This window comes from Congregibacter sp. (genome assembly GCF_047617445.1).
Classification (GTDB): domain Bacteria; phylum Pseudomonadota; class Gammaproteobacteria; order Pseudomonadales; family Halieaceae; genus Congregibacter.
This window is the reverse complement of the sequence record NZ_JBLGBE010000026.1, coordinates 1-42,924: the sequence shown is the minus strand read 5'-3', so window position 1 is coordinate 42,924 and position 42,924 is coordinate 1. Positions and strand designations below refer to the sequence as shown.

Sequence of the window (42,924 nt, the reverse complement as noted above, 5' to 3'; positions counted from 1 at the left end):
ACACGTTGCCTGCAGAGCCTCGCGTATAAGGGCCTCACTGCGAAGATCCACTTCGGTAACAAGCTGGGATGCCGCGCTACTACCAGCTTCCTTAAATTGCCGCTGCAATATGCTGCGGTCCGTGCTGCGAATACACTCACCCGCCTCTCGCGCGGCTTGTATGGCGATATCAACGAGGGACTGTAAAGGCAGCACAGCCTGACTCACGGCTGCAGTCGCTCGATGACGCGGGAGGTCAGCTTCTCGCTGTAGCTATTGATTTTCCAATGGCCGGGACTCCAGCCCTTAAGAAACCGATGAAAATCCGCCCAGGCGACATCGTAGAGCCCTCGCCATTCACCCTCTAAAGCATCGGCATCTATTCCGGGTTGTTTCTGCTCAAGCTGAGCACGCAGGCGGGTGAAATAATAGTCCAACAAGTCACCTTCCCAAGCCTCACACTCGTCTTCGCGCAAGCAACTGCCCACAAAATAGGCCAGGTCCTTCATGCCACAGCCCCGCCCCAGATACTGAAAGTCCACAGCGGCTACGCCCGGTATCGGAGTGTCACCGGTAAAGCAAAAATTGGCCAACTTGGCATCACCGTGAACCAGGGTCTGAAAGCGACACCGCGCCAACTCCTGATCGATAAGCGAGGCTGCTTCTCGCAGGCGAACATCCTCAAGGGCAGCCAATTCATCGGGGCGGGTAGCAAGATGCCAATAGCTGCCACACTCCCAAAGCCCCTCCGGTGAGCTACCGAGGAACGTTGCGTGAAAACTCGCCAGCCAATCCAGACAGGCGTAAATATCCTCAATGGTCACGACCTCTTTTCGAAGATCGAACCCCATGGCATCCAGGTCGGTTAGCACCAATAAAGTTTCATTCGCGGCAGCACTAACGGCCAGACAGCCCGGCACCGGGCAGGCACCGTCACATTGATGGGCGTAGTTCTTATACCAATGAGCTTCCACCTGGTAAGAACGCACCTTGCGATTGTGCGAACGACTCGTGTTCCAACCCCGGGGATGAGGGCCCGCCTCTGGCAGTTTGATGTGCTTGAGAATCACCGATGGATACCCGCCGCCCTGTAACTCAATTCGCACAATCTCGCCGTAGCCGCTCCATAGCGATTGAATCACGGTGGCGCTGCGAATCCCCTGCGCGCCAGTGGCGGAAAGGACGGTGTCAGTCACAGATGTATGCATAAGCACAATATAACGATGAATCGCCACGTGTACGATTGTTGTAACATTCAAAAACGCGCAAACTTCTATTTTGGTGGTTTTTAACGAACGGGAAGAGCAGCACATATGAAGAATAAGAAGCGGCCGCACGCCAAAGCATTGGGGTTATTACTGATGGCGCTAGTGGCTAGTGGGTCCAGCGCACAGTCCAGCACACAGCCCAGCACACAGCCCAGCACACAACAGCCCGATAAATTGCTCTGGGGCGACACGCATTTGCACAGCTCTTATTCGGTTGATGCTTACATGGCCGGTAACCGTTCTGCGGACCCGGATGTGTCGTATCGCTACGCTAAGGGCGAGCCCGTTATTCATCCTTACACTAAAACGCGGGTTCAGATTCAGCAACCATTGGACTTTTTATCGGTAGCAGACCATGCCGAATACCTGGGTGTTGTACCCCTGGTCATGAGCGGCGAGGCAGACACCAGCACGATGGGTGTCTTTGCGCGCATAAAGTCCTGGTTCCTTGTAAAAGTGATGGCGTATTTTATTGAGGATCCGGTAGAGGGCACCAAGTTTTTTACTGGACTGCTACCAGAGCCCGAGATCATTTCGGGCGATACCGCCGACCCGGTGCAAGCGGCTATCGATGCGGGTACCAACGGTGGTCTGGAGACCATCGGTTTAGTGGACGATGAGACGGCGGCGCGTCTCTCTGCATCCCAGTGGCAACGATCCATGCAAACGGCTGACAGGCATTACGAGCCCGGGGTATTTACGGCCTTGGTAGGTTGGGAATGGTCGCAAACGGCCAGTGGCGCCAACCTACATCGTATTGTCGTGTCGGACACCGACGGAAAAACTGCCAGTACCTTTGATCCCGTGGGCTCAGACGACGCCCCCTACCCCGAGCAGCTGTGGGATAGCTTGGCAGCAATTTCTTTAGAGACGGGTGCAAGCTTTATATCCATTCCCCACAATTCAAATCTATCCAAAGGCTATATGTTTGCCAAGCAGCAGCTTAACGGTGACGCGCTCAATGCCGACTACGCGAGCAAGCGCGCGAAATGGGAAACTCTGGTGGAAGTCACCCAAATCAAGGGCGACAGCGAAACTCACCCCGATCTTGCGCCCAACGATGAGTTTGCGAATTTCGAGCGATTTAACTTTTACCTCCAACGGGTTCCGCAAGCGCAGGACTACAAAATTCAGCCCGGCGATACGGCACGTAGCGCTTTAAAAGCGGGACTGGAAATAGAACAGGAGCTCGGCGTTAATCCCTTTAAATTTGGCATGATAGGTTCAACCGACTCGCACTCGGGTATGGCCTCGGCTGAGGAGCCCAACTTCTGGGGCAAGGTATCCATTGATTCAATACCCGAGAATAAACGCCGCAACGAGCTTGGCAGCGGTGACATCTATTCTAATGGCGTCGATAGCTTTAATGGCTGGAACATGTCGGCGGGTGGCCTGGCGGCCGTATGGGCAAAAGAAAACACACGCGAAGAAATCATAGCGGCCATGAAACGCCGGGAAACCTATGCCACGACCGGGCCGCGGATTGCCGTGCGTTTATTTGCCGGCTGGGATTTCAGTGAGGCCGATTTAGCGAGCACAGACCTCGCTGCCACCGGCTATGCCAAAGGCGTTCCCATGGGCGGCGAGCTAAGCCAAGCGCCAGACGGCGGCGCGCCAAGCTTTCTTGTGAGCGCTCTTAAGGGTGTTTTAGACCACAACCTTGACCGCATTCAAATTGTGAAAAGCTGGTTGGATACAGACAAGCAAGCACAAGAGAAAATCTTCAACATTGCCTGGTCAGAAGGCCGCGAGCTGGACGCCAACGGTAAGTTAAGCCCGGTTGGTAATACCGCTAATATTCGCACGGGTAAAACCGCCAACACCATGGGTGCCGCACAACTTACCACCGTATGGATAGACCCGGAATTTAATCCACGGGCGAAGGCGGTGTACTACGCACGGGTGCTGCAGATACCCACAGTAAGGCATTCCCAGTTAGATGCTGTAGCAATGGGGATAGAGACCCCTTATGAAGGTCCAGCCACAATACAGGAGCGCGCCTACACTTCACCGATTTGGTATAGCCCCGCTCAGTCAAGCGAGTAAATGGGCATGTATCCTGCAGTGAATGCCTCTCATGGCGATCAGTTTAAGGGTGCGCTTGATGACCGATATTGACCGTAGCTATGACCTCATTGTTCTGGGCACGGGGGGTATTGGCAGCGCGGCCCTCTTTAGTGCTGCCAGCCGCGGACTGAAATGTCTGGGCATCGATCGCTTTCCGCCCGCTCACGATCGTGGCAGCTCTCACGGTGAGTCGCGACTCATACGTCTCTCGTATTTTGAGCACGCTGATTATGTGCCGCTACTGCGTCGCAGCTATACGCTCTGGGATGAACTGGATGAATCTCTTTTGCAAAGAACCGGCGGCGTCTATATCGGACCCCAGGACGGTGAAATCATTGCCGGTGTCCTGGCGTCAGCGAATCAGCACAAGCTCCGGATCGATAAACTCCAAGCCAGCGATATTCCTCAATATGTCGTACCCGAACACTCCGTCGCAATCTTTGAGCCCGATGCAGGGTGGCTACCGGTTGAGCGCTGCGTTCAAACCCACATCGATCAAGCAAAGAGCGCTGGCGCCGAGCATCGCCACGGAGCCGGCATTTTAGGCTGGGAGTCACAGGGCGACGCAGTACTGGTGAAAACCGACCAGGGTGACTTTAGTGCGGGCGCACTGGTGATTGCCGCGGGGCCATGGAGCACTACCCTCCTACCTCAACTAAAACTGCCGCTGCGGGTCGACAGAAAACATCTGCACTGGTTTCGCTGTCACGACGATCGCTATAGGAATGGCTTTTTTTATGAACTGCCCCATGGGGCTTTCTATGGCTTCCCGTCCAGTAACGGCCGCCTAAAACTGGCAGAACACTCTGGTGGAGAGCCAGTTACGGACCCATTGACCGCCCACAGAAACCGTTCAACTGAAGACGACAAACGTATTGAAGACTTTGTCGCAGAATACCTTCCTGGGGTACAGTCTGAGCGTCTGGAGCATCGCAGTTGCTTTTACACCCGCACTCCCGATGACGATTTTATTCTGGACCACTACCCGGGCTTGCATAATGTCGCGTACACAGCAGGACTATCGGGTCACGGCTACAAGTTTGCCCCGGTCTTGGGCGAGCTATTAGTAGACTTAGCCACCGGGACCGCGTCTAATCTTGACACCGGATTTATGTCCAGCGCTAGATTTCGCTAAGGCCCGGCGCAGAGCCCTTTTGCTTCATCGCTTGGTCCAGCGCTCTCGGGCAGCGGAAGAACAATTTCACCCGGATAAAACAGAGTACGTTGAATTCAGTGATACACCATGGCAGAACTTAGAACACTGGGGTGGCGCGAGTGGGTCGGCTTCCCGGATATTGGCATCGCGCAAATTAAGGCAAAAGTCGACACCGGCGCACGCACTTCCTGTCTGCACGCCTTTAAGGTCGAGTCCTATGACAACGAGGGGGCAACCTGGGTCCGCTTTGACATCCACCCCAGCCAGACAGACAGCAGCGATGTAGTTCAATGCTCTGCTCCTGTTCTTGAGCAGCGCGTTGTTAGAGACTCCGGCGGTCACGAAGAGCTGCGTTACGTTATAGAAACCACAATGACCATTGGCGACCATGAGCAGACCGTAGAGGTCACGCTGACTGATAGAGACACTATGAAGTTCAGAGTCTTACTCGGACGTACGGCGATTCAGGGGGCGTTTACTGTCGATCCGTCAGGCTCCTACCTGATCGGAAAGCGAAAACGGCAAATGAGTACAACGGCGTAAGGCAAGCTCCAGGCATTTGACGTTCTCAGGATGCGCAGGAGTGATATCGCCATTCCCGGGCAAAACAGCCCCGGAACTCCAATTAATGCTTCCAATACATCGAGACGCGACCAAGCCGGTCTCCATATTTGAGCGGATAGGCGCCGCTGAAAAAAAACTCAATTTCGCCACGCACCCGGGGCCGCGCAGAAGTACCCACCGAGGCACTGCCGGAAGATACCGGGCGCTTGATAAGGTCTTCGGCACTAAGAATTGCCGTACTGCCTTGCTGGCGGCTCCAACGATAGCGGCTCGAATGCACCACCACCTCCTCAATGACCAGCGACTCGTTGCTCGAGGGTTCGCTGGACGCTAGCGGAATATCGTTTGGGATCGTTGCCTCCCAGAGCAAGTAGCTGTTGCTCGCCACCTCCTCGATCAACAAGCCCCACTGCGCTGCAGGCTCACGCAAATACTCCAGAGAAAACGGCATACTGCCCTGAGCGACAGCAAGCGTGGGGGTCAGCAACAAGGCCATTGAAGCTATGCTGAGGTCCAGGTGGCGACAGAATAGGACTCTAGGCAAGTTTCGGCTCTTAGGACGTCTTAAAAGTAAGCAGACCCGGCTGGCGCTTCGGACTACGCAACTACTGGACATTGCACCGCAGTCTCGGCGCTATTATAAACGCCGGGCTGGCATCCGTTCATGGAATATTGATGTGCACATTGATAGGTCTCACACTGCGGCTTAAGATTGCGCACCCTTATTAGAAATAGACAGTTAATTTTTATGAATAAACCCAACGGCACGGGCCTGACGCGCATCTTTAAAGCGGCGGTTTGTACCTACAAGGGTTTTGGGTCAGCCCTGCGCCACGAGGCCGCATTTCGGCAGGAACTACTATTAGCGGTGCTACTGTGCCCACTGGCTTTTTATATCGCCGAATCTCGCAATCAACTGCTACTGTTAATTTTAAGTCTCTTACTGCTACTACTGACCGAATTAATCAATTCAGCCTTAGAGGCGCTGGCGGATGCTATTAGCCTGGAGCACAACGAGCTTTTGGGCCGGGCTAAGGACATGGGTTCGGCTGCGGTGTTTATCGCTATGACATGCGTAACACTCGTTTACGGTGATGCGCTGTACCACAGCCTTTAAATCTGGTTGGGCGGGCACGCTCTAACGCCCGACGGTCACCGGGTCGTCGCGGTCGTCCACCAGGTGATAGCCGCTACTGGCGAGGACAACCCGCAAACCATCTTTCGGGGAAAGACCGTCCAGGCTGCCATGCAGGCGGGGCTATCCGGCAATGGCTTGATCGATGGCACCCCGCTCTTTATTAAACTCTACGGGTAAGACAATCACCCGACCTTTGGGAAGCTCTACAGCACGCTCAAAGTATTCCCGGGAGGACTTGTCCTGCAGCTTATCCGAAGCAACAATCCGAGATCCCTCGCGGCCCGCATCAATGCGCACCATTTCATTGCCTTGGGTATTCAAATCGCGAAACTGATCGAATGTGGGGTGTGTCCTGGGGAAATCCAACAGCGTTTGCGCAACGCCTTCTACAGGCGCTGGCTCGGCGCGTTGATCACCGTAACGAGTCACACCGACCACAATGGCCCCTAGCATGAGCCGTGCTACGGGAAATATCTTGAGAAATACACGTCCACTCCGGCGATCTGGCAGCAGATAGCGGCTGAGGCTATTAGAATCGATCACAGCGTTTCAACACAATTCTCGCGAACACGCTTAATAACCAAACGCGCCGATATTTGGTGCCTGATTATGCGGTTTCTGTCACGAATAGCCTGACTAGGACTTGTCTTACTCCGCGAATACGGTCAACGGAAACGATAACAAGCAAGGAATTGGCGTCGCAGCTTCGTCGTGGTGATACAGTCACGGAAATTCAACGTTCTGCGATTCATGTTTTGAGAAAGGATGCGATAGCCCACATTGTCAGCTTTACTCAGCAGCACTGCCAATAAGCTCGCCCCGCTACTGATCACGTTCGGGCTGTGGACAGTCCTGACAGTCACGCTGAGCGTTAGTGCGCAGAATCCATCCTCGGACGCTCCAGGCACTATCTCGGTCGTTGTCGAGTCCACGCTTGAAACGAGACCCGACGAGTCGCTCGTTTCAAAAGCAAAGCCTGCAGAAAATATCGACCTCAAAGAGGTGGTGGAGGATCCCTCCGAGTTGATACCTGAGCCAGCAGCGGCAGTAATCCCTCTAGCAAAAGCCAAGGAGCAACAGTTAAGGTCAGCAGAGACTGAAGACGCAGTAGTTGTATCTAGCGACACTTTCGCGGACGAGGAGCCCGGGGATGGGGATGATGCTCCAGCCAGCTCGTCGAAACGACAGCTGATTTTGCTAGGCGCCGAGGTGCTGCCAGGCACAACGACGCGTCTTGCCTGGTCTCCCAGCGTTAGCTTTCTCGGGATTTCCGCACCGACCTCTGTGTTAGTCGTGAATGGAACAAAGCCCGGACCACGGCTATGCCTCACCGCCGCTTTACATGGCGATGAAATTAACGGTATCGAAACAGTGCGACGCGTGCTCTACAACATCAATGCTGACACTCTGTCCGGTGCCATCATCGGGGTGCCTATCGTCAACCTCCAGGGTTTTCGGGCAGGCTCACGCTATCTGGCGGATCGCCGCGACCTCAATCGGTTTTTCCCCGGTAATCCTAAGGGCAGTGCCGCATCACGCATCGCACATTCGTTCTTCAAAGAAGTCATCAGTCAATGCGACATGCTTATTGACCTACACACCGGGTCTTTTCGTCGCACCAACCTGCCCCAGCTGCGCGCCGACCTGAGCTATCCGGCGATTCAGGAACTTGCTGAAACTATGGGGCGCATCGTCGTACTTCAAAGTAAGGGAGCAAAGGGCAGCCTGCGTCGCGCCGCTAGCGAAGTAGGCATACCCACGGTGACCTTAGAAGCAGGGGCGCCCAATGAGTTGAACAAGGAGGCAGTAGAAGATAGCGTTCGAAGCGTACGCGCGGCTCTAAATGGCCTGGGTCTTATCGGCAGCCCTAAATCACGGAAGCGGTCTGATGCACCGGTTTACTACCAGTCTACTTGGGTACGAGCCAGCAAAGGGGGGATTCTCATCAGCGAGACCAAGCTGGGCGCAAGGGTAAAACCAGATGAGGTGCTCGGCGCCGTCACCAACCCCATCACTAATCAACGCAGCGAAATCCTCAGCCCCGCACATGGACGCGTGATCGGCATGGCGCTCAACCAGGTGATGCATCCAGGCTTTGCTGCTTATCACTTAGGCATTGACCCCACAGCAGACCCTCCCGGCAACCCAAAGAGCAGCCTCGAGGGACAGGACCGGCTGTTGATCGAGCCTGCAGACGATGAAGATCCGGACAATGACCAAAGCCTTCCGTCACCTACCGAGCAGGCAAGCCTCAAAAGCAATGATGGGCTGTTAACCACTGAACTGCTTGAAGACGATGAAGCCGGGCGCTAACTAACGACTGAGGCGCGCGATGCTGCAGCCAAAGCGCCAAAGCGCTGTTTGGCAAGCGCTATTCGCTCCGCAGGGTCATCGGTGCTGGCGACAATATCCTGTGCAATCACCACTCGATGACGCAGCCCTGCCTGGTTCGCGACCTGAATAGCTAAGCCGGGACGCGCATTCAGTTCAAGCAACATAGGACCGTACTGACGGTCTAGTACCACGTCAGCGCCAATGTAACCCAGGCCTGTCATTGCGTTGCAGCTCGCTGCAATTTCGAGAATCCTGTCCCAAAGCGGAACTTGCAACGTGGTTAGCACAGCCCCGGTATCCGGGTGCTTGGTCACAAGCACCCCATTTTGTACCGCGCAGACACTCTGACCGGTAGCGATATCCAAGCCCACACCCACCGCACCCTGATGGAGGTTGGCCTTACCATCAGATTTGTGCGTCGCACAACGCATCATCGCCATCAACGGCACGCCCTGAAATACTATGACCCGGATATCAGGAACGCCCTCATAGCTATAGGCCTTCAGGGACGGGTCAAAGTCGATAAGAGCTTCGACCATAGCTTTATCGGTTCTACCGCCGAGACTGTAGAGTCCCGCAAGGATATTGGTGATGTGGTGACGGATATCCGAATCATCGATGCGAACGCCACTCGATTTGATATAGCCGTCCCCATCACGACCAGTGACCACAAGTATCCCCTTTCCACCGCTGCCCTGGGCCGGCTTGATCACAAAGCTCTGCCGATGGCGAATCTGCTTGAGGAAACCGGCCATCTCAAAGAGGTAACTCACGACACCGTACAACTCCGGCACGGGTATTCCGCCCTTATCGATGGCGATCTGTTTAGTGAGCAATTTGTCGTCCACCAGACGATAGTTTTTGCGCTGATTATTCTTGCCAATAAAACTGATGTTGCGTTGATTCATTCCCACGATGCCCAGGGAATGAAGCGTTTTTGGCGATACAAGGTGAATCATACGAGCTTCTTCATTTCTCGAAACCGATACAACTCAGAGAGTCGGTAGCCCGTGTATTTCCCCATAAGCAGAATCACACCAAGAAGCGTCAGCAGTAGCTCAGGAAAGTTAAAGGTCAAGTGCTCGATGTAGCGGTTTGACATCACCAGGTACGCCAACACCGCGACCAGCAAACTCCCCCCCCCCTGAATGAAGACCTCATGCCCCCCTTCTTCCTCCCAGAGAATCGACATGCGCTCGATAGTCCAGGCCAGAATAATCGTCGGGAAAAACGTCACCGTAAGCGCCTGATCGATACCCAATTTATAACTAAGGATCGCGATCGCTGCCATAAGTAGTATTACGACAATAACCACAGACGCAACGCGGGATACCAGGAGCAGATTCATATGGCTGAGGTAAGAGCGAATCCAAAGACCCACGCCTACAACCATCAAAAAGATCGTCAGCCCCACAAGCAGTGTCGTCTGGATAAGTGCCAGTGCTATAAGGATTGGCATAAATGTGCCGGAGGTGCTTAACCCCACAACAATGCGCATAAAGACAACCACCAACGCGGCCACGGGGATAAGCAAAAGACCTTTAAAAATGCCCTGCTGCTCGACCGGTAGGGCATAAATAGAAAAGTCCAACAGCGCAAACTCTTCGGAGCGCTGTTCCATACTCACAACCGTTCTGATCGGCACACTGTTTTTAACCAAGGCAAATTCCAAGCTGGATTTTTCGCCGCCTAATACGGTCAGTACCGCGTCTTCGCCGCGTTTCCACAGATAAAAATTTTCAGGCATGCCCGCACTACCATCGGCCGGGTTTAGTATCCGCCATTCGTCATCCACAAAGGCTTCCAAAAGCGTGCTGAGAACCTGTCGCCGGCGCCCATCTTCTAGCTGTATACCTCGAATAGGATGCGATGGGATGCCCGCATAGGTGAGTAAATAACGAATCACATTTACCTTACTGTCATGCAGATCGCTGAGAATGAACTGCACATCCTGGTTACTGCCACCGGCAAATTCCTGAAGCAGCAGCGATACGAAGGTTGACTGGCTCGAGGACTTTTCTTGAAGCTGCGCCACAAACAGATCAAAAGCTTTGCTTTGTGTGTCAGTGAGTCGCGGTAGCTCAGACAAGTTCGTCGACAAGCCCTGAGGCCTGCGCGCGGCGTCCTGATCATAAACCTGTGTTTTGTAGTAAACGGTCGTGAAGTCGCTCACCGTTTGCTTGGTCCACTGGGCATCGCGCTTTTGATCCCCGTTAGCAACGGTAAAGCCAAAGCCCGAGGACGCGAAGTTCTCATTGAGAATGACCCAGCCATTGTTGTCCTCCGGCAGACTTAAGGTCACCTCTACCGGGCCGTCGGTGGGGTAAAAACTGATCTTCGACTCAACGGTCCACACGTCTTGATACTTTTCTGGCAGTAGGGGCAGTCCCAAAGACAGGGATTTGTACAGCGTCAGACCCAGGCCAAAGATCATCAAACCTCCGGCAATGATTCCAATCTGGGTTCTTGAGGCGACCATTACTGCACCTTTTCTTTGGCCGGCTTGGGAGCCGGCTTTGGCAGTGTGTGATGCTGGCTTACATCAACGGCAAACGCGTCCATAAGCATGTTACGTCCAATAAGTAGTGGAAATTCGAAATCATCACGGTCTGACAGGCTTACATCGAGCCACGTCCGGGTGTCACCGAGTGTTATCCACATTCGGACAACATAGCGACGATCGTAGTCTTCGCTGCCTGTTTGCTTCACCAAGATCCGCCGATGCAAACGTCGCTCCAACTGAATCTCGCGATCGCTATCAGGGGCCTTTACGGTAAAGCGCACCCAGCGCTTACTGTCTTTCTCCAGCAGTTGGATGTTCTCTGCGTGAATCGACGATGTTTCCGCCCCGGTATCAATTCGCGCCTCGAGAACTAGATCGCCAGGCTCCACAAGCGCCCACTCCTGCTCACCGATCAACGGGTATCTGGAGGTCACCCCATCGCTTGAACAAGAGCTTTGAGGTATCGACGGGCATTCGACCGCGGGCACATCAAGCGGCGTCTGAGTTGGGCACTCTTGTATCGCGCACACCGGACACTCCAGAGGCTCAACTATGGGACACGCGGGCGCGCTTTGCGTCTCCACAATCGGCGCTGTTGTTTGACACGCGGCAAGAAAAATAACGCAAACGCCTAGTAATAGGCCGCGATAGCAAATCATCATGCAAGCAACTCTTTATATCTGTCATCATTGAGTGAACAAACATCGTACGGGCCCACCCCTGGCAAGTATAGCGATGGGCATCGTCGTACTACTAGGGCCTCGCAATACCACAGCTATACCGAGCACGCTGACCATGCCACTGATGATACTCTATGATTTGTCGTGAAAAATGCGGTGCCTGCTGCATCGCACCATCAATATCTAGCCCACTTCCCGGAATGCCCCAGGGGAAACCCGCGGGCATCCCCTGTGTCAATTTGGACACCACGGACTATCGCTGTCGAATCTGGGGAACTACGCAGTACCCGGATGTCTGCGCGCGGTTTAGGCCTCAAGCAGATACCTGTGGCGCCTCTCGAAGTGAAGCGGAGCAGCTGACCACTTTGATGGAATTACAAACCTCTTGATACCCATCTTTACGCTGCTCGCCGCGCTTGCGCAGCCCACTCAGTCACTGCACTATCAACGCTGCCACCTGACCGCTAAGCGAGAGTCCAATGCCCGATAACAGCCCTCCTACAGGTCTCGTTCACGCCCTACTTCTAGATGGATTTGGCGGGAGTTGCCCCTACGAATGGTCACAAGTGGCATCTTGGACAGCCGATCAAGGCTGCCTTTGGTTACACTTTGATTTCGAGGATGAAGACGCTCAGCGCTGGCTCCGCGAAGAAAGCGGCCTCAACGATATTGCCTATAGCTCTCTCACCAATTCAGAGACCAGGCCTCGGGCCTTAAATCGCGGGAATAATTTACTGCTGACTCTGCGCGGCATCAACCTGAATCCAGGCGAAGACCCGGACGACATGGTGTCTCTGCGTATTTGGACTGACGGCACACACTTGATCAGCACACGGCGTCGCAACCTCACTTCGACCACTGATGTACTGGATGAGTTGGCGTCGGGGAACGGCCCTAAAAATACCGTAGAGCTTCTGGTGATCTGGACGGAGCGAATTACCGCAAGAATGACCGACACCATTGAGGGTTTCGAGAACCGCGTATTGACCATCGAAGAGCGTTTGCTAAACGCAGAGTCCGCCGGGATTCGCATAGAACTGGCAACGCTTCGCAAGCAAATCATCTCGGTGCGGCGCTATCTTTCACCGCAGCGAGAAGCCATGAACCGATTAGTTGCCGAAAGCCTGAGCTGGCTAGACGATCTAAACCGTCTACGACTGAGAGAAATCAATGATCGATTGATTCGACATATCGAAGACATGGATGAAGTGAGGGACCGGGCTGTTTTGGCGCAAGAAGAGCTCAGCAGCCGCATTGCCGAGCAGATGAACGCTCGGAGCTATCTATTCACCGTGGCTGCGGTGATATTTCTACCCTTGGGCTTTCTAACCGGCCTTATGGGCATCAATGTTGGTGGCATGCCCGGCATCAACAATGACTACGCCTTCTGGATCGTCGTTCTGTTATGCGCTTTAGCAGGCATAGGCTTGACTCTGATCTTCAAAATGCGACGCTGGTTCTAGCCAGCGTCACGAACTCCTCTACCGACTCACAGAGAACCGGCACCGATAGTAGTCCTGTGAAGTAAGCGGTCATGACCATCATATCCACCCGTCGCGCGATGGAGCAGGCAGCGATTGTCCCACATGATCAACATGCCCTCTTCCCACTGATGGTTGTAGATATTTTCATCGCGAGTCTGCCAGCCGTAGAGCTCCATCAGCAGCTCCACAGCCTCTTCGTCCGACCTTCCCTCGATGCCCACGATGTACCCCAGGCAGCTGTATAGCGACGCGCGTCCGGTCTCGCTGTGGCGACGAATAAGAGGATGTGATTGCACTGCCTGTGCATCCGGTGACGGACGAATATCCATACTTCGATCACTTGCGGCATCAGCGGCTCCATACAGTCCGTCCGGTGCGTAGCCGACTTTTGCAGAGTGCATGGCCATGAGTCCTTCGATGCGGTGACGCAGCGCCGAGGGCAATGTATCCAAGGCCTTGTGTTGATTGGCAAACAAAGTGTCCCCTCCCGTGGGAGGAATCGTGATGCCATACAGACAGGTGCCGATGGGCGGAGTAGCTTGAAAGCTCCAATCACTGTGCCAAGCTTCGGCGAAGAGCGGAGCTTGTTCCTGTGCTCGACGCTCCACAGCAATCACATGTTCTCGACCAGGCAGCGGCGCGATAAAGGGGTCCTCGCCAAAGGGTCCAAAGTAGCCAGTGAAGTGCTCCAAATGGTCATCAGTAAGCGACTGGTCGGGGAACGCTAGAACATGATGCTCTAGCCAGGCGGCTCGCAAGGCTTGTACGGTCTCATCAGAAAGTGGCTGCGATAAATCTAATCCCAGCACTCTGGCTCCGCAGGCTTGTCCCGACGGTTCGATACTAATATTCATGGCTATATGTCCTTATTGTTCGCCCAAACAACCAGTCTAGCAGTGTCGCAAAAAGACTGCTTGCGCACGCTGCCGATCAAAATGAGCGTGAAAGCGCAAATCGGAAGCTTATGTCCGGCGCACTGCCCACTGCCAAGTCTTCTACAAACTGGGCGTCAATCAACCACCGATCTCGTGGCTGCCAGCGTAGACCCAGGGTGCCCCAGATAGCAGGCCCATTTGCCGCAAGCGGGCTCGCGTCATACACCACGTCATGGGCATCAACTTGTGCGAGCAAGGCCACAGCGCTGCCAAGCTCCCAAGCCAGCGACAAACCAGCAAAAGGCACTAAGATTTCAGACCCCGAATCGAACTCACTGTCACCGACGCCACTCACGCCCAATTGAAGGTGACAGCTGAACAGGGCAGCAAGGCAGGCGTTGTGACTCCACCGGACACCCAGCGAGACTCCCTGTTCGCCACTACCCGTGAAGTCATCTACGTCACCCGAAGCGAACTTGTAGTGTGCGAAAACTCCTAAGGTCCATTGCTCGGCGGAAACCGCTGTAAAACTGGCAGCGATTTCCGCATCCCCAAACCCGGAACGACCTGAGTTTAAATCAAAGCCCGACGACCCCGTATAGGAGAACCGCAGTGCGTCTATGGGTTGAGCGGCACGGGGACCATCGGGCATGCCCCAAAATGCATGCCAATCATCGATAAAGGTATCGAGTTGGCCGCCACTGTGACTGATGTAGGGGAGACTCAAAGACAGCGCCACGCCTTTCCCCAAACCCAGCTGTGCACGAAAGTCCTGGCGACGTGTTTCCCCATCCAACGACAGTATCTGATCGTCAGAGCGTTCGAATACAGAGTGACTGGCCCAGTGCAGGGTCCAGTCCAGTTCGAGCTCGCCTTTTTCCAGTGCGAAAGCGCTACTCATCACGGGTATTCCCAGATTTGCGTAGAGCGGAGAGAGGTTTCGGCTTGCCACCGGCGCAGTAAGCGCCGCGTCATTGGCTATTGCAGGGAGACTCAGAGTGACAACAGAGCTTACTAGCCCTGCGAGGCGCCAAAAACAGAGGCAATGCGGTAAGGTAGACATTATGCTCTCAAAAACCCTTGAATTCGCAGCGGAGTCTAGCAAGCCTCTCCGGCAGTGGCGCGCCCAACTGGATCTTTCCTTTAAGGAAAGTGGTGGTCGCACGCGCCTGAATCACTGCTTGCACGAAGGCCCTCTTCGCGTTCAACGTCTGTTCTATCCCGAACCCACAGGCAAGGCGCACTGTTATCTCCTGCATCCCCCGGGTGGCGTGGTTCTGGGTGACGAGCTACAAATTAATGTTGCTCTTGAAAGTGGCGAAGCCCTTATCACGACGCCTTCGGCTGGCAGGTTCTATACCGTCACTGATCACAAGGAAAGCCAGCGACAGACAGTCCATCTGTCGGTGCACGAGGGCCGGCTCGAATGGCTCCCTCAGGAAACCATACTGTTCAATGGCGTAAACGCTCAGCTAAGGACACGTATTGACCTTAAGGAAACCTCAGAACTGGCCTTTTGGGATGTAGTAGTTCTGGGACGACCGGCCTGCGGCGAGACCTTTTCTCGAGGGCGGCTCCAGCAGAACCTTGAAGTCTACCGTGAGGGTCAGGCGCTGCTGATTGAACGGCTCGCTTTTGAAGCAGGAGACCGGGTGAGTCAGTCACGTATGGGGATGCAGAATCAAAGCACTGTTGGCATCATGCTGCTGACTGAAATGCCGACTGCACCCCTGATAGATCACTGGCTGAGCAGCGTCAACAGTGCGTCTAACAACGGGGCATTCACGGTAACGCAGCGCGGTGGTCTCATGATTGCGCGCTATCTGGGTGACGATGCACAGCGCTGTCGCGAGGGCTTTGCCCGTCTCTGGAGTAAAGCTGTGGATGAGCTGCGCGGAACCGTACCGGCAACACCACGAATCTGGCATACATGATGCTTGCCCACCATAGAGCCTGTGCCTATGCTCATGCACAGGAAACGCCTGTAAGGAACTGAAGTGGAACTCAGCCCAAGAGAAAAAGACAAGTTACTTTTGTTCACCGCCGCACTATTGGCAGAACGAAGAAGGGATCGTGGTGTAAAGCTTAACTATCCCGAAGCCCAAGCCCTGATCAGCGCAGCAATACTTGAAGGCGCCAGAGATGGGAGAACAGTCGCGGAGCTGATGAGCTTCGGGCGCACCATTTTGACGCGCGACGACGTGATGGAGGGCATTGCTGAAATGATTCAGGAAGTTCAGGTAGAAGCAACATTCCCAGACGGCACAAAGCTCGTCACCGTGCATGACCCTATTGGCGGTGGCGCATCATGATTCCGGGCGAAGTGATTACCGTTGAGGGCGAACTGACCCTCAACGACGATCGTGAGTGTGTCGGTGTAACCGTGGTCAACAGTGGAGACCGCCCTGTGCAAGTGGGCTCCCATTACCACTTTGCAGAGACCAATCCCGCATTGCTGTTCGACCGTGCTGCTGCCCGGGGATTTCGGCTTAACATTGCGGCCGGCACAGCCGTACGTTTTGAACCCGGACAGAAACGCGACGTGGAATTAGTGGCTTTGGCGGGAAAACGTCGGGTTTACGGATTTCGCGGTGACGTGATGGGGGACCTCTAATGCGAAAAATCAGTCGCAGTGACTACGCAAGTATGTTCGGCCCAACTACCGGAGACCGAATACGACTCGCGGATTCAGAGCTGTTCATCGAGGTGGAGAAAGACCATACGATTTACGGCGAAGAGGTGAAGTTCGGTGGTGGCAAGGTTATTCGCGATGGCATGGGGCAGTCTCAGGTCAGTTGCGCGGAATCTCCGGATACGGTCATTACCAATGCATTGATTCTCGATTACTGGGGTGTCGTTAAGGCTGATGTAGCCATCAAAGATGGCCGCATCAGCGGCATAGGCAAGGCCGGCAATCCAGACATCCAGTCCGGCGTGGATTTCCCCATCGGCCCGGGCACAGAAATTATCGCGGGAGAAGGTCAAATCCTCACCGCCGGGGGCATCGACGCGCACATCCACTTCATCTGTCCTCAGCAGATCGAAGAAGCTTTGATGAGTGGCGTCACCACAATGATTGGCGGTGGCACCGGTCCAGCGACGGGCACCAAGGCAACAACTTGCACGCCCGGCCCCTGGCACATCGGAAAGATGCTTCAAAGCGCTGAGTCATTCCCTGTGAACCTCGGTTTTCTCGGGAAGGGGAATGCGAGCCTGCCGGTAGCGTTGGAAGAGCAGCTCCGCGCTGGTGCCTTGGGCTTAAAACTACATGAAGACTGGGGGACCACACCCGCCTCTATCGATAACTGCCTCAGTGTCGCGGATCGATTTGATGTCCAGGTCGCGATACACACCGACACGCTCAACGAATCCGGCTTTGTTGAAGACACGATCGCTGCATTCAAGGGAAGAACCATTCACACTTATCACACCGAGGGTGCCGGCGGCGGTCATGCACCGGACATTATCAAAGCCTGCGGCTTGCCAAATGTACTTCCCTCCTCTACCAATCCGACGCGCCCCTATACGATAAACACCGTGGATGAGCATTTGGATATGCTCATGGTATGTCACCACTTGGATCCATCGATACCCGAAGACGTCGCATTCGCAGACTCACGTATTCGCAAAGAGACCATTGCCGCTGAGGACATACTCCATGACCTGGGTGCATTTTCAATTATCTCTTCAGATTCTCAGGCCATGGGCCGCGTCGGCGAGGTGATCTGTCGGACCTGGCAAACTGCCAGCAAGATGAAGTCCCAGCGCGGCTCCCTTGGCTCAGGAGTCTCAGATAATTTTCGCGCCAAGCGCTACATCGCCAAGTACACGATAAACCCAGCCCTGGCCCATGGCATCGCACATGAAGTGGGTTCCGTAGAAGTCGGAAAACTCGCCGATCTATGTCTTTGGAAACCCGCTTTTTTTGGCGTCAAACCGGCACTCATCATTAAAGGAGGTGCTATAGCAGCGGCACCCATGGGTGATCCGAACGCCTCAATCCCTACACCACAGCCCGTGCATTACCGCCCTATGTTCGGCGCCTTTGGCAAAGCGAGTCGAGCCACCAGCGTGAGTTTTGTGAGTGCCGCTTCTCTGGATGCGGGCATCGCTGAGTCGCTAGGACTCGAACGACGATTGGTCGCTGTGCAAGGCTGTCGCAGCGTCACTAAAGCGGATATGCGTCTCAATGACTACCAACCGGTGATGGAAGTCGATCCACAAACCTATGAAGTACGCGCCGATGGCCAGCTGCTTACCTGCGAACCGGCAACCGTGCTACCCATGGCACAGCGTTACTTTCTTTTCTAGGACGAATACATGGATGAACTAATGCTCGAGGCCTACCACCATGCAACGGCCTTTGACGGTACCTGGCAAGATGAAGTGCACCTGGTTTTTTCCGAACGGGAGAAATCTCGTTACCGTACAACGACCGAACGTGGCCAGGAACTGGGCTGGTTTCTCTCCCGGGGCATCGTGTTAGGCGATGGCGATGCGCTGATCTGCGATAACAAGGAGATTATTTTGATACGTGCGGCAAGTGAGTCACTCGCAGAAGCCTACAGCGATGATCCGCATCTATTGCTGAGGGCGGCTTATCACTTGGGCAATCGCCATGTGAGCCTCCAGATTTTACCGGGTGCGCTGCGCTTCCCTCGGGACCATGTTTTAGAAGAAATGTTAGGGGGCCTAGGATTAGGCGTTCGCGCAATTGATGATGCCTTTACTCCGGAGTCTGGAGCCTATGCGGGCGTACCGCATGCACACGCCGGGTCCGACGCACATAGTCATCCACGTAGCCATTCGCACGGCTAAGCGAGGCTATAAATTGAACAACGGGGCCATGACATATTCGCAATTATACCTATTGCATCTATCCAGCCCGGCTTTGCCCATTGGGGCCTACGCCTACTCTCAGGGTCTGGAGTATGCCATCGAGGCAGGTTGGGTTGAGGGCGAGGAACTCAACCGTTGGTTACACGACGGCATGATGCTCGGGGTGGCGCAATTGGACCTGCCTGTTTTGTTGCGGGCCTTAGCAGCCTTAGGGGGAAACGACACGGAGACGCTTAATCACTGGAACAACCAGTTGCTGGCCAGCCGGGAAACCTCAGAACTGCTTTTAGAAGACCAGCAAATCGGGACTGCACTTTTGCGGCTACTCACAGGTCTTGAGACGCCAGACATACCTATTTTCGGACAAAAACCCGCCTATGCCATTGCGTTTGCCGTCGCCTGTCATCGCTGGGGCATACAAACCGATGCCGCGCTCCAAGGCTACGCCTATAGCTGGCTCGAAAACCAAGTGACCGCAGCGACTAAACTAGTACCTCTGGGACAAACTGCAGCACAGAGAATGTTACTTAAGCTTTTAAAACAGATTCCCGAGGCCTGCACGCACGCGATGACCGTCGATGACTGTGAGATCGGGCTGAGCCTGCCGGGCTTGGCAATGGCATCAAGCCGTCATGAGCGCCAGCATACGAGACTATTTCGATCATGATTCATGCATGATCCAACGCATAGATTTACAGAAGGAAAATGAGAAATGAGTAAACCCGCACTGCGCGTAGGAATAGGCGGCCCTGTTGGTTCCGGCAAAACTGCCTTGGTACGTTTGCTGTGCCAGCATCTCAGGGACCGCTACAGCATCGGAGTCATTACTAATGATATTTACACGCGCGAAGACGCTGAGTTTTTACTCCGCCATGAAGCTCTCGAGGGTGACCGAATACTTGGCGTAGAAACCGGCGGCTGCCCCCATACAGCCATACGTGAAGATGCGTCCATGAATCTTGCGGCGGTCGATGAGTTACAGGATCGCTTCACCGATCTTGAGCTACTGTTTATAGAAAGCGGTGGCGACAACCTCGCGGCCACTTTCAGCCCGGAACTATCTGACCTGACGCTCTACGTTATTGATGTTTCTGCGGGCGACAAAATTCCGCGCAAAGGCGGACCGGGGATCACTAAATCAGATTTATTGATCATCAACAAAATCGACTTGGCCCCCTTGGTCGGCGCTGATCTTGGCGTCATGGATCGCGATGCGAAGAAGATGCGTGGAGACCGGCCTTTTGAGTTCACCAACCTGAAAAGCGAGCAGGGCCTGCAGGCGGTTATCGACTTCATCGAAAGTCGTGGAATGCTCGGCAAGAGTGCCCGAGGATGATTCGATTTTTGCATCAAGAGCGTGAGGTCGCTATCGAAGACCTCCCCGCCGACACAACCGTCTTGGATTATCTCCGAGAGCACCGTGGACTCATGGGCACCAAAGAAGGCTGTGCCTCCGGTGACTGTGGCGCCTGCACCGTCGTCCTTGCCAAAGCTACTGACAAAGGACTGCGCTACTCTCCGGTAAACGCCTGTATCGCCCCCTTAGGCAGCCTCCACGGCACAGAACTCATTAGCGTCGAAGACCTGAAGGACGGCGCCGCCTGGCATCCTGTACAACGTGCCATGATCGAATGCCATGCTTCGCAGTGCGGTTTTTGTACACCAGGATTTGTGATGTCTCTGTTTGCGCTTTATCACGCTAAAACTGGCTGCGACCGCGAGACGATTCTTGAGGCACTGGGCGGAAACTTATGCCGTTGCACGGGCTACCGTCCGATCATCGACGCCGCAGATCAAGCGCTAGCTAATATCGAGGATGATAAGTTCTCTCGTCGGGCCCAAGCGACCCTGGACCAGCTTCGCGCGCTTCTGGACACAGAAAGCGAGACCGCAGCACTCGAATCGACGCACAGCCATTATTTTCGCCCCAGCAATGCTACCCATGTCGCAAAGCTGCTTGCAGAGCATCCCGAGGCTCGACTGGTTGCCGGCGGGACGGATTTATTTTTGGAAAGCACCCAATCGCTCACACCACTACCCGTGCTCATCGACATCTGTGCCGCGTCAGAACTTCGATCGATTCACTGCAATAACGACAACATACAGTTGGGAGCGGCCGTTACGCACCGAGACTGTATAGACGTAGTCCTCAGTGATTACCCCGAACTTGCGGAACTCATCGAGCGTTTTGGTTCACTCCAGATACGCTCTCAGGGCACGGTCGCAGGAAACATCGCTAATGCTTCGCCCATCGGTGACTGGCCCCCTGTGCTTCTCGCTCTGGGCGGCTCCATAGCACTACAGTCGAGCGCTGGAGTGCGGGAGCTTCCTCTTGATGAATTCTTCCTCGACTATCGCAAGACCGCACAAGCCGCCGGAGAGTTTATTGCCACCGTTATATTGCCTCGGCGCAAAGCTAAGCTGCTGCTGCGCGCTTACAAAATCAGCAAGCGTTTTGAGGATGATATATCGTCTGTTTGTGCTGTGTTTGCACTTCAACTCGAGGGCGATCGTGTCACGGCAGCCAAAGTAGCCTTCGGGGGCATGGCAGCAATACCCAAACGGGCGCAAGCAGTGGAATCCGCGCTAAGTGGCCTAAACCTCCGTACGGACAGCATCGAGAATGCTGCTGCGGCAATTGCGCAAGACTTTCAGCCCATTGACGATGCGCGCGCGTCGGCAAGCTATCGTCTTACGGTTGCCGCTCGTCTTCTATCGCGCTTGCAGCATGAGTATCGCGGGGAAATCGCAACCAGGGTGCATCTTTTAGGTGTCAATCAGGCCGGAGCTGTGCCCCATGGATAAATCCAACATCCAAAAAGACGCTCCAGTAGGTGCTGCCGGTCAAGGGGTGGTGCATGAAAGCGCGGCAAAACATGTATCCGGTGAGGCCGTGTACATCGATGACATGATGGCACCCCAAGGCACGCTGCATGCCTATGTAGGCTTGTCGACCATTGCACACGGTGTGGTTTCCAGTATGTCGCTCGCTGCCGTACGCAATGCACCGGGGGTCATCGATGTCATTACCCGCGACGATGTCCCCGGCATTATCGACATTGGACCTGTGTTTCCCGGAGACCCACTAATGGTAGGTCTGGGAGACACGGTAGAGTTTCATGGCCAGGTGCTATTTGCCGTCGCTGCGACTAGTTATGCTGAAGCCCGCCGGGCCGTGCGTCTCGCCAAAGTTGAATACACATCCCTCCCCGCATGCTTGAGCATTGAAGACGGTCTTGCGGCGGAAAGCTTTGTGCGCCCCGCCCACTATCAGCGCCGCGGCGATGCTCAGAGTGCCTTGCCTAAGGCGCCCCATCGCGTGCAAGGAGAGCTGCAAATCGGTGGTCAGGAGCAAATGTACCTTGAGGGGCAAGTCTCACTGTGCGTCCCAGAAGAAGACGGTGGCATGCTGGTTTACTCGTCAACCCAGAATCCCACAGAAGGTCAAAAGCTCGTTGCAGAAGTACTGGGGGTAGATCTTCACCAGGTTACGGTCGATACACGACGTATGGGCGGCGCCTTTGGTGGCAAAGAAACCCACGCCAATCAATGGGCCTGTCTTGCCGCAATTCTAGCCCGTCGTACTGGCCGCGCCGTAAAGCTGCGACTCGCGCGCGGTGACGATATGCGCGCCACGGGTAAGCGACACCACTTTCTCAGCCGTTACGACGTAGGTTTTGACCATGAGGGCCAGATTCAGGCCTTGGATCTCATGCTCGCCGGAGGCTGCGGCATGTCTCCGGATTTATCTGACGCCATTGTTGATCGGGCGATGTTCCACAGCGACAACGCGTATTACCTTCCCGACGTTGCAATCGCAGGACTCCGGGTTAAAACCCATACGGTGTCCAATACCGCTTTCCGTGGATTTGGCGGGCCCCAGGGTATGGTCGCCATCGAAGATGTTATTGACGCCATTGCCCGGGACCGAGGCCTGGATCCTCTTGATGTTCGCAAACGCAATCTCTATAGCGCCAAAGGCAATCGAAACACTACGCACTACGGACAGCTTGTAGAGCAAGAAGTCCTACCTTTGTTGATTGAGCGATTAGAAAAGACCTCAGACTATCGAGCGCGGCGCGAGTCGATTCGTGCATTCAACGCTGAGAATCCCGTGTTGCGGCGCGGTCTTGCACTCACCCCCGTCAAGTTCGGCATATCGTTTACTGTGCAGCACTTGAATCAGGCAGGCGCACTGATCCATGTATACACCGATGGCAGTATCCAGCTGAACCACGGCGGTACGGAAATGGGTCAAGGCTTGTATACCAAGGTCGCGCAAGTCGTTGCCGAGGAACTGCAGGTCGATATTGAACACATTCGTTGCACCGCCACGCGCACGGATAAAATCCCTAATACCTCTCCTACTGCCGCGTCATCGGGAAGCGATATCAACGGAATGGCCGCGTTAGCGGCAGCGCGTAAGATCCGTAAGCGCCTTACCGTTTTCGCCTGTGAACACTTCGGCGTGAGCGAAGAGTCCGTGCAGTTTTCTAGAAACCGCATCACAGTAGACGATCGTATATTCAGTTTCGCGGAGTTCGCAAACCTTGCCTACCACCAGCGAATTTCGCTATCGGCCACAGGCTTCTATCGCACACCCAAGATCCACTATGATCGTGAAACAGCTTCCGGACGGCCCTTTTACTACTTTGCCAATGGCGCAGCCGTGTCTGAGGTGCTCGTGGACACCCTCACCGGTGAGTACCGCGTAGAACGCGTTGATATCTGCCACGATGTTGGTAATTCCCTGAATCCTGCCATCGACATCGGTCAAATCGAAGGTGGATTTGTTCAGGGCATGGGCTGGCTCACCAGCGAAGAACTTGCCTGGGATGACAACGGTCGACTCACCACAGTGGGGCCTGCAACCTACAAAATTCCCGCCATCGGCGACACACCGCCAATCTTTAACGTCGAGTTGCTGCCGGACAGCCCCAATGCAGAAGCGACAATCTTTCGCTCCAAGGCTGTCGGTGAACCGCCACTAATGCTTGCTATATCCGTGTGGTCTGCCATCAGAGATGCAGTGGCCAGTCTCGCCGACTACCGTGTTCACCCCAGCCTGGATACACCGGCTACCCCCGAACGCGTCCTTCTAGCCTGCGAAGCACTTCGCGCTGAGAGTAGGTAACGATGCTGGCGACTGACGCACATTGGAGCGAGTGGGTTCGCGCATATGAATCACTGGACCGCGCCTATGTGATTATTACAATGTTGGGTGTTCGTGGCTCAACGCCCAGAGCTTCGGGCACCAAGATGGTTGTGAGCACACAAGACTTTCACGGGACCATCGGCGGCGGCGAATTGGAGTTTCAGGCGCTGCAGCGCGCACAGAATATGCTCACAGACGCACGCGCGGGCCAATGGGTAGAGAACTTCCCTCTGGGTGAGAAACTGGGGCAGTGCTGTGGTGGTAGTACAAGCCTGCTCTTTGAACACTTTGTTCCAGTCTCTCAATCAGTCTATCTCTTCGGAGCGGGCCATGTGGGCCGCGCCTTGGCCCCTCTGTTAGCCACCCTGCCCCTCAAAATTCATTGGATTGACGCGCGTACGCAAGAGTTTCCGGATATCTTACCCACGGGTATCAATGCTCTGCATCCCGATGAACCACTGGACATCATCAAGCGAGCGATTCCCGGCAGCTACTATTTGATCATGACTCATCAGCATCCTTTGGACTATGCCCTGATGGAAGCGGCGCTGCGTAGAGGGGACGCAGCCTATGTCGGGGTTATAGGGTCCCAAAGTAAATGGCGCCGTTTTAAGCTACGACTACAGCATCGAGGCTTTAAAGAGACTGCTCTTGCGAATGTGCACTGCCCCATTGGATTGTCTGCTGTACCGGGGAAACGCCCGGCGGAGATCGCGGTGTCGGTGGCGGCCGAGCTGATCGCGCACTATCATGCGCGCCGCGACGCGATCCCGGACATTCAAGGGCCCGGCTGGAAAGAACTTCAAAACCAGCTCAGCGCGTCCGAAACCCTATTCGACAACCCCAGCGATGCACACATCGATGACTCAACGGTAGAAACTTAATGAACGAGAACTTTGATCCGGCTGCGACGGATGACTTCCAGTTTCGCTACATCAACTTACTGGCAGAACGAGTAGGTGGCCGTGCGATTAACTGCAGTGATCAGTGGTTCGCGAGCTGTGACAACCTCATAAAGCCGGGCCGGGGTGTATTCAAGGCGGGTGAGTTTACTGACAAAGGTCAGTGGATGGACGGCTGGGAATCTCGCAGAAGCTTTGGTCGACAATTTCGCATGAGTCAACTGGACCATGACTGGTGTGTCTTACGCTTGGGTTTCGCCGGCCGTATTCATGGCGTAGATGTCGACACGCATCACTTTCGAGGTAATGCGCCGCTGCAAGTGGCCGTAGACGGCACGCACGTCAAACTAGACCCTGAGGCAGACACACAGTGGACAGAAATCATACCGCTCACGGACGTACTGCCGGACGAGAAAAACCCAATTCCCTGTGACAGCACTGAGCGCTGGACGCACCTTCGTTTGCGCATCTATCCCGACGGAGGTGTCGCTCGATTTCGCGCCTACGGCGAAGTCATGCCTGATCGTCAGGACTATCTCGAGAACGAAACCGTGGACTTGGCGGCAGTGGGTATTGGCGGTCGCGGTGTTGCCGCCTCGGATCAGTTCTTTAGCTCCACGGACAATTTGGTCATGCCCGGGCGTGGCGTGAATATGGGTGATGGCTGGGAAACCCGTCGACGGCGTGATGAGTTCAACGACTGGGCCATCATCAAGCTCGGTAAGCAAGGCAGCGTGCGCAAGATTATTCTCGATACGGCGCATCTGCGCGGCAACTTTCCGGATCGGTTTAGCCTCGAGGGCTGCTTGGAGCCCGGAGCCCAACTACCTTCAGAAAGCACGGAGTGGACGTCCATTATCAACCAGCAGAGTCTCTGCCCAGATCGCGAACATACCTACACAAGGGAAGTGCTGTGTCCCGACGACCAAAAGTTCAGCCACGTTCGTCTCAATATCTTTCCCGATGGCGGGGTGAGCAGACTGCGGGTGTTTGGTATTGCAGACTGGGAAGCTCAGTGACACTGACTGAATTCAATGCGCTAGACACGAAACCCGCGGCACAGGTGCTGGAGCTTTGCTGCGTTAGCACACGCTGGATTGAGGGCGTTTTACGAGAACGTCCCTACAGGGATTTGCCGGCTCTTCGCAATGTCGCAGACAGCGTCTGGTCCACTCTTTCAAAAGATGACTACCTGGAAGCTTTTGAAGGTCACCCCAAGATCGGAGACGTCAACTCACTCAAAGCCAAGTACGCTGGAAGCGGTAATCTTGCTGCCCATGAGCAATCAAGCGTTGCTAATGCCGCGGAGCCTGTAATTGAGCGTCTGGTGAAGGGTAATCAACGCTATGAGAGGCGCTTCGGTTACATATTCATCGTCTGTGCAACGGGAAAGTCGGCACTGGAAATGTGCGAACTGCTGGAGCAGCGCCTAGACAATGGCCCGATTGTGGAGCTCACAGTCGCGGCAGAGGAACAACGAAAAATCTTACAGATTCGGCTGGAGCAATGGCAATGAGTCAAATCACTACGCACATCCTGGACACTGCACGAGGGCAGCCAGCACAGTCAGTGCCATTAGCGCTATATCAACTTAATGGGGAAGACTGGATCGAGCTCTCAGCGGGCGTCACCAATCATGACGGCCGTGTTGCGGGTCTGCTGGACTCGGGCCGCAGGCTCCCCGCGGGAACCTATCGCATGCATTTTTCCACCGGCGAATACTTTTCGGGTTTGGGCCAGACAGTCTTTTATCCTTACGTAGACGTGGTCTTCAATCTGGACAGCAGCGGAGAGCATTACCACATCCCCCTACTGCTATCGCCTTTTAGCTACTCAACTTATCGGGGCAGCTAGAACCTTGAAAGAATTAACATTAAGACCACTGACGGCTGAAGCATTCGCTCCCTTCGGAGAGCTTATCGACGCACAGACGCCCTGCGAGCAATACCCGATTAACGAAGGGCTCACACAGCGCCACCACGCCCTCGCTGCAGTAGATTGCGCTAAGGACGGCGGCGCTCCTGTATTAAGCCTGTTTCGTGCGCAAGCTATAGAAACCAACTTTGTTTTGCGAAGCATGGAGCGTCACCCTCTGGGATCGCAGGCCTTCATTAACACGAGTGGAAACACCTACGCGATAGTTGTAGCGCGCCCTGGTATTCTCGACGAGGACGCGATCCAAGGTTTTTTGGCGACGGGCAGCCAGAGCATCAGTTATCACCGGGGCACTTGGCACCATTACTTACTTGCGCTGCATACCGCCTCAGACTTTGTTGTTGTCGATCGCATCGGTCCCGGGAATAACTGCGATGAGATAGATCTGCAAACGCCTTTGAAGCTCGCGCTGTCTCTATGAGCCGAGTACTCCACCGCGGCAGGATTCTGCATTTCCTCGAAGACCCCGAAAAAGGCCTCAAAGAGAGCCATCAGTATTTACCTGATGGGGCACTCCTGATCGAAAACGGTCATGTTGTCACCGTTGACGACGCGGAGCTGCTACTCAATTCACTGCCCGGCGACATTGAAATCCATGAACATGAAAACGCCTTGCTGGTGCCAGGCTTTATTGACACCCATATTCACTATCCACAGATGGATATTATTGGCGCACATGGCGAGCAGCTGCTGGAGTGGTTGGATAAATACGTGTTCCCCACCGAAGCGCGGTTTGCAGACTTCGAGTATGCCCAGCAAGTCGCAAAGCGTTTCCTAAAAGAGCTTCTGCGCAACGGCACAACTACCGCACTGGTTTTTGGCACTGTGCATCCACAATCGGTCGACGCATTCTTTAGCGAGGCAGAGCTCCTAAACCTCCGCATGATTGCCGGCAAGGTAATGATGGACCGCAACGCGCCGGACAACCTTAAGGACACCCCTGAGTCCAGCTATCGCGAGAGCAAGGAACTCATCGAGCGTTGGCACGATCGTGGGAGACTGCGCTATGCGGTTACGCCACGATTTGCAGCGACGTCAACGCCCGAGCAGCTACAAGCAGCAGGCAGGTTGCTTCGAGAGCATCCGAGCGTCTATCTGCATACTCATATGTCCGAGAACCTCAATGAAGTGGCCTGGGTAGAAGAGCTATTCCCTCATCTGGATCATTATCTTCACAGCTATGACGACGCGGGTTTATTGGGTCGCCGCAGCGTCTTCGCACACTGTGTTCACCTTAGCGAAGCTGAGTGGCAGCGTATGGCCGAAACGCGGTCAAACATCGCATTTTGCCCAACATCCAATTTGTTCCTGGGGTCAGGCTTATTCCCCTTGGCAAAGGCAGAGAGCTGCGGCATAAACGTCGGCCTAGGCACAGACATTGGTGCAGGTACCAGTTTTTCCATTTTGGAGACCATGGATGAGGCCTACAAAATTCAACAGCTCCAGGGGCACTCGCTAACGCCCTATAAAAGCTTTTATCTCGCGACATTGGGCGGTGCCCGAACCTTGGACCTCGAGTCCAAGCTGGGCAACTTTCTACCCGGCAAAGAAGCCGATTTTTTGGTGCTCGATTTGGCTGCAACCCCACTTTTAGAGCAGCGAATGCAGCACTGTAAAGACCTGTTCGAAACACTCTTTGTGTTATCCACGTTGGGCGACGATCGCTGCATACGCGAGAGCTGGATTATGGGCGAACGCAAGCACCACCGGGATGAGCTGGACTCCGCCCATCAGCCCACGCCGGATGCTCGGCCCCCAAACCCTTTACAGTCAGACAGGTCCGATAGGAGTTAAAGCACGCATGGAAACCTACATCGTTGACTGGATAAGTCTGATCGTTCGCTGGCTCCACGTGATCACCGGGATTGCCTGGATTGGTGCATCGTTCTACTTCATGTGGCTGGACAACAGCCTCGAAGAACCACCCCAGTGGAAAAAAGACAAGGGCATTAAGGGCGATCTCTGGGCCGTTCATGGCGGCGGTATTTACGAGGTGGCCAAATATCAGGGTGCCCCAGAAAAAATGCCCGACCACCTCCATTGGTTCAAATGGGAGGCTTACAGTACCTGGCTCACGGGCATGGTGCTCCTAGCAGTTATTTATTACCTGGGCGCCGAGTCCTACCTCATTGACCGTCGGGTCGCGGACTTGAGTTCATGGCAGGCTATTACCCTCGGACTGAGCTTTCTTGTGGGTAGCTGGCTTGCTTACACGGTGCTGTGCGTCAGTCCACTGGCAAAGAACGGCTGGCTGCTAGCCGCTGTCTTACTCATCTTTGGGGGCGGCCTTGCTTGGGGACTGTCACAATTTTTTAGCGGCCGGGGCGCCTACATCCACTTCGGCGCCATCATTGGAACCATAATGGTGGGTAACGTTTTTCAGGTCATAATGCCAGGTCAGCGCAAGCTTGTAGGCGCCCTGGAAGCGGGTGAAGCCCCAAACCCGCACTGGGGAGCTCGCGCAAAGCTACGTTCGACGCACAACACGTATCTCACACTGCCATTGCTGTTTATCATGATTAGCAATCACTATCCCATGACCTACGGGCATGCCTTTAATTGGGCGATTCTCTTAGCGATCGTAGTGATCACCGCGGTTTCCAGGCAGTACTTTGTCCTTAGGCAGGTGCACATTAACCGCCCAGCGATACTGGGCGCCGCCATAGCGGCCACGGTGGTTCTTGCGGCATGGATGGCGCCAAAAGTGATGGTAAGCCCCCAGAGCGATTTGACGGCCTCTGAGCTCGCCCAAAGAGCACACAGTATTATTCGAGAACGCTGCAGTAGCTGTCATGCTGCGATGCCGACAGACGATGTGTTCACGATAGCTCCTGGAGGCGTCATGCTAGACACTGTGGCGCAGATGCAACAATGGGCGCCGCGCATAAAAGCACGCAGTATCGATAGTCACGACATGCCCTTCATGAACAAGACCAATATGACAGACGAGGAGCGTGCAATCGTCGCGCAATGGATTAGCGCTGGAAGCTCAGCAGGCTAGCGCCCGTCCAAACATACCGGAAACTTAGCTTGGTTTAGGCTCGCTCTCCGTTCGCCAGACGCTCTGCCATGGCGCGGTGTGCCTCCAGGAGTGGCATTAGATCAATGCCACTTAAGACCCCCTGTTCGACCAAGACATCGCCTCCTACGACCGTGTACGCAGCGACCGAGCTATAACAAAGTAAGAGACTCGCAACAGGGTCGTGAACCGCACCGGCATGCCAAAGATCATTCACCGCGAAAGCCGCGCAGTCTGCCTGGTACCCAACGCTTAACTGGCCAATTTCGCTCGCGCGCCCCAGTGCTTGCGCACCTCCTCGAGTGGCAACTTTGAGCATGTCCCGAACGGAACAACCGTCGGCGCCTTCTGTGAGTCGCTGCAGCAACATTGCTTGGCGTGCTTCGGCCAAAAAATGACCGCTGTCATTAGAAGACGATCCGTCTACACCAATACCCACATTAACTCCAGCGCGAAGCATGGGCATTACCGGCGCGATACCTGACGCCAAGCGCATATTGGAACACGGACAATGCGCGACGCTGGTTCCCGTGCTGGCGAATCGCTGAATATCTTTGTTATCAAGCTGTACACAGTGCGCATGCCAAACGTCATCGCCCAGCCAACCAAGTTCTTCGGCGTATTCACCCGGGGTCATGTTAAAGCGCTCGCGACTATAGGCGACATCTTCAACGTTCTCTGCTAGGTGGGTGTGCAACCGCACGCCGTGCGCTCGGGCCATGTTCGCGGACTCGCGCATAAGGTCACGGCTTACCGAGAACGGTGAGCACGGGGCCAGTGCCACTTGAATCCGCGACGCCGGCGACGGATCGTGATACGCATTGATCAATCGCTCACTGTCGGCAAGGATACTGTCCTCATTCTCAACAAGGCTGTCAGGCGGTAAGCCCCCCGATGACTGACCAACGCTCATGCTGCCTCTCAGCGCATGAAAGCGTATGCCCGTCTCCCGCGCCGCGGCTATGCTGTCGTCTAAACGACTACCATTGGGGAAAATATACTGGTGATCAGAACTGGTGGTACATCCCGATAGTAATAATTCCGAAAGACCGATGATCGCTGACACTCGAAAAGCTTCTGGTGTCAGTCGTTCCCACACCGGATACAAGGCCTGCAGCCAGCCAAACAGCGGCGCATTTTGGGCGTGAGGCATCAAACGGGTCAGGTTTTGGTAGAGATGGTGATGCGTATTCACCATACCAGGCATCAGGACGTGCCCCTGGAGGTCAATCACTCGGTCCGCGGTTTCCGGCAGCGACTCACTAGGGCCTACCGCCTCGATGATTCCATCGCGCGCAAAAAAACCCCCATCTGGAATCTCTCGTTGTGCATCATCCATGCACACCAAAACATCCGCATGTCGCATCAAAAGCGTTGCCACATTCATCCTCCATTAGCCCAGCGTGCATTATGTGGCCAGCGTCTATGTGCTACCAGCCCCGCGGTATGCCTCCCGCTAAGGGGAGGAATGTCCGTGGAACCCCCTCGAGTCCCTGTGGTCTGATAAAAAGACATGAATACAGGAAACCCCCAAATGCCGACTGCTCGATCTTTGTTTTCCAAAACGTTTACCACAACGTTTGCCGCCCTACTGTTTGTTGCGATGGCAGCCCCGAACATAAGTTTTGCTGAAGATCTTCAGCGGCGCATTGAAGTTACGGGAAAGTCTGAAGTCCGCGTAGCCCCCGATATGGCCAATTTGCAGCTGGATGTCGTCACAGAAAACCTAGACGCAGCTGTGGCTCGGCGGGAAGCCGATGCCATTACAGCCACGGCATTGCAGGTTCTTCGCGACGCAGGCATTACTAATGCGGATATCGATACCACCGGGCTCTCCATAGCACCCCAATACCGGTGGTTAAAAGACGAGCGTACGCAAGAGCTCACGGGGTATCGGGTATCAAGAAATATTGCAGTACGACTACTGGAACTAGACGCTCTTGGCGAGCTGGTAACAACCCTTAGTGACACCGGGATCAATCGCATGCAATCTCCGCGTTTAGGGCTGCAAGATGAAGAAAGCGTCTATCGCGGAGTCTTGGCTGCCGCCGCAGAGAATGCGCGAGAAAGAGCGAGCGTTATCGCAAGCGCTTTGGGCGAGGAACTAGGACCTGTTATCTCTGCCAGCACCCAGCGCGAGGCCGCCCCCCGGCCGATGCTTGCTGAACGAGCACTGATGGCCTCGGATTCGGCATCCGCGTCGTCCGGCGAAAGCTACTCCGCTGGGTATTTAAGTTACTCGGTGAGTATCAGTGCCGCATTTTCTCTCCAGTGACAGCAAAAAGCAGGCCCGAGCCAGCTTTGGCGATGCTCATCGAACGCTTTGACCTCAGAAGGCATCACGCTACACTCGAACAACCAACGAATCAGGTAACAATAAGGCAAACTATCGTGCGTAAAGCATTCCTGAATACTGCGGCAATCCTGACTTTAGCAACCGGCCTCGGAGCAACAGCCTCGAGCGCTGCACTCATTGAGTACACTAAAGCCCAGCAGGAAACAGCCACTGAACTCGTAGAGCAACTCGAGCAACGTCACTACGCCAAGTTGAAGTACGACGACGAGCTATCCTCAGCCCATTTGGACAACTACCTCGATAACCTGGACGGCGGCAAAATGTTTTTTACCGCTGCAGACATTGCCAGCTTCGAGAGCTTTCGCACGCAAATGGATGATGAGCTGGCCAAGGGTCGCCTGGACGCAGGCTTTACGATTTTCAATCGATTTCACGAACACCTGACTCTTCGTCTAGAAACTCTGGTGGAAACGCTTCCACAGATGATCGACGAAATGGATTTCACTATTGATGAGCGCTTTCACCGCGATCTCGACACCCTTGCCTGGGCTGAAGATAAGGCTGTGCTAGACGAGCGCTGGCGTCTTCAGGTCAAGAATCAGGTATTAAATCTTCGCCTTGCTGACAAGCCTCAGGATGAGATCGCAGAGACACTGATTAAGCGCTATACGAATCAGCTTGGCCGCGTAAACCAGTACAACTCTCAGGATGCGTTTCAAATTTACGCTAACGCACTCACTGAGCTGTATGACCCCCACACCAATTACTTCTCGCCCCGGCGTTCAGAAAACTTCAACATCAACATGCGGCTTTCCCTTGAGGGTATCGGTGCTGTGCTCTCCCCCGAGGACGAATACACGCGCGTCGCGCGCATCGTGCCAGCGGGCCCCGCCGACAAACAGGGCGAGCTGAAACCGTCTGATCGCATCGTGGCCGTAGGTCAGGATGAAGACGGCCCCTTTGAGGACGTCATTGGTTGGCGTCTCGATGAGGTAGTAGAGCTGATACGAGGACCTAAAGGATCCACCGTGCGCCTGCAGGTGCTTCCCGCCAAAGGTGGTAACGATGCAGAACGCAAGACCATTCAAATCGTGCGCAACAAGGTCAAACTCGAAGAGCAGTCCGCACAGAAGCGTATTCTAGAGCTCCCTAAAGGCAACGGTGAAACAGTACGTGTTGGCGTTATCGACATCCCGACCTTCTACCTCGATTTTGACGCGATGCGCCGTGGTGACGAAAACTACAAAAGCACCACCCGAGATGTAAAGAAGCTGATTGCCGAGTTGGAAGAAGAAAACGTAGAAGGCATGATCGTTGACCTTCGCCGAAACGGTGGCGGTTCACTACAGGAAGCAAACGACCTTACCGGACTTTTCATTGAATACGGGCCCACCGTTCAGATTCGACACTCTTCCCGCCGAGTCTGGAGGGACGGCAAGCGCCTTCGCAGTACTTACTACGACGGCCCGCTTGTCGTGTTGATCAACCGTCTGAGCGCCTCGGCCTCAGAGATTTTTGCCGGCGCGATCCAGGATTACGATCGCGGTCTCATCGTGGGAGATCGCTCCTACGGTAAGGGCACGGTGCAAACCATGGTGCCTCTCACTGAGGGGCAATTAAAAATCACCGAGAGCAAGTTCTATCGCATTTCGGGTGACAGTACGCAGCATCGCGGTGTAGTACCGGACATCAGCTTTCCTTCGCTGTATGACCCGGAAGAGATCGGCGAGTCTGCATTGGATAACGCTCTAGATTGGGATCAAATCAATCCCGTTCGCCATCGTCGCTACAGCAACCTCGACTCCCTTGTGCCTCAACTCACGGAGATCTTTGAGACTCGCAGCAGCAGCAACCCGGAGTTTCTGTATCTTCAGGACCAACTGGCGGTTGCTAACGAAAATCGCACCATCACCAGTGTTTCGCTGAATGAGACAGTACGTCGAGAAGAGCGGGAAGTCCGCGAGGAGCGGGCTCTAAAAATCGAGAACAGACGCCGAACTGCACAAGGTGAAGAGCCTTTGGCATCACTGGACGAGCTCGACGAGAAGGACGCCGAAGATGAAGCCGGTGTCGCAGACGGAGATGTCAACGCGGACGCAGAGCCTACAGACGACGTTGCCGCCATTGACGGCGCGGTTGCTCCAGCAGCCGCTGAAGTTGAAGGCGCTGCTGAAACCGACGAAGATTCTACTGAAGATGACATCGTGTCGGCTGAAGAAATCGCTAGCGAGGACGTTTTACTCTCCGAAGCCGGTAGCATTCTCGTAGATGCGCTAGTCCTTCAGGAGCGAGCGTACGCGCTGACTACGGCGAAGCAGGACGACTAGTAAGACCGCTACCGCCACGCCACACCAATCAACCAGCATGTCTCTTGTCCCCGGGCCCCGCCCCGGGACAAAGAGTTGCAGGGTTTCGGTGAGCGGCGCCAACATCAACATATCGAACCATGCGTGACGACGCGCCAAGCCAAGAAACAAGGTGGCCCCGCAAAAAAGCACCGCGTGCAGCAGCGTAAATATTGAAAATCCGCGTAAAGGGAACTGCGTTTGCAGGATTGTCTGCATACTGACTTTGGCATCGATGCTTTGCCCGCCCGTCAACAGTGCATAAATGTCGGCTTTCAAACTCACGCTCACGCAGCAGCCAAACAGAATACCCACAACAGTGAACATCCCTGCCATCACCAAAAGTGTGGGATGGGCAAAGCGGTAGTCTCTGAACACTAAAGCAAGCAGTACCACCCCAATGAGTAACATTGCCATGCGGGTCCCCCGCCAGACCGGATTCTCCTTGAGTGCACCAACCTCAAGAGAACTCAGCGACAAAGATGCAGGCGCACTAAGCAGTTGTATTTGCACAACCGCTGGGCCATCTCCCTCTCTTCGAGGAATAGGCTCATCGAAACATTCACCGGCCGTACCGCTGAAGAAGCTATTGACTCGATATTGGCGATTAAAATCCAGCCTGCCATTCCGTACGGATGCCAATAACACCGCAGCGGTATCCGGACTCGCATCACTAGCAAGACAAAAGCTTACGCGCAGAAACTCTGACTCGGTGGGGAAGATCAGCGCTCTTGATGCCCAGTGATTACCGGGGCGTTGTGCCTCCCAGTGTAATCGCCTCCCGTCCAGGTCCGCACTAATGCTCGGCGATAAGGACCAGGCGATGGGTTGCTCACCCAGGGTCTGTAGAGGGGCCACAGTGAGATACGTAGGTATCTGCGCCGCCAGTGTCCAGGCAATGATCAGATAGCCAACCACCCAACGCCATCGCCAGAGGGTGGGCTTAAGCGCTGGATCTCTTAGAGTGCTGGGTTCAACCGCTGCCATACCAGCGTAATCGCTCTGCAAGGTCCACTACTTTGCCCACAATGATCAATGTGGGCGGCTGAGGTTTGGCGCTTTCGACGAGGGACTCGATGGTCCCCAGCGTACCCGTTAGGAGACGTTGGCTGGGAGACGTCGCGCGCTCTATGAGAGCGATCGCGGTATCCGGTGAACGTCCATGCGCCATCAACTCTTTGCAGATGATAGGCAAGCCCACCAACCCCATGTAAAAAACCAGTGTTTCAGTTTCGCTGAGAAACTCTTCCCAGCGATGCTGTAACTTCCCGTCTTTTGTATGACCCGTGACAAAGCGCACGGACTGCGCATAGTCTCGATGCGTTAGAGGAATGCCCGCATAGCACGCAGCCGCATTCCCCGCGGTGATTCCCGGTACTACCTGAAAAGGAATATTCTTCTCCGCCAGAAGCTCGATTTCCTCCCCACCGCGACCAAACACAAAAGGATCACCCCCCTTTAAGCGTGCCACACGTTTCCCTTGCTGGGCCAACTCGACTAGCAATTCGTTGATGCGGTCCTGCGGAACGCTGTGGTCTGAGCGGCGTTTGCCAACATACAGCTTATCGGCATCCCTGCGCGCCATTGCGACAATATCGGGGTTCACTAACCGGTCATGCAAGACAATGTCTGCACGCTGCAGAAGGCGTAATGCTTTGAAGGTCATTAATTCCGGATCACCCGGACCCGCGCCGATGAGATACACCTCTCCCACGGGAAGATCGCTATGGTTTTCCAAAAGCTCCGCCAGAGCCTGCTCAGCCGCCTGCCATCGATTATTTAGAATGAGTTGTGCAATGGGACCATCAATGACCTGCTCCCAAATGCGGCGCCTCTCAGCCTCACTAGACCCAACTTCGCGAATCCTATCGCGATGAAGTCGTCCAAAACGAGCAATATCAGCCGTCGCAGCCGGCAACATGGCTTCGATACGGCTGCGCACAGAGCGTGCGAGTACCGGGCTGGCTCCACTACTACTGATGGCCACGATGAGCGGTGAGCGATCAACAATCGCCGGAAAAATAAAACTACAAAGATCCGGCGAGTCCACGACATTCACCGGAATGCCCCGCGCGGTAGCTTCTGCGTGGACCGCTTCATTAACCGTACGATCAGGCGTCGCCGCGATCACCATAATGGCGCCAGCCAAATCACCCCGCACATATTCACGCGCATGCCAGGTGACTGGCTGCTCATCGGCCAAGGCGCGAAACTGCGAGTCCTGCTCGGGTGCAATGACCGTAAGCTGTGCTCCGGCGCCTAACAGGAATCTAGCCTTGCGTGCCGCGACAACGCCAGCGCCAACCAACACAACAGGCTGGTCACGCAGGCGTAGATTGATCGGTAAAAAATCCATGGGGTAGCGCCTAAGCGCTAGCAATCTCGGTTTGCCCACCCATGTACGCCTGCAATGCCCAAGGAATGGCGATACTGCCATCGGCCCGCTGATAGTTTTCCATAACCGCCACCATCGTTCGGCCAACGGCTAAGGCTGAGCCATTGAGTGTATGCAGTAACTCAGGTTTAGCCGTCGCGGGGTTCCGCCAACGTGCCTGCATACGTCGCGCCTGGTAGTCCCCAAAACTGCTGCAAGAAGAAATCTCCCGATACTTGTCCTGCCCAGGCAGCCAAACCTCAAGATCGTAGGTTTTACGTGCCGAGAAACCCATATCACCACCACAGAGCAGCATTTTACGGTAGGGAAGCTCTAATCGACGCAGCACATCTTCGGCCTGCGAAGTGAGTTGCTCAAGTGCCGCTTCAGATTGCTCTGGTCGCACCAGATACACCAACTCGACCTTCTCGAACTGGTGCTGGCGAATCATTCCGCGAGTGTCACGACCGTAACTGCCGGCTTCACTACGAAAACAGGGGCTGTGACAGGCAAAGCGAATACCCTCTTCACCCAGTTCCGCGGCCTCGAAAATCCGATCTCGAGCTATATTCGTGACGGGTACTTCTGCCGTGGGGATGAGGTAATAACCGTGATCGCCTTCCAGCTTGAACAGGTCCTCTGCAAACTTGGGAAGCTGCCCTGTCCCCCGCAAAGAATCGCTGTTAACGATGTAAGGAACATTCAGCTCTGTACATCCGTGCTCCCGCGTATGCAGATCCAGCATGAATTGGATCAGGGCGCGATGAAGCTGCGCCAAGGGGCCGCTGATCACGGTAAATCGAGAACCTGTGATTTTACCGCCCAGCTCGCTATCCAGACCACCGAGTCTCTCGCCGAGATCCACATGATCGCTAACTTCAAAGTCAAAGCTGGGTATGTCACCCCAGTGAGCGACGAGGGTATTGTCATCCTCGCTCGTTCCCGCTGGCACGACGACGTCCGGCACGTTAGGAATCCCCTCCATGAGCGCATCCAACAGAGATTGCACCGTCCGGGCTTCTTCCTCAGCTTTATCCAGGCGCGCCGCGATTTCTTTAAGCGTTTCGTCCACGGAGGCCTTGGCCTCGTCAACACTCATGCCCCCACCGACAAGCTGACCGATCTTTTTGCTGGCGCTCTTGCGTTCAGCCTGGAGCTGTTGGCTCGTGACGTCGGCGCTTTTGCGGCGCGCATCAAGAGCATCGAAGGCCGCCGCATCGAAGACAAAGCCACGCTTGGCTAAGGCCTGAACGACGGCTTCGGGGTGTTTTCTGACTTCTTTAATATCGAGCATTGTCTTGCCTAAGTCCCATCATCTGAAGCTTAACCGAGCAAGCTTCGAGTGAAATAAATACCGATCGCAGCGGCCGCGACGCAGCAAAAAACGCTAGCTAACGCATACGCAGCAGCCATACCGGGCTGGCCCTGTAACCACAGCTCTACAGTTTCTAGTGAGAAGGTGGAGAAGGTGGTGAAGGCACCAAGAAAACCCACCATCAACACGCTGCGCCAATCGGGGTGCAGCACGGCACGTTCAAGCATCACGAAGATGACGCCAACCAGCAAAGATCCGCCGGCATTGACCACCAAGGTGCCCAAGGGCCAGCTACTCCCCCAAAGGTTATGCGCATGCGTGGTCAGCCCATAGCGAGCTAACGCCCCGCAGGCGCCACCGACTGCGATAAAAACCAGATGCTGCATCATCGTAGCTCGCTAAAAAGCGCGGATTGTAAAGCCTTTGGGCTGTTGCGTTAAGTATCAGCCTCAATGCCCCTACTGTATCAGCGATAGCGGCGACGGCTTGCTAGCCGGTCGCGCTCTCTCAAATCCTCCAGACGCGCCCGAATCCGCCCTTCGAGGCCGCGATCCGTAGGCTCGTAAAATCGTGAGCCGTCCAGTGCCTCTGGAAAGTAACTCTCTCCCGCTGCAAAGGCATCGGTTTCGTCGTGAGCGTAACGGTATTCCGAACCATGACCCTCTGACTTTGCTAGAGCCGTGGGCGCATTGCGCAAATGAATGGGAACTTCTTCAGACCCCCGCTCGGCGACAGCACGCTGTGCGGCCTTAAATGCCACATACACAGCGTTACTCTTTGGAACCGAGGCTAAGTAAGTGATGGCCTGTGCGAGGGCGAGTTCGCCTTCTGGGCTGCCCAGACGCTCAAGGGTCTGCCAGGCATCCAACGACAAGCTCAATGCGCGGGGGTCCGCGTTACCAATGTCCTCGCTAGCCATACGAATAACGCGCCGCGCCAAATACAGCGGATCACAGCCGCCATCCAGCATCCTGCAATACCAATACAAAGCGGCGTCGGGAGAGCTGCCCCGAACCGCCTTGTGCAAAGCTGAAATTTGATCGTAGAAATTGTCGCCATTTTTATCAAAGCGTCGCGGCGAGCCCTGGAGCACTTCTTCGAAACTTGAATCATCTAAGCGACCCGTTTCCGCCTTAAGACTGGCGGCGAGCTCTAGTAGATTCAGTACCCGACGGGCATCGCCATCCGCCGCCAACGCAAGACGCTCACGCTGCGGCACGCTCAACGTCAAGCCAACCTCTACCTCTCCACGCTGCAGAATCATCGCCAGCTCTTCAACGCTTAAAGAACGTAAGCGGTAGACGCGCGCCCGGGACAATAACGCGGAGTTCAGTTCGAAGGCTGGATTTTCTGTGGTAGCCCCGATCAAAGTCAGGGTGCCGTTTTCAACAAATGGTAAAAATGCATCCTGCTGCGCTTTGTTAAAGCGATGTACCTCATCTACAAATAACACGCATTGTCGGCCACTCAAACGCTCAGCCTCTCCCACCGCTACGGCTTCCCGTATTGCCTTCACGCCATCCATCACGGCCGAGAGCTTTAGCATGCGACTGTCGCTGGCATCACAAAGCAGTTGTGCAAGCGTCGTTTTACCCACCCCCGGGGGGCCCCAGAGGATCATCGAGTGCAGGGGCTCACCGTGAAGGCAGCGGGCTAGCGGTTTACCCTTAGCCAGCAAATGTGCCTGACCAACAACGTCAATAGCCTTGGAGGGCCGCAGTGCAGACGCCAATGGTTGCGCCGGCGCCGGGCTACCAAAGAGATCTTCGTTCACGGGCGCTGATTAATAATCAGAAGGTTCATAGACATCTACGCCGGCGGGCGGCACAAAATCAAAGTCTTCGGCGGTCAGTGGCGCGGAATTCTGATCTGGCGACAAAGCCAACTTGATCATTTGTCCGCTGCGATCCTGAACATCCATAGCAACAATCGCGCCTTCCTCCCAGCCAATGTCCACTGACGCGAATCCGGCTTGCGTAAAAGTAGGAATCAATCGAACGCGTGATGGACCTAGGCGCTGCGCCTGAAAGCGCGACCTCAGCTCCCCACTATCGCCGGCGAGCAGCTCAAGGGGCGTAAACTCATTGCTCTGTGTGGTGTCACGCCGCGTGGCGGCCGCCAAATCAATATCGTAGTGCCACAGTGTCGTCCCGGACACGACGATCATTTGCTGGTCCGGAGAGTCTATCTCCCATCGAAAAAAGCCCGGGCGCAGCACCGCGTAGCGGCCGCTGGAGCGCTCTAAAAGCTCATCGTTCTCGTCAAATAGCTCCTGCAGGAATCCCCCGCTCGCCTGGGATTGAGCCGCAAGCAAGATCCAAACTTCCTCAGTTTCGTTTTGTGCAAAGGCCTGAGTACAGGCCAGTGTAAGCGCGACGAAAGCTGCTGTGAGCCAAGTTCTTAACACGGTCTATTAATCCTCGATGGGGGGCGGAGCGATGACTTCGCGCTGCCCGTTGGTGCCCATTTCCGTCACTACGCCGGCGGCCTCCATAGACTCAATGAGGCGGGCGGCACGGTTGTAGCCCACGCGTAGCTTGCGCTGCACGCTAGAAATCGATGCCCGACGACTCTTGGTAACAAAATAGACGGCTTCGTCGTACAGAGCATCGGCTTCGTCATCACCCCCGGAAGCTTCAGACTGAAGCTCTCCCGGTGTCACGGCGGTGCTACTACCCTCGTCGAGTAATCCGTCGATATAGGCTGGCTCGCCCCGGCGTTTCCAGTCCGCTACAACGCGATGCACTTCATCGTCCGATACGAAGGCACCATGAACACGTGTAGATAGACCGCTTCCCGGCGGCATGTACAACATATCACCGTGCCCCAGGAGTTGCTCTGCACCGCCTTGATCCAGAATGGTACGAGAGTCGACTTTGGAGCTAACCTGAAAAGCAATCCGTGTAGGAATATTAGCTTTGATTAGGCCTGTGATGACATCTACGGAAGGTCGCTGCGTAGCTAAAATAAGGTGAATACCCGCAGCACGCGCTTTTTGCGCGATACGTGCTATGAGCTGCTCAACCTTCTTGCCAACAATCATCATCATGTCGGCAAATTCGTCGATGACCACGACGATTGCAGGCAGCGCTTCCAATTCGGAAGCGCTCTGCTCTTCTACCGGTGTCATTGATAGTTGATCCGGCACCCACAGAGGATCCAGCATGGGTGTGCCCGCTTTTGCGGCATCTTGAATTTTGCGGTTGTAGCCTGCCAAGTTACGAACACCGAGCGAGGCCATCAATTTATAGCGGCGCTCCATTTCTGCAACACACCAGCGCAGGCCATTAGCCGCATCCTTCATGTCGGTGATCACGGGTGTCAATAAATGCGGAATGCCGTCATAGACAGACAGCTCCAACATCTTGGGATCCACGAGCATCAAGCGCACGTCCGCCGGCGTCGACTTGTACAGAAGGCTAATCAGCATAGCGTTCACGCCCACCGACTTACCCGAACCCGTTGTACCCGCCACCAACAGGTGCGGCATTCGAGCGAGATCCGCGACGACAGGCTGCCCCGAAATATCGTGGCCCAATGCAAGCGTTAAAGCAGATTTGGATTGATCGAACGTACGGGACGACAGTACCTCACGAAAATTAACCACTTCGCGATGTTCATTAGGAATCTCAATACCTACGACACTTTTACCCGGAATTACTTCCACCACGCGCACCGAGATAACGGCAAGAGAACGCGCCAGGTCCTTGGCAAGATTAGATATCCGAGAGACCTTTACGCCCGCCGCCGGCTGGATTTCGAAACGTGTAATGACAGGTCCGGGATACACCGCCGTCACTTCCGCGGTAATACCAAAATCAGCGAGCTTGAGCTCCAATAGCTTTGAGAGTTGAGCTAAGGCCTCAGGCGAGTAACCCTCGCTCGAATCACGCTCAGCTGGATCCAGTAATTCCAGGGGCGGCACTTCACCTGTAATAGGCGCGTCGAACAACGGCACCTGTTTTTCGCGTTCAACGCGCTCAGATTTTTCCGGCGGTGGCTTGAGTGGTTTGATCTTGGGAGGTGTACGCCTTTTCTCTTTCTCAACGTGCTGATCAATAATCTGTCGACGTGCTTCAAGCTGTTTCTCTCTAGCCCTGCGATCCCGTGCCCCGTCTCGGAACTGCAGTACACGTGCTCGCGCACTATTCAGCGTCTTGATCGCAAGCGCGCCCAAGCGATCCATCAATCTCAGCCAGCTCAGGTCGGTGAAGATGGTCATTCCAAATAGCAACACGGCCACTAATATCAGTCGCGCGCCAAAGGCGTTAAAGGCCGTATTCATTGCAGAGCCCAGCGCTAAGCCGATAATGCCACCCGCCCCTTGGGGAAGCGGTCCTACCGCGCCTACGTTGAGCGCAGCAAGCCCCGTACCTGAGGCCATTACCAGCACCAAACCCAAGGCCCTGACGCTGAGAACCGTTCCGGAGAACGCTCTTGGTCGTTGACGCTCCGCGAACAACAAGGCCGCGCGATACGCCAGCATCAGGGGAAACAAATAAGCGAGGTAGCCCACGAGGGAGAAACAAACGTCGGCTAACCAGGCACCGGTTGGGCCGCCCAGATTGCTCACCTGCCCCCCGGAACCCGTGCCAGACCAGCCCGGATCCGCTTGGGAGTAGCTCACAAGACTGACCAGCAGGTATGCACAAACCGCCGCAACGGCGATGAGTAGTCCCTCGCGTAAACGTGGGGA

At 55.0% G+C, this 42,924-nt stretch carries 42 protein-coding genes; 25 read left to right on the top strand and 17 right to left on the bottom strand.

The genetic code is table 11. The annotated features are described in order from the left end of the window. On the bottom strand, nt 1-207 hold a 207-nt coding region (locus ACI9KD_RS08290; protein WP_414980695.1), incomplete at its 3' end, for a hypothetical protein. Further along, nucleotides 204-1,175 carry a phosphotransferase gene (locus ACI9KD_RS08285; protein WP_414980694.1) on the bottom strand — a complete coding sequence of 324 codons (972 nt, stop codon included), beginning with the start codon at nt 1,173-1,175 and terminating at the stop codon, nt 204-206. The genes ACI9KD_RS08285 and ACI9KD_RS08290, both read right to left, overlap by 4 nt. 117 nt (nt 1,176-1,292) lie before the next feature. Between ACI9KD_RS08285 and ACI9KD_RS08280 the strand changes: the two genes are divergently transcribed. The 3 genes from ACI9KD_RS08280 (at nt 1,293) to ACI9KD_RS08270 (ending at nt 5,013) form a co-directional block, all read left to right on the top strand. After that, a complete protein-coding gene (locus ACI9KD_RS08280) occupies nt 1,293-3,293 on the top strand; it encodes a DUF3604 domain-containing protein (RefSeq protein WP_414980693.1) in 2,001 nt (666 codons plus the stop codon). Nucleotides 3,294-3,351: 58 nt separating this feature from the next. After that, nucleotides 3,352-4,449 carry an N-methyl-L-tryptophan oxidase gene (gene solA, locus ACI9KD_RS08275; protein WP_414980692.1) on the top strand — a complete coding sequence of 366 codons (1,098 nt, stop codon included), beginning with the start codon at nt 3,352-3,354 and terminating at the stop codon, nt 4,447-4,449. Nucleotides 4,450-4,557: 108 nt separating this feature from the next. Then, a complete protein-coding gene (locus ACI9KD_RS08270; protein WP_414980691.1) occupies nt 4,558-5,013 on the top strand; it encodes an ATP-dependent zinc protease in 456 nt (151 codons plus the stop codon). Nucleotides 5,014-5,095: 82 nt separating this feature from the next. Here the strand turns inward: ACI9KD_RS08270 and ACI9KD_RS08265 are convergent, their stop codons facing one another. Next, nucleotides 5,096-5,530, bottom strand: a complete 435-nt coding sequence (locus ACI9KD_RS08265; RefSeq protein ID WP_414980690.1) for a hypothetical protein — start codon at nt 5,528-5,530, stop codon at nt 5,096-5,098. 252 nt (nt 5,531-5,782) lie between these two features. On the opposite strand from ACI9KD_RS08265, the gene ACI9KD_RS08260 reads away from it, so the two are divergent. Then, nucleotides 5,783-6,151 carry a diacylglycerol kinase gene (locus ACI9KD_RS08260; protein WP_414980689.1) on the top strand — a complete coding sequence of 123 codons (369 nt, stop codon included), beginning with the start codon at nt 5,783-5,785 and terminating at the stop codon, nt 6,149-6,151. A gap of 141 nt (nt 6,152-6,292) precedes the next feature. Here ACI9KD_RS08260 and ACI9KD_RS08255 read toward each other — a convergent pair whose 3' ends face one another. Continuing rightward, on the bottom strand, nt 6,293-6,715 hold the full coding sequence (locus ACI9KD_RS08255) for a hypothetical protein (RefSeq protein WP_414980688.1): 423 nt from the start codon (nt 6,713-6,715) through the stop codon (nt 6,293-6,295). 237 nt (nt 6,716-6,952) lie between these two features. Here ACI9KD_RS08255 and ACI9KD_RS08250 point away from each other — a divergent pair, with 237 nt between their 5' ends. After that, nucleotides 6,953-8,485 carry a succinylglutamate desuccinylase/aspartoacylase family protein gene (locus tag ACI9KD_RS08250; RefSeq protein ID WP_414980687.1) on the top strand — a complete coding sequence of 511 codons (1,533 nt, stop codon included), beginning with the start codon at nt 6,953-6,955 and terminating at the stop codon, nt 8,483-8,485. Here ACI9KD_RS08250 and ACI9KD_RS08245 read toward each other — a convergent pair. From ACI9KD_RS08245 to ACI9KD_RS08235, 3 genes are read right to left on the bottom strand one after another with little or no spacing between them, the layout of a single operon-like run. Then, the gene (locus ACI9KD_RS08245; protein ID WP_414980686.1) at nt 8,482-9,465 is read right to left on the bottom strand and encodes an alpha-L-glutamate ligase-like protein; all 984 of its coding nucleotides are present in this window, start codon (nt 9,463-9,465) and stop codon (nt 8,482-8,484) included. The genes ACI9KD_RS08250 and ACI9KD_RS08245 overlap by 4 nt on opposite strands. Beyond that, complete coding sequence (locus ACI9KD_RS08240) at nt 9,462-10,985, bottom strand: UUP1 family membrane protein (RefSeq protein ID WP_414980685.1); 1,524 nt, start codon at nt 10,983-10,985, stop codon at nt 9,462-9,464. The genes ACI9KD_RS08245 and ACI9KD_RS08240 overlap by 4 nt, the downstream gene beginning before the upstream one ends. Further along, nucleotides 10,985-11,443 (bottom strand): ATP-dependent zinc protease, encoded by a 459-nt coding sequence (locus ACI9KD_RS08235; protein WP_414980684.1) that lies wholly within the window; start codon nt 11,441-11,443, stop codon nt 10,985-10,987. Before ACI9KD_RS08235 ends, ACI9KD_RS08240 begins: the two co-directional genes overlap by 1 nt. 380 nt (nt 11,444-11,823) lie before the next feature. On the opposite strand from ACI9KD_RS08235, the gene ACI9KD_RS08230 reads away from it, so the two are divergent. Together ACI9KD_RS08230 and ACI9KD_RS08225 are read left to right on the top strand one after the other, a co-directional pair. Continuing rightward, entirely contained in the window at nt 11,824-12,078 is a 255-nt protein-coding gene (locus tag ACI9KD_RS08230; RefSeq protein ID WP_414980683.1) for a YkgJ family cysteine cluster protein, read from the top strand. A gap of 90 nt (nt 12,079-12,168) precedes the next feature. After that, on the top strand, nt 12,169-13,152 hold the full coding sequence (locus ACI9KD_RS08225) for a zinc transporter ZntB (RefSeq protein ID WP_414980682.1): 984 nt from the start codon (nt 12,169-12,171) through the stop codon (nt 13,150-13,152). A 26-nt stretch (nt 13,153-13,178) separates the two neighbouring features. Here ACI9KD_RS08225 and ACI9KD_RS08220 read toward each other — a convergent pair whose 3' ends face one another. Both ACI9KD_RS08220 and ACI9KD_RS08215 read right to left on the bottom strand, forming a co-directional pair. Continuing rightward, on the bottom strand, nt 13,179-14,027 hold the full coding sequence (locus ACI9KD_RS08220) for a TauD/TfdA dioxygenase family protein (RefSeq protein ID WP_414980681.1): 849 nt from the start codon (nt 14,025-14,027) through the stop codon (nt 13,179-13,181). Between the two features lie 76 nt (nt 14,028-14,103). Next, complete coding sequence (locus ACI9KD_RS08215; RefSeq protein WP_414980680.1) at nt 14,104-15,111, bottom strand: DUF3187 family protein; 1,008 nt, start codon at nt 15,109-15,111, stop codon at nt 14,104-14,106. Between the two features lies 1 nt (nt 15,112). On the opposite strand from ACI9KD_RS08215, the gene ACI9KD_RS08210 reads away from it, so the two are divergent. The 16 genes from ACI9KD_RS08210 (at nt 15,113) to ACI9KD_RS08135 (ending at nt 29,880) form a co-directional block, all read left to right on the top strand. Further along, complete coding sequence (locus ACI9KD_RS08210) at nt 15,113-15,982, top strand: urease accessory protein UreD (RefSeq protein ID WP_414980679.1); 870 nt, start codon at nt 15,113-15,115, stop codon at nt 15,980-15,982. Nucleotides 15,983-16,045: 63 nt separating this feature from the next. Beyond that, entirely contained in the window at nt 16,046-16,360 is a 315-nt protein-coding gene (gene ureA, locus ACI9KD_RS08205; protein ID WP_414980678.1) for an urease subunit gamma, read from the top strand. Then, nucleotides 16,357-16,662, top strand: a complete 306-nt coding sequence (locus ACI9KD_RS08200; RefSeq protein ID WP_414980677.1) for an urease subunit beta — start codon at nt 16,357-16,359, stop codon at nt 16,660-16,662. Before ureA ends, ACI9KD_RS08200 begins: the two co-directional genes overlap by 4 nt. After that, nucleotides 16,662-18,359, top strand: coding sequence for an urease subunit alpha (gene ureC / locus ACI9KD_RS08195; RefSeq protein ID WP_414980676.1), 1,698 nt, complete (start codon nt 16,662-16,664; stop codon nt 18,357-18,359). The genes ACI9KD_RS08200 and ureC overlap by 1 nt, the downstream gene beginning before the upstream one ends. Before the next feature lie 9 nt (nt 18,360-18,368). After that, nucleotides 18,369-18,866 (top strand): urease accessory protein UreE, encoded by a 498-nt coding sequence (gene ureE / locus ACI9KD_RS08190; protein ID WP_414980675.1) that lies wholly within the window; start codon nt 18,369-18,371, stop codon nt 18,864-18,866. 28 nt (nt 18,867-18,894) lie between these two features. Continuing rightward, nucleotides 18,895-19,554: an urease accessory protein UreF gene (locus tag ACI9KD_RS08185; protein ID WP_414980674.1), complete on the top strand. Its 660-nt coding sequence runs from the start codon at nt 18,895-18,897 to the stop codon at nt 19,552-19,554. A 45-nt stretch (nt 19,555-19,599) separates the two neighbouring features. Further along, entirely contained in the window at nt 19,600-20,223 is a 624-nt protein-coding gene (gene ureG, locus ACI9KD_RS08180) for an urease accessory protein UreG (RefSeq protein ID WP_414980673.1), read from the top strand. Then, entirely contained in the window at nt 20,220-21,692 is a 1,473-nt protein-coding gene (gene xdhA / locus ACI9KD_RS08175; RefSeq protein WP_414980672.1) for a xanthine dehydrogenase small subunit, read from the top strand. Before ureG ends, xdhA begins: the two co-directional genes overlap by 4 nt. Next, a complete protein-coding gene (xdhB, locus tag ACI9KD_RS08170; protein WP_414980671.1) occupies nt 21,685-24,021 on the top strand; it encodes a xanthine dehydrogenase molybdopterin binding subunit in 2,337 nt (778 codons plus the stop codon). The genes xdhA and xdhB overlap by 8 nt, the downstream gene beginning before the upstream one ends. 2 nt (nt 24,022-24,023) lie before the next feature. Continuing rightward, nucleotides 24,024-24,926 carry a xanthine dehydrogenase accessory protein XdhC gene (xdhC, locus tag ACI9KD_RS08165; RefSeq protein ID WP_414980670.1) on the top strand — a complete coding sequence of 301 codons (903 nt, stop codon included), beginning with the start codon at nt 24,024-24,026 and terminating at the stop codon, nt 24,924-24,926. Beyond that, nucleotides 24,926-25,963 carry an allantoicase gene (gene alc / locus ACI9KD_RS08160; protein WP_414980669.1) on the top strand — a complete coding sequence of 346 codons (1,038 nt, stop codon included), beginning with the start codon at nt 24,926-24,928 and terminating at the stop codon, nt 25,961-25,963. The genes xdhC and alc overlap by 1 nt, the downstream gene beginning before the upstream one ends. Continuing rightward, nucleotides 25,960-26,460, top strand: a complete 501-nt coding sequence (uraD, locus tag ACI9KD_RS08155) for a 2-oxo-4-hydroxy-4-carboxy-5-ureidoimidazoline decarboxylase (RefSeq protein WP_414980668.1) — start codon at nt 25,960-25,962, stop codon at nt 26,458-26,460. Before alc ends, uraD begins: the two co-directional genes overlap by 4 nt. After that, nucleotides 26,457-26,798, top strand: a complete 342-nt coding sequence (gene uraH, locus ACI9KD_RS08150) for a hydroxyisourate hydrolase (RefSeq protein WP_414980667.1) — start codon at nt 26,457-26,459, stop codon at nt 26,796-26,798. Before uraD ends, uraH begins: the two co-directional genes overlap by 4 nt. 4 nt (nt 26,799-26,802) lie before the next feature. Beyond that, on the top strand, nt 26,803-27,300 hold the full coding sequence (locus ACI9KD_RS08145; protein WP_414980666.1) for an ureidoglycolate lyase: 498 nt from the start codon (nt 26,803-26,805) through the stop codon (nt 27,298-27,300). After that, nucleotides 27,297-28,673 carry a guanine deaminase gene (gene guaD / locus ACI9KD_RS08140; protein ID WP_414980665.1) on the top strand — a complete coding sequence of 459 codons (1,377 nt, stop codon included), beginning with the start codon at nt 27,297-27,299 and terminating at the stop codon, nt 28,671-28,673. The genes ACI9KD_RS08145 and guaD overlap by 4 nt, the downstream gene beginning before the upstream one ends. Nucleotides 28,674-28,680: 7 nt before the next feature. Continuing rightward, nucleotides 28,681-29,880 carry a urate hydroxylase PuuD gene (locus ACI9KD_RS08135; protein WP_414980664.1) on the top strand — a complete coding sequence of 400 codons (1,200 nt, stop codon included), beginning with the start codon at nt 28,681-28,683 and terminating at the stop codon, nt 29,878-29,880. Between the two features lie 34 nt (nt 29,881-29,914). Here the strand turns inward: ACI9KD_RS08135 and ACI9KD_RS08130 are convergent, their stop codons facing one another. Then, complete coding sequence (locus tag ACI9KD_RS08130) at nt 29,915-31,279, bottom strand: 8-oxoguanine deaminase (RefSeq protein WP_414980663.1); 1,365 nt, start codon at nt 31,277-31,279, stop codon at nt 29,915-29,917. 153 nt (nt 31,280-31,432) lie between these two features. On the opposite strand from ACI9KD_RS08130, the gene ACI9KD_RS08125 reads away from it, so the two are divergent. Both ACI9KD_RS08125 and ACI9KD_RS08120 read left to right on the top strand, forming a co-directional pair. Beyond that, nucleotides 31,433-32,173, top strand: coding sequence for an SIMPL domain-containing protein (locus ACI9KD_RS08125; RefSeq protein ID WP_414980662.1), 741 nt, complete (start codon nt 31,433-31,435; stop codon nt 32,171-32,173). A 116-nt stretch (nt 32,174-32,289) separates the two neighbouring features. Further along, nucleotides 32,290-34,521, top strand: coding sequence for a carboxy terminal-processing peptidase (locus tag ACI9KD_RS08120; protein WP_414980661.1), 2,232 nt, complete (start codon nt 32,290-32,292; stop codon nt 34,519-34,521). Here the strand turns inward: ACI9KD_RS08120 and ACI9KD_RS08115 are convergent. From ACI9KD_RS08115 to ACI9KD_RS08085, 7 genes are all read right to left on the bottom strand, one after another. Then, the gene (locus tag ACI9KD_RS08115; protein ID WP_414980660.1) at nt 34,468-35,526 is read right to left on the bottom strand and encodes a VanZ family protein; all 1,059 of its coding nucleotides are present in this window, start codon (nt 35,524-35,526) and stop codon (nt 34,468-34,470) included. The genes ACI9KD_RS08120 and ACI9KD_RS08115 overlap by 54 nt on opposite strands. Next, the gene (cysG, locus tag ACI9KD_RS08110; RefSeq protein ID WP_414980659.1) at nt 35,513-36,895 is read right to left on the bottom strand and encodes a siroheme synthase CysG; all 1,383 of its coding nucleotides are present in this window, start codon (nt 36,893-36,895) and stop codon (nt 35,513-35,515) included. Before cysG ends, ACI9KD_RS08115 begins: the two co-directional genes overlap by 14 nt. Before the next feature lie 10 nt (nt 36,896-36,905). Beyond that, a complete protein-coding gene (serS, locus tag ACI9KD_RS08105; protein ID WP_414980658.1) occupies nt 36,906-38,207 on the bottom strand; it encodes a serine--tRNA ligase in 1,302 nt (433 codons plus the stop codon). A 29-nt stretch (nt 38,208-38,236) separates the two neighbouring features. After that, nucleotides 38,237-38,617 (bottom strand): fluoride efflux transporter CrcB, encoded by a 381-nt coding sequence (crcB, locus tag ACI9KD_RS08100; protein WP_414980657.1) that lies wholly within the window; start codon nt 38,615-38,617, stop codon nt 38,237-38,239. A gap of 77 nt (nt 38,618-38,694) precedes the next feature. Next, a complete protein-coding gene (locus ACI9KD_RS08095) occupies nt 38,695-40,002 on the bottom strand; it encodes a replication-associated recombination protein A (RefSeq protein ID WP_414980656.1) in 1,308 nt (435 codons plus the stop codon). A 9-nt stretch (nt 40,003-40,011) separates the two neighbouring features. Then, nucleotides 40,012-40,635, bottom strand: a complete 624-nt coding sequence (gene lolA, locus ACI9KD_RS08090; RefSeq protein ID WP_414980655.1) for an outer membrane lipoprotein chaperone LolA — start codon at nt 40,633-40,635, stop codon at nt 40,012-40,014. A 6-nt stretch (nt 40,636-40,641) separates the two neighbouring features. Beyond that, on the bottom strand, nt 40,642-42,924 hold a 2,283-nt coding region (locus tag ACI9KD_RS08085; RefSeq protein WP_414980654.1), incomplete at its 5' end, for a DNA translocase FtsK.

Excerpts from the sequence above, each read along its gene's own strand:
- ACI9KD_RS08280 (WP_414980693.1), top strand. The coding sequence starts at position 1,293 with ATGAAGAATAAGAAGCGGCCGCACGCCAAAGCATTGGGGTTATTACTG.
- solA (WP_414980692.1), top strand. The coding sequence starts at position 3,352 with ATGACCGATATTGACCGTAGCTATGACCTCATTGTTCTGGGCACGGGG.
- ACI9KD_RS08270 (WP_414980691.1), top strand. The coding sequence starts at position 4,558 with ATGGCAGAACTTAGAACACTGGGGTGGCGCGAGTGGGTCGGCTTCCCG.
- ACI9KD_RS08265 (WP_414980690.1), bottom strand. The coding sequence starts at position 5,530 with ATGGCCTTGTTGCTGACCCCCACGCTTGCTGTCGCTCAGGGCAGTATG.
- ACI9KD_RS08260 (WP_414980689.1), top strand. The coding sequence starts at position 5,783 with ATGAATAAACCCAACGGCACGGGCCTGACGCGCATCTTTAAAGCGGCG.
- ACI9KD_RS08245 (WP_414980686.1), bottom strand. The coding sequence starts at position 9,465 with ATGATTCACCTTGTATCGCCAAAAACGCTTCATTCCCTGGGCATCGTG.
- ACI9KD_RS08240 (WP_414980685.1), bottom strand. The coding sequence starts at position 10,985 with ATGGTCGCCTCAAGAACCCAGATTGGAATCATTGCCGGAGGTTTGATG.
- ACI9KD_RS08230 (WP_414980683.1), top strand. The coding sequence starts at position 11,824 with ATGATTTGTCGTGAAAAATGCGGTGCCTGCTGCATCGCACCATCAATA.
- ACI9KD_RS08225 (WP_414980682.1), top strand. The coding sequence starts at position 12,169 with ATGCCCGATAACAGCCCTCCTACAGGTCTCGTTCACGCCCTACTTCTA.
- ACI9KD_RS08220 (WP_414980681.1), bottom strand. The coding sequence starts at position 14,027 with ATGAATATTAGTATCGAACCGTCGGGACAAGCCTGCGGAGCCAGAGTG.
- ACI9KD_RS08215 (WP_414980680.1), bottom strand. The coding sequence starts at position 15,111 with ATGTCTACCTTACCGCATTGCCTCTGTTTTTGGCGCCTCGCAGGGCTA.
- ACI9KD_RS08210 (WP_414980679.1), top strand. The coding sequence starts at position 15,113 with ATGCTCTCAAAAACCCTTGAATTCGCAGCGGAGTCTAGCAAGCCTCTC.
- ACI9KD_RS08200 (WP_414980677.1), top strand. The coding sequence starts at position 16,357 with ATGATTCCGGGCGAAGTGATTACCGTTGAGGGCGAACTGACCCTCAAC.
- ureC (WP_414980676.1), top strand. The coding sequence starts at position 16,662 with ATGCGAAAAATCAGTCGCAGTGACTACGCAAGTATGTTCGGCCCAACT.
- ureE (WP_414980675.1), top strand. The coding sequence starts at position 18,369 with ATGGATGAACTAATGCTCGAGGCCTACCACCATGCAACGGCCTTTGAC.
- ACI9KD_RS08185 (WP_414980674.1), top strand. The coding sequence starts at position 18,895 with ATGACATATTCGCAATTATACCTATTGCATCTATCCAGCCCGGCTTTG.
- ureG (WP_414980673.1), top strand. The coding sequence starts at position 19,600 with ATGAGTAAACCCGCACTGCGCGTAGGAATAGGCGGCCCTGTTGGTTCC.
- xdhA (WP_414980672.1), top strand. The coding sequence starts at position 20,220 with ATGATTCGATTTTTGCATCAAGAGCGTGAGGTCGCTATCGAAGACCTC.
- xdhB (WP_414980671.1), top strand. The coding sequence starts at position 21,685 with ATGGATAAATCCAACATCCAAAAAGACGCTCCAGTAGGTGCTGCCGGT.
- xdhC (WP_414980670.1), top strand. The coding sequence starts at position 24,024 with ATGCTGGCGACTGACGCACATTGGAGCGAGTGGGTTCGCGCATATGAA.
- alc (WP_414980669.1), top strand. The coding sequence starts at position 24,926 with ATGAACGAGAACTTTGATCCGGCTGCGACGGATGACTTCCAGTTTCGC.
- uraH (WP_414980667.1), top strand. The coding sequence starts at position 26,457 with ATGAGTCAAATCACTACGCACATCCTGGACACTGCACGAGGGCAGCCA.
- guaD (WP_414980665.1), top strand. The coding sequence starts at position 27,297 with ATGAGCCGAGTACTCCACCGCGGCAGGATTCTGCATTTCCTCGAAGAC.
- ACI9KD_RS08135 (WP_414980664.1), top strand. The coding sequence starts at position 28,681 with ATGGAAACCTACATCGTTGACTGGATAAGTCTGATCGTTCGCTGGCTC.
- ACI9KD_RS08125 (WP_414980662.1), top strand. The coding sequence starts at position 31,433 with ATGCCGACTGCTCGATCTTTGTTTTCCAAAACGTTTACCACAACGTTT.
- ACI9KD_RS08115 (WP_414980660.1), bottom strand. The coding sequence starts at position 35,526 with ATGGCAGCGGTTGAACCCAGCACTCTAAGAGATCCAGCGCTTAAGCCC.
- cysG (WP_414980659.1), bottom strand. The coding sequence starts at position 36,895 with ATGGATTTTTTACCGATCAATCTACGCCTGCGTGACCAGCCTGTTGTG.
- serS (WP_414980658.1), bottom strand. The coding sequence starts at position 38,207 with ATGCTCGATATTAAAGAAGTCAGAAAACACCCCGAAGCCGTCGTTCAG.
- crcB (WP_414980657.1), bottom strand. The coding sequence starts at position 38,617 with ATGATGCAGCATCTGGTTTTTATCGCAGTCGGTGGCGCCTGCGGGGCG.